Origin of the sequence: Streptomyces sp. MMG1533 (assembly GCF_001279775.1) — a bacterium.
Taxonomy (GTDB): Bacteria; Actinomycetota; Actinomycetes; order Streptomycetales; family Streptomycetaceae; genus Streptomyces.
In genome coordinates this window covers 111,954-167,861 of sequence record NZ_LGDG01000248.1, presented here as the reverse complement: position 1 = coordinate 167,861, position 55,908 = coordinate 111,954, and the positions used below count along the sequence as shown (strand labels likewise).

Below are 55,908 nucleotides of genomic sequence, written 5' to 3'. Positions count from 1 at the left end.
GCGTGGGCGTCGGCTCTGAACGGGGTGGCGCCGGCTGCGGTGCTGGTGGCGGAGGCGGCGGCTGCGGTGTCGGCGTCGGTTCCGGCGGCATGGGTGCCGGGGTGGGGCTGGGCTTCGGCGGAGTCGGAGTCGGAGTCGGAGTCGGGGTGGGTGTCGGCGTCGGTGTCGGTGTCGGTGTCGGCGTTGGCGTTGGCGTCGGGCACGGCGGAGGGGGAGGTGGTGGGCAGGCCGGCGGAGTCGGCCAGGTCAGGCTGCCGGCGACCGCCACCGCCTGTGTGCCGCCAGGCCCCGTCGAGGCGGAGGCGCAGGCGTCGGCCACGGCCACCTCGGCCGGCGCGCCCATGAGCATCCACGTCAGCGTCAACAGGGCAAACACCCGTATGGCGGGGGCGGATTGCGTCGGTTCGGGTCGATGCACGACGGAGATCATGAGGCCTGACGCACCGTCGCACGCCCGGTCACGAGGGGATTGCCCCGAAAGAGGGAACGGTGATGTCACAGGTTTCGGAAAGAAATGTTCGAGACGGTTGAACACAACCACGGCTCCCATGCGTACCCATGGTCGTGTGGCGGCGCAGCAGGGCGTTGCAACACCTTTGAAAGTATGGGGAGTTGACGATGAAGACCTCCTGGCGGAGCGCCTCACTCGTGGCGAGCGCTGCGGCGGTGCTGGCGCTGACGACGGCGTGCGGCCAGGAAAGCGGCACGTCGACCGGCAGCCAGAACGTCGGTGCGACGGCCGCGGCAGGCGACTACACCGTCGGCGGCATCGGTACCGGTTCCGGCACTGGCACGGCCACGGCCACGGCGGAGGCCGGGCAGGGCGCCGCGGCCCAGACGTCCACCGCGGGCGAGCTCAACGTGTCCACCAACGCGGAACTCGGCAATGTGCTCACCGACAGCGCCGGCCTCACCCTCTACCGCTTCGACGAGGACACGGCCGAACCGCCGAAGACCAACTGTGACGGCGACTGCGCCACGGCCTGGCCGCCGGTTCCCGCGGACGACGCCGAGGCCGGCGCCGGTGTCGACGAAGCGCTGCTCGGCGAGGTCACCCGCGCCGACGGCACCAAGCAGCTGACCATCGGCGGCTGGCCGGCGTACCGCTATGCGAAGGACACCAAGGCCGGCGACGTCGCAGGCCAGGGCGTGGGCGGCAAGTGGTACGCGCTGGCCCCCGACGGCAAGAAGGCGAAGATCGCCGACCTGCCCGGGCTGTCCACCCGCAAGGACCCCGACCTGGGCGAGATCGTCGTCGACAAGAACGGCATGACGGTCTACCGCTTCATGAAGGACGAGGCCTGGCCCAAGCCGGTCTCCAACTGCACCGGAGCCTGCCTGGAGAAGTGGCCGGCCGTCGCGCCCGTCGCGACGAACGACACCAAGGACGTCCAGAAGAAGGGCCTGATGAGCTTCACCCGCTCCGACGGCGTCAAGCAGATGACGGTCAACTGCTCGCCCATCTACACGTTCGCGGGCGACAAGGAGCCCGGCGACACCAACGGCCAGGGCGTCGGCGGCACTTGGTACGCCGTGGCACCCGACGGTAAGCCGGTCGGAGCGCCCGAAGAGTAAAGACGGCGTCCCGATCCACCGGTCCGCCCCCTCCGCGCCGCACGGAGGGGGCGGACCGGTTTGCCGTGATTCACCACAACTCCCCGCGAGTCGCCGCCCGGTTCGGAAAATCGACCGGAACGCTGCGGAGTGTCGCGCGCACTTTTCGTGGAGGATGCGGCGGGGCATCAATTCGGCACGTGCCGCAGGCAGTGACCGGGAACGGATGGTCAATTTCCGTTTCTGCTCGCTCCATTGGCGGGCGATCAGTAGCCTCTGCTCGAACACCGGATCGCCTACGCCTTGGAGAGATAGATGGAGCGTCCCGCCTGGGCCCCACGAAGCATCGACATCTCGGTGCCGAGCGTTTCGCGCATCTACGACTACTACCTGGGCGGTTCGCACAACTTCGAGGTCGACCGGGAAGCGGCCCGCAAGGCCATGGAGTTCATGCCGGGTCTCCCCAAGGTCATGCAGGCGAACCGGGCGTTCATGCGCCGCGCGGTGCGCTTCGCGGCCGACGCGGGCATCACCCAGTTCCTGGACATCGGCTCGGGCATCCCGACCTTCGGCAACGTCCACGAAGTGGCCCAGGCGGTCCGTCCCGAGGCCCACGTGGTGTACGTCGACCACGACCCGGTGGCCGTGGCGCACAGCGAGTCGGTCCTCGCGGGCAACGAGGGCGCGGGTGTGGTCGCGGCCGACCTCCGCAAGCCCCAGGAGATCCTCGCGAGCCCCGAAGTGCAGCGGCTGATCGACCTGAACCGGCCAGTGGCGCTGCTTCTCGTTGCCATACTGCACTTCGTGGAAGACGCGGACGACCCGTACGGAGCGGTGGACGAACTGCGCGACGCGCTCGCGCCCGGCAGCCTGCTGCTCCTGACGCATGCCTCGTACGAGGGAATTCCGTTGCCGGCCGAGCGGGCGGACGGCGCGGTGGACGTGTACAAGGACATTCGCAACCCGCTGATCATGCGCTCGCGCGAGGAGATCGCGCGGTTCTTCGAGGGGTACGACATGGTGGAACCCGGACTGGTGTCACCGCCGCACTGGCGGCCGGACACCGCACCGGAGGACGAGGATCCGTATGCGTTCTCCGGGTTCGCGGGCGTGGGGCGCAAGGCGTGAGCGCGGAACCGGACGGGCCGGAGGACAGACTGCGGCGGTTCGCGACGATCTGGAGCCGGGCCGTGTTCCCGGTGACCTCGACGTCCGCGACCCGGCCCGAGTTCGAGGAGCAACTGCTGCCGCTGGCCCGGCGGTTGAGCGAGGCGCTCAGGGCCAGGATCTACGACGCCGACGAGGCGAAGGCCGTGGGCGCCGCCCTGGTCACCGTGCACTGCACCGACCCGGAGGCGCTGACCCGCACGCTGGACTGCGTCGACGCCTACCTCGTGCTCTACTGCGGCGAGGACGGCATCCAGGAGGACCTGCGGGCGCGTGCCGCGCGGCTCCAGCACGCCATGGCCGCCGGGTTCGCCCACGCGCTGCGCGAGCGGACGCTCGCCGAGCAGGAGGCCATCGCGCAGGCGGCGTTGCAGGCGCAGGGCGTGGTCGCCCAGGCGCTGCACGCGACCGAGGCCCGCTTCCGCGCGGTCTTCGAGGGCGCGGCCATAGGCATCGGGATGGCCGACCTCGACGGCAACATCCTCCAGGTCAACGGAGCGCTGCTGCGCATGTTCGGCATCTCCGAGCAGACCATGCGCGCGCGCAACGTCATGGAGTGGACCCACGCCGAGGACGCGCCCCAGACCTGGAAGCTCTACGAGGAACTCGTCCGGGGCGATCGCGAGCACTACCACACGGAGAAGGCCTTCCACCGGCCTGACGGAACGGTCCTGTGGACCAACCTGACGGTCTCCCTGCTGCGCGACGCCGACGGCAACCCGCAGTACCAGTTGGCCCTCATGGAGGACACCACCGAGCGCCGCCTGCTCAACCTGCGGTTGCGCTACGAGGCCACGCACGACGCGCTCACCGGCCTGCCCAACCGCACCTTCTTCTTCGAGCGCCTGGAGAAGGCACTGGGCGCCGGGAAGGGGCAGCGCTTCGGGCTGTGCTACCTCGACCTCGACGGCTTCAAGACCATCAACGACAGCCTCGGGCACGCGGCCGGCGACCGACTGCTCGTCGAGGTCGCCGACCGGCTGCAGTCCTGCGCGACCGCGCCCGGCGAGATGGTCGCCCGGCTCGGCGGCGACGAGTTCGTGGCCCTGACCACCGGGCCCGACACCGAACGCGAGGTCGACGAACTCGCCGCCCGCATCATGAACGCGATGGTCGCCCCCATCAGCGTCGACGGCCGTGAGCTGACCGTGCGCGGCAGCATCGGCATCGTCGAGGGCCCGGCGGGGGAGCGGAGCCCTGCGGAGGTGCTGCGCAGCGCCGACATCACCATGTACCGGGCCAAGTCGGCGGGCGGCAACCGGTTCGAGCTCGCCGACCCGGAGGCCGACGCCCGCGCCATCACCCGGCACGGGCTGACCACGGCCCTGCCGACGGCCCTGGACCGGGGCGAGTTCTTCATCGAGTACCAGCCCCTGGTCCACCTCGGCGACGGCAGCGTGCGCGGCGCGGAGGCGCTGGTGCGCTGGCTGCATCCGCAGCACGGCGTGCTCGGCCCCGACCGGTTCATCCCGCTCGCCGAGCACACCGGGCTGATCGTTCCGCTGGGCCGCTGGGTCCTGGAGCAGTCGGTGCGCCAGGCCCGCGAGTGGCGGGAACGTTACGACGGCGCCGGCCCGCTGCGGATCAACGTCAACCTCTCGCCCTGCCAGCTCACTCATCCCGGCCTGGTCCAGGACACCGTCGACATCCTGGAGCGCATGGGCGTCGCACCCGACGCGCTCTGCCTGGAGGTCACCGAGTCGGCGCTCATCGGCGCGGACGACGACCTGCTGAAGCCGCTGCGCCGGCTCGCCGAGATGGGCGTCGACATCGCCCTGGACGACTTCGGCACCGGCTACTCGAACCTTGCCAACCTGCGCCGCCTGCCGGTGAGCATCCTCAAGCTGGACCGCTCCTTCACCCAGAGCATGCAGCAGTTTCCGGCCGACCCCGTCGACCTCAAGATCGTCGAGGGAATCGTTTCACTCGCCCACAGCCTGAACCTCGACGTGACGGTGGAGGGCGTGGAGACCGGCGCCCAGGCCGAGCAGCTGCGGATACTGGGCTGCGACACCGCCCAGGGTTGGTACTACGCCCGCCCGGGCCCGCCGGACCGGCTGCACGAGCTGGCGCTGGTGGACGCGACGGGCTGAGGCAGGGGCTGAGGGAGCTTCAGGGGAGCGGGATCGAGCGCAGGGAGCGGTGAGCCCGGGCCTGGACGATCACCAGGCCCGTGTCGCCGCCGGGCACCGCGAGCAAGGGGTGTTCGCCGCGCCTGGTCTGCGGATACGGCGGGGACGTGCGCGCAGCGGCGGTTCCGGTGGCCTTCGGGCCCTCGTGCAGGTCGATCGTGATCACGCGTCCCCTGGTGGTCTCGTCGTTGCCCGGGGTGAAGGTCACGAACCGGCCGTCGGCCAGGGCGGCTTGCTCCGTCGTGGTGTAGTAGCTCCACAGCCTGCGCCCGTGGACGAGGTCGTACGCGTTCCAGTCGCCGGCTCCCGGGTCCTCGGCGCTGTCCTCGTACAGCACCAGCACCCCGTCGGCGGAGATCAGCCCGCGTTCGGGCTTTTCTCCGGTGTCCTCGGGCGTCGGCAGGGGCCCTAGGGTGACGGGATCCAGGCGCTTCAGCGGCGGGAAGACGTCCCCGGCCGAGATCGGGCTGCCGGCGCACACCAGGTAGTGCCCCCCGGAGATGAGCGTCGGGCACTCGGTGCCCTCGGGGCTGGTCGCCAGAGCCCTGCCGGTGCGGGCGTCCCGGGCGGTGACCCGGGTGCCGTCGGTGGTGTAGACGCGGCCGTCGAAGGCGGCGAGTCCCCCGGACGGGTTCCCGTCGAGCGTGTGATGCCACAGAGTCTTGCCGTCGGAGGCGCGGAGGGCACGGAGGACGATGTGCTCATAGGTCGCGGCCGGCGTTTCGAGGACATAGACGGTGTCGTCCGCGGACGTGATCACGGCGACGGTGCTGCCGTCTGCCAGCTGGTGCGTCCAAGCCGCCGTCCCCGTGCGGAGGTCGGCGGCACGTACCTCTTCGCCCACGCCGGTCACGGCCCGCTCGTCGGCCGCGTCGAGGACGAGTCCCGCGCTGTTTCCCTTGCCGGTCCCGGGAACGACCCAGGTGACCTCGCCGGTCGTCCGGGACCGCCCGACGAGACCGCCCGTGCTGGTGGCGCACACGGCCTGGTGAGCCGTCGCGCCACAGTTGCCGCGGTCCTCCCGCACGAACACGCGGTTCTCCTGCACGGACAGGGGCACGGTCCACGTACGCCACGGCCCCGACACGGGCGAGGCGGAGCGCGGTGCGGTGGGGGCGGCCGGCGACGAGGCCGTCGTATGCCCGGAGCCGTCGGGCGGTGTGTTCCCCGCGCCTGAACACCCGGCCAGCAACAGCCCCATCAGTGCCGCCACCACATGTACCCGCCGCATGTACACCCCCCACGAGAACGCCCCATGCTACGGCGGTTCAGCGCTCCAGGAGCATCCGCTGCAACTCCCGCGCCGCCCGCGGCGGAGCCACGTCGCTGCGGTGGGCGAGTGCGATCGTCCTGTGCAACCCGGGCCGGGCCAACGGTGTCACCCGCAGCCCGCGCCCCGACCGGGCGGCCACCATCCGCGGTACGACGGCCACCCCGAGCCCCGCCCGTACGAAGCCCAGCACGGCGTCCATCTCGCCGCCCTCCACCGCGAAGTCCGGCTCGAAGCCCTCGGCGCGGCAGGCGGCCACGGTCAGTTCCCGCAGGTCGTAGCCGTGCCGGAACATCACCAGGCGTTCGCCCTCCAGGTCGCAGACCTGCACGGTGCGCGCTCCCCGGCCGGGCTTCGGGGCGTCCGGGGAGGAGACCACGACCAGGTCCTCGCGGAGCAGTTCCACCGTGGTGAGCGCGGGGGAGGGGGTCGGCAGGGGCAGGACGACCAGGGCCAGGTCGAGGGCGCCGCGGGCGAGTTCCCGTACGAGGTCGTGGGAGCCGCCCTCCTCGATCAGCAGCCGGATGCCGGGATAGCGGTCGTGGAAGGCGCGCAGCACGTCCGGGAGCAGGCCCGTGCACAGACTCGGGGTGGCGCCCAACCGGACGCGGCCGCTGCGGAGTTGGACCAGCTCCTGCACCTCGTGCCGGGCCGTGTCCGCGTCGGCCAGGATGCGGCGGGCCAGCGGCAGCAGTGCCTCGCCCGCGTCGGTGAGCGTGATGTTGCCCCGGGCACGCTGGAACAGATCGGCCCCGAGCTCCCGCTCCAGGGCCTTGATCTGCTGGGAGAGGGACGGCTGCGCGACATGGACCAGATCGGCGGCCCGGGTGAAGTGCCGGGTCTCGGCGACCGCCACGAAGTACTGGAGCTGCTGGAACTGCACCCGGCCATCATAGGCTCTCTCTATCGAAACGAGCCGTACCATGTCTTGGACCGATGGGGCCGTTCGGCCCTAGCGTCTTGAGCCATGGCTCTGGCAACGCGGACGGACCGACGACCGTCCATGGCACGCACCGTGTGGGACTCCTCCGTCGGCAAGAAGACCGTGATGGCCGTCAGCGGCCTGATCATGCTGCTGTACCTCGTCGTCCACATGATCGGAAACCTGAAGATCTTCTTCGGGGCGGGCGAGTTCAACCACTACGCGCACTGGCTGCGCACCGTCGGCGAACCCTTCATGCACTACGAGTGGACGCTGTGGCTCATCCGCGTCGTGCTGGTGGTCGCCGTCGTCGCCCACGCCACCTCGGCGTACCAGCTCAGCCGCCGCGACATCAGGGCGCGGCCCAGCAAGTACGTCCACAAGAAGCCGCGGGCCGGCTATGCGACCCGCACCATGCGCTGGGGCGGGATCATCCTCGGCCTGTTCATCGTGTGGCACATCCTCGACCTGACGACCGGCACCGTGCACTCGGGCGGCTTCCAGGAGGGCCACCCGTACCAGAACGTCGTGGACACCTTCTCCACCTGGTACGGCAACGTCATCTACATCGTCGCGATGCTCGCGCTCGGCCTGCACATCCGGCACGGCTTCTGGAGCGCCGCCCAGACCCTCGGCGTCGGCAGCCGGGCCCGCGACCGCGCCCTGAAGGCCGTCGCCGACGTCCTCGCGCTGCTGCTCACGGCCGGCTTCATCGCCGTACCCGTGGGCGTCATGACCGGAGTGGTGAGCTGAAGATGACTGCTGAATACGCGGACTACGCGACCGGCGAACCGGTCGTCGACCCCAAGGCCCCTCCCGGCCCTGTCAACGAGCGCTGGGACAAGCGCCGTTTCGAGGCCAAGCTGGTCAACCCCGCCAACCGGCGCAAGCACACGGTGATCGTCGTGGGGACGGGCCTGGCCGGCGGCTCCGCGGGCGCCACGCTCGCCGAACAGGGCTACCACGTCGTCCAGTTCTGCTATCAGGACTCCCCGCGCCGCGCCCACTCCATCGCCGCACAGGGCGGCATCAACGCGGCGAAGAACTACCGCAACGACGGCGATTCCGTCCACCGGCTGTTCTACGACACCGTCAAGGGCGGCGACTTCCGGGCTCGGGAGTCCAACGTCCACCGGCTCGCGCAGATCTCCGTCGAGATCATCGACCAGTGCGTGGCGCAGGGCGTGCCGTTCGCCCGTGAGTACGGCGGGCTGCTCGACACCCGCTCCTTCGGCGGCGTCCAGGTGTCGCGGACCTTCTACGCCCGTGGCCAGACGGGGCAGCAGCTGCTGCTTGGCGCCTACCAGGCGCTGTCCCGGCAGATCGCGGCCGGGAACATCGAGATGCACCCCCGTACCGAGATGCTCGACCTGATCGTCGTCGACGGGAAGGCGCGCGGGATCGTGGCGCGGGACCTCGTCACCGGGCGCATCGACACGTACTTCGCGGACGCCGTCGTCCTGGCCAGCGGCGGTTACGGCAACGTCTTCTACCTGTCGACGAACGCCATGAACTCCAACGCCACCGCGATCTGGCGGGCCCACCGGCGCGGCGCGTACTTCGCCAACCCGTGCTTCACGCAGATCCATCCGACCTGCATCCCGCGCACCGGCGACCACCAGTCCAAGCTGACGCTGATGAGCGAGTCGCTGCGCAACGACGGCCGGATCTGGGTGCCGAAGGCCAAGGGCGACGACCGGCCGCCGAACAGGATCCCCGAGGACGAGCGCGACTACTACCTGGAGCGCATCTACCCCTCCTTCGGCAACCTGGTCCCGCGCGACATCGCCTCCCGCGCCGCGAAGAACGTCTGTGACGAGGGCAGGGGTGTCGGGCCCGGCGGGCAGGGCGTGTACCTCGACTTCGCCGACGCCATCGAGCGGATGGGGCGCAAGGCCGTCGAGGCGAAGTACGGCAACCTCTTCGACATGTACCAGCGGATCACCGACGAGGATCCGTACGAGGTGCCGATGCGGATCTATCCCGCCGTGCACTACACGATGGGCGGGCTGTGGGTCGACTACGACCTCCAGACCACCATCCCGGGCCTGTTCGCGATCGGCGAGGCCAACTTCTCCGACCACGGCGCCAACCGGCTCGGCGCGTCCGCCCTCATGCAGGGCCTCGCCGACGGCTACTTCGTCCTGCCGGCGACGATCAACGACTACCTCGCCCGCAACCCGCACCACCAGACCGTCACCGCCGAACACCCCGTCGTACAGGAGGTGTTGGCGGAGACCGAGGACCGGCTGAACCTGCTGCTGGCCGTCGACGGCGACCGCACCCCCGACTCCTTCCACCGCGAGGTCGGCGAACTCATGTGGGAGTTCTGCGGCATGGCCCGCACCGACAGCGGACTGCGCAAGGCGCTGGAGCGGATTCCGCAGATCCGTGAGGAGTTCTGGCGGCGCATCAAGGTCCCCGGCACCGGCGAGGAGTTCAACCAGTCCCTGGAGAAGGCCAACCGGGTCGTCGACTACCTGGAGCTCGCCGAGCTCATGTGTCTCGACGCGCTGCACCGGGCCGAGTCCTGCGGCGGCCACTTCAGGGAGGAGTCCCAGACCCCGGACGGTGAGGCCGCCCGCAGGGACGACGAGTTCGCGTACGCGGCCGCCTGGGAGTTCACCGGGACCGGTGGCGCCCCTGTTCTGCACAAGGAAGACCTGGTCTTCGAGTACGTCCACCCCACTCAGCGGAGCTACGCATGAAGCTCACCCTGCGCGTCTGGCGGCAGAAGAACGCCGACGCCGAAGGCGCCATGTCCACGTACCAGGTGGACGGGATCTCCTCCGACATGTCCTTCCTGGAGATGCTCGACACGCTCAACGAGGAGCTCATCCTGGGTGGTGAGGACCCTGTCGCCTTCGACCACGACTGCCGGGAGGGCATCTGCGGGGCGTGTTCGCTCGTCATCAACGGCGATGCGCACGGGCCCGAGCGCACCACGACCTGTCAGCTGCACATGCGGTCCTTCAAGGACGGCGACACGATCGACATCGAGCCGTGGAGGGCGTCCGCGTTCCCGGTGATCAAGGACCTGGTCGTCGACCGGTCCGCCTTCGACCGGATCATCCAGGCGGGCGGATACATCACCGCACCGACCGGGGCGGCACCGGAGGCGCATGCGACGCCGGTGCCCAAGCCCGATGCCGACTTCGCGTTCGAGCATGCCGAGTGCATCGGGTGCGGGGCGTGTGTGGCCGCCTGTCCCAACGGGGCGGCGATGCTGTTCACGTCGGCCAAGGTGAACCACCTGAACGTGCTGCCGCAAGGGGCGCCCGAGCGGGAGACACGGGTGCTGGACATGGTGGCGCAGATGGATGACGAGGGTTTCGGGGGCTGCACGTTGGCGGGGGAGTGCGCGACGGCCTGCCCCAAGGGCATCCCGCTGGTGTCCATCACCGGGATGAACAAGGAGTGGCTGCGGGCCACTCGGAAGGCGGGGAAGCGGTAGCGCCGTAGAAAGGGCGTTGCATCGAACGTTCGCCGAAAGGTGCGAACGGGCGGGACCGGGTGTGGTGCTCAAGCCCGGTCCCGTCTCGCTTTCCCGCGCTTCTGGCATTCAGCAACCCCACATCCCCACTCTTGGCACTGGTCACGCGCACGCCAACCGGCGTCGGCACAACAGGAGCGGCGGCACCGCTCGCCGCCACGGCCCGTGACCAGGAGAGTGCCATGACCGGCGTTTCCACGCTCGACCGTCCCCCGCAGTCGACCGCCCCCACCCGCTACACCGTCACCCTCGCCCGAGACGAGGCCGACGTCCGGGCCGCGCAGCGGCTGCGGCACGACGTCTTCGCCGGGGAGATGGGTGCCCTCCTGAACTCCCCGCAGCCCGGACTCGACGTCGACGCCTTCGACGCGTACTGCGACCACCTGCTGGTACGGGACACGACGACCGGCCAGGTCGTCGGCACGTACCGGCTGCTGCCCCCGGAGCGGGCCGCGGTCGCCGGACGCCTCTACTCGGAGGGCGAGTTCGACCTCACCGCGCTCGACCCGATCCGCCCGGGCCTCGTCGAGGTCGGCCGCTCCTGTGTGCACCCCGACCACCGGGACGGCGCGGTCATCGGACTCATCTGGGCCGGCATAGCCCGCTACATGGTCGACCAGGGCCATGAGTGGCTCGCCGGCTGCTGCTCGATCCCGCTGGCCGACGGCGGTGCCGTCGCGGCCGGCACCTGGGACCGGGTGTGGGACAAGCACCTGGCACCCGAGGAGTTCCGGGTACGGCCGCTGCTGCCGTGGGTGCCGAAGGACGTGACCGTGCCGGCCCGCACCGAACTTCCCGCCCTCCTGCGCGGCTACCTCCGCCTCGGCGCCTGGGTCTGCGCGGAGCCCGCCCACGACCCGGACTTCGGGGTCGCCGACCTGTACGTGCTGCTGTCGATGCGCCGGGTCAACCCGCGCTATCTGCGGCACTTCCTCTCCCTCGTACCGGCCTGATGGGCGTCTGGCTGCCCAGTGCGCCCTGCACCCCCAGGGCCTGTGTGGAGCCGGTGGGGTCCGCCGTCGCCGTACCGCTGGCCGTGCTGCGGCTCGCCGCGGTGACGGTGCTGGTGCTCGCCGGGATCGCGCTGCTGCCGCTCGGCTGGGGGTGCCCCCGCTTGCGGGGGAGGATCCCCGCCGGGCCGGTGAGACGGTGGTGCCGGATGATCGTGCGGGCCGCGGGGGTCCGGGTCCGCGTCACCGGTACCGCCGCGCCCGTCGGTGGACTGCTGCTGGTCGCCAATCACATCTCGTGGCTGGACATTCCGCTGCTCGCCGCCGTACGCCCGGCCCGGATGCTGGCCAAGGCCGAGATACGGCGGTGGCCGGTGGCGGGGGCTCTCACGGCGGGCAGCGGTGCCCTGTTCATCGAGCGGGACCGGCTGCGGGAGCTCCCGGAGACAGTCGCGCGCATCGCTCAGGCGCTGCGCGGCGGCGCGGCGGTGGCCGCCTTCCCGGAAGGCAGCACCTGGTGCGGCCGGGCCCAGGGACACTTCCGCCGGGCGGTGTTCCAGGCCGCGCTCGACGCGGGCGTCCCCGTCCAGCCGGTACGGATCCACTACCGGTCCGCCGGGGGAGCCGCGAGCACCGCACCCGCCTTCGTGGGGGAGGACTCGCTGCTCGCCTCGGTGTGGCGGGTGGTGTCGGCCCGCGACCTGGTGGCCGAGGTCGAGGTCCGGGACGTTATCCCGGCAGCCGGCCACCCCGACCGCCGCACACTGGCCCGGGCCGCGCAGGGGGACGCGCCGCGTGTGTCCGTGGACTCAGGTGTTGGCGGCGCCGTAGTGCACGACGCCCCCTCGGGGCAGCAGATATCCGATGCCCCGCTCCTCGGGCAACCGCCCTGCCAGCGTTGACGCGTCAGTGCACCCGGAGACCATGAAGCCCATGACACCCAGGCTGAAGGAGGCGCGCTTGAAGGTCTCGGTCCCGATGGCGGCAAGCCAGTCGTCCATGACGGCGGACCTGAAGAACGGCCGGCCGTCCCAGTACTCGATCCCCGCGTTGTCCAGTGCTCCCACGGGGACGTAAAAGTCCAGCCAGTCGCTGCTTTCGTCACCTCCGCGGACCGCCACGCAACCGCACACGGCCGGCCGGCCCGTCGGCAGGCGGACCTGGCCGTAGAGGTGACCGTGCTCGGTCAGGGAGGCAACCGTGCACGGCACGGGATCCTGCTCCTGGGGCTCCCGGTCGCTCTGCCCGAAGCAGCCCTGCACGTCTGCTGCGGACCACAGGGCGCTCAGGACTGCCTGTATCCGGGCGTCCTCGGTCGATCCGACCTCGATGGCCAGCTCGTAAAAGCCATTGGACCAGTTGGTCTGGTCGCGGAAGGAAGCGGGATTCGTCATGACGCGATCATGCGGCACGGCGCATCACCCCGTTCCTCAAGGTGCGGTGACGAGTTCGCCCGCCCGGTCGCGCGCCTCGCCGATCGGGTCGGGGAAGATGCGCAGGCCGTGCGCGACCAGAGCCCCCTCGTGCAGGAGCATCAGTGTGCGGGCCAGCTCGTCGGCCCTGGCCGGGGCGACCTCGCGGAGCAGGTCGGCGAACAGCGTGAGCATCCACTGCTTCTGGCCGGTGATGATCGCGTAGGCCGGGTGGGAGGGATCGCTGATCTCGGCATGCGCGTTGACCATGCTGCATCCCTTGGGGCTGCTCTCGGTCATCCACGCCTGTGAAGCGTCGAAGACCGCCAGTACCCGGTCGACGGATCCCGGCTCCGTACGCTCCAGCCGCTCCGTGACGAACGCCCGCCAGCGCTCGTCCCGGTCGGCCAGGTACTCGACGACGATCTGCTCCTTGGACCCGAACCGGTCGTAGAGCGTCTTTTTCGTGACCCCGGCCTCGGCAGCGATGGTGTCCACTCCGACCGCGTGGATGCCCCGCTCGTAGAAGAGCCGCGAGGCGGCCGCGAGAGCGCGGCGCGCGCCGGGGGTCATCGTGATCCGCTTGGTGCCCATGGCTCAAGACTATACCGATCTGTATAGTGGTTCACTCCAGCAGGTATACCGATCTGTTTAGTTTTCGGAGTCTTCGTTCGGGGTGATGAGTCGTGAACCTTCTGCTCTCCGTCGCCTTCGTGCTGTGCTGGAGCTCGGGGTTCGTGGGCGCCAAGCTGGGCACGGAACAGGCCGGCGCGGTGACGATCCTGATGTGGCGGTTCCTGCCCCTGGCGGTCGTCCTCGCGGTGGCAGCCGTCGCTCGGGGCAGGGCCTCTTGGCGGGGGCTGACCGCGCGGGACGTCGGCCGGCAGGCCGTGATCGGGCTGCTCTCCCAGAGCGGCTATCTGCTCACCGTCTACTGGGCGATCCAGCTCGGCGTCTCGAGCGGCACGACCGCGCTGATCGACGGCACCCAGCCCCTCGTCGCGGGCGCGCTGGCCGGCCCGCTGCTGCGTCAGTACGTCTCGGGCCGGCAGTGGCTCGGTCTGTGCCTGGGGCTGGCCGGCGTCGCCCTGGTCACCACGGCCGACGCGGGGGCCAACAGCGGTGTGGCGTGGTGGACCTACTTCGTGCCGTTCGCGGGGATGCTCTCGCTGGTGGCGGCCACGTTCCTCGAACAGCGTTCCCGTACGCACGTCACGCCCGCGGTGTCGATGACCGTCCACTGCGTCACCAGCGCGCTCGTCTTCACCGGTGCCGCCCTCGCGGCCGGGTCGGCCGCGCCACCGGCCGAGTCGTCGTTCTGGATCGCGATCGGGTGGCTCGTGACGCTGTCGACGTTCGGCGGATACGGGCTCTACTGGCTCGTGTTGAGGCGCTCCGGGGTGACCAAGGTCAACACGCTCATGTTCCTGATGGCTCCCGTCACGGCAGTCTGGGGCGCCGCCATGTTCGGCGAACCGTTCACCCCGCAGACCGCCGTCGGACTGGCGGTCGCCCTCGGAGCGGTCGCCGTCGTGCACTCCGCGAGCCCTCGCACGCCGGCGTCATCACGCGACGGCGACGGTCGGGGCGGGGGATGCGGCGGCCGGTGCCGGGCCCCTACCGGAACATCTGCCCCAAGTACGCTGCCGTAGCGCTCCCCTTGGCCCGTGCCACCTCCGCGGGCGGCCCCACCGCGACGACCCGCCCGCCCGCGTCACCACCGCCCGGCCCGAGGTCGATCACCCAGTCCGCGCCCGCGACCACCGCCATGTCGTGCTCGACGACGATGACGGTGTGCCCGGCGTCGACCAGCCCGTGCAACTGGCCCATCAGGACCTCGACGTCGGCCGGGTGCAGACCGGTCGTGGGCTCGTCGAGGAGGTACAGGGTGTGAGCGCGGCGACCGCGCTGCAACTCACTGGCCAGCTTGATGCGTTGGGCCTCCCCGCCGGAAAGTTCGGTCGCGGGCTGACCGAGCCGGAGATAGCCGAGTCCGACGTCGAGCAGTGTCGCCAGACTGCGCGCCACCGCCGGAGTGTCCGCGAAGAACTCCGCCGCCGACTCCACCGTGAGGTCCAGCACCTGCGCGATGTTCCGCCCCCGGTACGTCACTTCGAGCGTCTCCGGGTTGTACCGCGCCCCGCCGCAGTCCGGGCACGGGGCGTAGGTGCTCGGCAGGAACAGCAGCTCGACCGTCACATAGCCCTCGCCCTGACAGGTCTCGCAGCGCCCTCCCCCAGAGGGGGCACCCCCAGCCACGTTGAAGGAGAACCGGCCGACACCGTAACCCCGCGAGCGCGCCTCGTCGGTGGCCGCGAACACCTTCCGCACGACGTCGAAGAGTCCCGTGTAGGTCGCCAGGTTGGAGCGCGGGGTGCGTCCGATGGGCTTCTGGTCGACCGAGACCAGCCGCCGTACGCCCGGCTGGTCCTCGGTGATCTCCCCGATGAGCGTGGACTTCCCGGACCCCGAGACGCCCGTGACCGCGGTGAGCACACCGAGGGGGAACTCCGCGGTCACCGCGCGCAGGTTGTGCCGGGTGACCGGGCCCACCGTCAACCGGCCACGCGGCGGGCGCACTTCGCGAACGGGTGCCGGGGAGCGGTCGAACAGGAAGCGGGCGGTCGCCGACTCCGCGACACCGGCCAGCTCCGCCACCGGCCCGCTGTGCAGCACCCGCCCGCCGTGCTCGCCGGCCCGCGGCCCCACGTCCACCAGCCAGTCGGCGCCGCGCACGACGTCGAGGTGGTGCTCCACCACGAACACCGAGTTCCCGGCCGCCTTCAGCCGTGCCAGCACGGTCAGCAGGGTTTCCGTGTCCGCCGGGTGCAGTCCGGCGGACGGTTCGTCGAGGACGTACACGACCCCGAAGAGCCCGGACCGCAGCTGGGTCGCGAGGCGCAGTCGCTGGAGCTCGCCCGCGGAGAGGGTGGGCGTGGCCCGGTCGAGGCTGAGGTAGCCGAGGCCGAGTTCGACGACGGGCGCGATACGGGACGTCAGGTCGGCGGTGAGGACCCGGGCCGCCTCCGACGGGCCGGCCTCGAGAGCCGTGGCCAGCTCCACCAGCGGCAGCGCCGCCAGGTCGGCGATCGTGCGGCCCGCGAAGGTCACCGCCAGCGACTCGGGGCGCAGCCTGCGGCCCCCGCAGACCGGGCAGGGCGCGCTGATGAGGAACCGCTCCGCCTTCGCGCGCAGCGTCGGGCTCTTGGAGTCCGCGAATGTCTTCATGACGTACCGTCGGGCGCTCATGTACGTGCCCTGGTAAGGGCGTTGGATGCGCTCCGCGTCGCGGACCGGGTGCACGGTGACGACCGGCTGCTCGTCCGTGAAGAGGATCCACTCCCGCTGCTCGGCGGGCAGGTCCCGCCAGGGCCGGTCGACGTCGTATCCGAGCGCGTCCAGGATGTCCCGCAGGTTCTTGCCCTGCCAGGCGCCCGGCCAGGAGGCGACGGCGCCCTCGCGGATCGACAGCGAGGGGTCGGGGACGAGTGACTCCTCCGTCGTACGGTGCACACGACCCAGCCCGTGGCACTCCGGGCACGCCCCGGCCGCCGTGTTGGGTGAGAAGGCGTCCGAGTCGAGCCGTTCGGCGCCCGGCGGGTAGTGCCCGGCCCGGGAGAACAGCATCCGCAGCGAGTTGGAGAGGTTGGTGACCGTGCCGACGGAGGAGCGGGACGTCGGGGCCGAGCGGCGCTGCTGAAGCGACACGGCGGGCGGCAGACCGGTGATCTCGCCCACCTTCGGCACCCCGACCTGGTGGATCAGCCGGCGTGCGTACGGTGCGACCGACTCGAAGTAGCGGCGCTGCGCCTCCGCGTAGATCGTCCCGAACGCCAGTGACGACTTCCCCGAACCGGACACCCCTGTGAACACGGTCAACACGTCCCGCGGGATGTCGACGTCCACACCCTTGAGGTTGTGTTCGCGGGCGCCGCGAACGCGGACGAGGGGGTCGTGCGGGTCGTGCGGGTCGTGCATGAAGGGAAACTCCGTACGGGTGATCGCCGGGGCGAGCGTGGACAAACCCTGCGATTCTATGCGGGCGAGGTGCCGTTCGTGATCCGGGCGAGCCGCCGGTAGGAGTCCAGCAGGGCCTCGCGGTCGTACGTGCTGGTCGTGACCAGCACCTCCTGGGCGCCCGTCTCCTTCAGCACGGTCTCCAGCTCGTGGGCGACCTGCTCCTCGCCGTCGGCGAGGTGACCGGTGAGCCCGGCCTCGTAGAAGCCGCGCTCCTTGCCGCTCATCGTCAGTGCCTCCACGCGCTCGGCGGGCGGCAGGGGCGGGAAGGTGCCGTGCGTGCGCGAGTACGCCATCGACCAGGCCTCGGGGATCAGCAGCCGCCGGGCCTCCTCCGGCGTGGCGGCCACGGCGATCGTGCCCGAGATCACGACGTACGGCTCCTGCGCCCAGGGTGAGGGGCGGAAGTGCGTGCGGTAGTGGTCGATGCCGCGCTGCATCTTCTCGCGGTTGCGCAGGTCGCCGATGACCATCGGCAGCCCGGCGCGGGCCGCGATCGTCGCGCCCTCGCCCATGGCCAGCACGAACGGCGGCACGGTCAGGCCCTCCGCGGGGCGCGCGTGCACACCCGTCGCCGACGTGCCCCGGAACCAGCCGAGCAGCTCGTCCAGCTGGCCCGCGAAGTCCTCGGCGACGTCCTTGTCCCGCCCGAGCGCCTTGCGCACACCGTCCGTGAAGCCCACGGATCGGCCGAGCCCCATGTCGATCCGTCCCGGGAAGAGGGACTCCAGCACCCCGAACTGCTCGGCCACGACCAGGGGTTGATGGTTGGGCAGCATCACGCCACCGGTGCCGACCCGGATCGTCTGCGTCGCGCCCGCGACGGCGGCGGCCAGCACGGTCGGCGCCGAACCGGCGACCCCCGGCACGCCGTGGTGCTCCGACACCCAGAACCGGTGATAGCCGAGCCCCTCCAGCTCCCGCGCCAGCCGCACGGTGTCGCGCAGCGCCTCCGCGTTCGTACCGCCCTGACGGGTGCGGGAACGGTCGAGGACGGAGAAGCGGGTGGCGGCGATCAGGGAACTCACGTCTCCTTCAACGCGCGGCGAGCGGTGACATTCCCGCCGCCCGTCGACCGGACGGTCTCCGGGAAAACCAGGTGACCGCGAACCCGCAGGTCACCACAATGGAGCAGGTCTCCGCGGCGGCCGCACACCCGTTGTCACCACGCATCCGGAAAGGCGGCCGACCATGACCGTCCCCAACATCCTGCTGTCCGGCATCGTCGGCTCCACCGCGTACGGCCTCGCCCACGCCGGCTCCGACATCGACCGCCTCGGCCTCTTCGCCGCGCCCACCGCCGAGCTGCACGGCCTGCGCGGACCCAAGGAGTCCCACGTCACCACGGCACCGGACCGCACCCTGCACGAGGCCGCCAAGTGGTGCCGGCTCGCCCTCGGCGGCAACCCCACCGCCATGGAACTGGTGTGGCTCCCGGACGACCTGTACGAGGTGCGCACACCCCTCGGCGAGGAACTGATCGGCATCCGCACGTCGTTCCCGAGCGCGAGGCGCGTCCGGGACGCCTACCTCGGCTACGCCACCCAGCAGTTCCGGCGGCTGGAGAGCCGGGGCGACGGCTCGTTCTCCGCGGACACCCGGGGGCGCACCGCGAAGCACGCCCGGCATCTGAAGCGGCTGTGCCACCAGGGCCTGGCGCTGTACACCACCGGCCGACTGGAGATCCGGGTCGAGGACCCCGAGGAGTACCACGCCTTCGGCGAGCGCGTCGCCGCCGATCCGTCGGCCGCGCTGCCGCTGCTCAGGTACTACGAGGCCGCCTTCGACGAGACGCCCACCGTGCTTCCCGAGCAGCCCGACGAGGCGGCCGTCGAGGCGTGGCTGCACCGGGTCCGCGGCGTCTTCTACACCGCGGAGACCTCCGCCTCGTGCTCGCAGGTCTCGTCGATGCCGTAGGTGTCCCAGGCCGGGAACGGGTCCGCCGACCAGGCGGGTTCGGCCGGCCGCAGAAGGCAGTCGGTGAGGGCGCTCCGGAGTCCGTCGGCGTCCAACTGCGTGCCGATGAAGACCAGTTCCTGCGCGTAGGGGGCTTCGTGGTCGCGGACGGCGGACGGCTCGAACCGGGCCACCGATCCGGCCTGGGACCACAGGCCCGTCACGTGCGGCCTGCTGGACAGGGTGAAGAACCCCTTCGACCGCAGGATCCGCCCGTACCTGCCGCTGTCCAGCTCCTCGGTCACGAGGTCCCACAACCGGCCCGGGTGGAAGGGGAGTTCGGAGCGGAAGACGGTGGACGACACCCCGTACTCCTCGGTCTCCGGAACGTGCTCGCCGTTGAGCTCCTGCACCCAGCCCGGTGCCTGCTGGGCCCGGTCCAGGTCGAACAGGCCGGTGCCCAGCACCTCGCCCAGGTCCACCCGTCCGTCCGTGGCCGGGACGATCCGGGCGACCGGGTTGAGACGGCAGAGCGCCGCCCTCAGTCGGGCCGCGGACTCCTCGTCGACCAGGTCGAGCTTGTTGAGCACGATGACGTCGGCGAACTCGATCTGGTCCACCAGCAGGTCGCTGACCGTGCGCTCGTCGTCCTCGAAGGGAGCGAGTCCGCGCTCGGCGAGTTCGTCGCCGTCGGCCAGCTCGGGCAGGAAGCCCGCGGCGTCCACGACCGTGACCATCGTGTCCAGCCGGGCGACCTCACCGAGGGTGGCACCGTCGTCGCGGGCGAAGGCGAAGGTGGCCGCCACCGGCATCGGTTCGGAGATGCCGCTGGACTCGATCAGCAGGTGGTCGAAGCGGCCCTCGCGGGCCAGCCGGTCGACCTCCTCCAGCAGATCGTCGCGCAGGGTGCAGCAGATACAGCCGTTGGTCATCTCGACCAGGCGTTCCTCGGTCCGGGACAGGGCCGCCTCGCCGCCGCGCACGAGCGCCGCGTCGATGTTGACCTCGCTCATGTCGTTCACGATGACCGCGACGCGCCGGCCCTCCCGATTGGCGAGGACATGGTTGAGGAGCGTGGTCTTGCCCGCTCCGAGGAACCCGGACAGCACGGTGACGGGCAGCAGGTCGTACGACACCGGCGCTCAGCCCTCGGGGCGCAGCAGCCCGCGCTCGTACGCCTTGACCAGGTTCTGCGGTACGAGATGACGCACGCCGTCGATCGTGACGGGCACCAGCGTCGTCGCGCGGGCCTTCCACTGCGCGCGGCGGTGGCGGGTGTTGCTGCGGGACATCTTCCGCTTGGGTACGGCCATGACGGTCCTCCTCGGTGGGTGAGCACCGAGGACGCTACATGAAAATGGATCCCATTAACAATTGGGGCTGCATGTGCCGCCCGTGCTGTTCACCGCCGCGAGCGCACGCGCGCGTCCCGCGGCGGCCGGATGAACTGCATCTCCAGCGTGAGCGGCGGCTCGGCGACGCCGGGGCCGCCGGCGGCCGCCCACCGCACGACCTCCTCGGTGCTGTCGTCGTCCATCACGAACCCGATCCAGACGGCCCGCCCGCCGGCCCGGCGTCCGGCGGCCGAGGGGCGGACCACGATGACGTTGGCCTGGTCGCAGGGGCCCAGGCAGTCCGTCGTACGGACCTGGAATCCGTGCTCGGCGGCGCCGGCGCGCAGCAGTTCCAGCTGCCATGCGGGGTCGGTGCCGGGCTGCTTGCGGGCGTTGCCGCAGCAGCAGCCCCGGCAGACGACGAGGGTGCAGGGACCGGAACCGGAGCCGGTCAGCGGCGTACGGGGCGTCGAAGGCATGGGAGAAGCATGCGGCCTGAACCGATCACCCACGGTCGCCGGGGTGCCCTTCGGGTCAGAACCGCGCCCCGATGTTCGCCCCGCTCCGCGGGACGAGGAACGACGGTGCCGACGGCAGGGAACCGTCCGCCGCCCGGGCCCCCGTAAGGGGAGCCGGGTCCGTACTCAGGACCGAGGCCGCGTTCCAAGTGCCGCCCAGATCCCAGGAGTTGCCGCTGGAGACGGTCGCCGAACCGAGCGCCACGGCACGGGCGTCGGCCACGGACAGGTTGGCGGTCAGGACGGCCTTGCCGCCGGAGACGTCGACGTCGAAGCCCGTACCCCCGTTGCCGTAGGTGGAGTTGCGGCTCAGGGCGAGAGCGCCCGTGTTGCCGTTGTCCGTGATGCCGTGCGCCGCGTTCTTGAAGGAGACGCTGCCCCGCAGAGTGTGGGCCACCGCCGGGGCCGGGCTGCCGCCGCCGAGCTTGAAACCGTTGCCGTCGCCCGCGAAGTCGGGAAAGCCCCAGCGGTTGAAGCCGTTGCCGTACGCGACGGTGTTCTCGACCACGATCGGCGAGGTGAACTTCCAGTTGTCGAAGCCGTCGTCGACGTTGTTCCACAGACGGGCGCCCCGCACCACGTTGCCCGTTCCGGTGCCCTCCTTGATGGCGAGACCGTCCGCGCTCTCGCCGTTCTTGCGCGGGTCGCGGTTGGCGTAACTGTCCAGGTTCAGGATCTGGTTGTTGCCGGAGGCGCCCTGGAGCTGGAACCCGGACTCGTAGTTGTCGTGGGTCTTCAGGCGCGCGAAGACATTGCCGTTGCAGCCGTCGCAGTACACGCCGTAGGGGCCGTTCACGATCTCCAGGTCCGAGATCCGCCAGTACGACGCCTCCTGGTGGATCGCCCCGCGGTCGGCCCGCGCGATGCTCCCGCCGACGGGCGTGTGGCTCGCGGGCAGTTGCTCACCGTCGATGACGACCCGCTCACCCTGGTAGGTGCCGAGGGTGATGGGCAGGGACGCGGTGCCCGAGGTGGCGATGGTGATGTTGTCGGTGAGGGCGTACGTGCCGCCGCGCACGGCGATGGTGTCGCCGGGCTTGGCCAGGTCGACAGCCCGCTGGATGGTACGGAGGGGCTGGGCGAGGGTCCCCGGCGCGGAGTCACTGCCGTTGGTGGCCACGATCAGGGTCGTCGCGGCGGCGGACGCCTCGCCGATGGGCCCTAATCCCGTCAACAGCGCCGCGCTCACCAGTGCCGCCGTCCAGATAGACGTGTTGCGCATGGGGTCTCCCGCCTCTGCCGTGCATGCCATGTCGCACAGCAGTGGCCACCGGGGGAGGGAAGGTTGCCGGGGTGCGCGGTCCGTTTAGGGTGGCGGTGTGACCGACAGCAACAAGCGCGCGCTCGCCGTGTTCGACCTGGACAACACCCTCGCCGACACGGCCCACCGGCAGCGGTTCCTGGAGGCCGGGCCTCGTGACTGGGAGGGCTTCTTCGCGGCCGCGCCGCACGATCCGCCGATCGCCGAGGGCATCGCGCTGGTCCTGGAGAGCGCGCGGGAGTGCGAGGTCGTCTACCTGACCGGGCGGCCCGAGCGCTGCCGGCGCGACACGCTCGACTGGCTCGCCGCGCAAGGGCTGCCCGAGGGACGCGTGTACATGCGGCGCAACGACGACCGCAGGCCCGCCCGGCGCACCAAGCTGGAGATCCTCCGCAGGCTCGCCGGCACCCGCGAGATCCGGGTGCTCGTGGACGACGACGAGCTGGTGTGCGAGGACGCCGAACGGGCGGGATTCACCGTCGTACGGGCGCGCTGGGCGGCACAGTCCGCCGAGCTCAAGGTGGCGCAGGAGCGGGAGGGACGGACCTGAGGCGCCGACGGGACGGCGGGGCCGTCGGTCCGGCGCCTGGTCCGACTCGTACTCCTACTCCGACTCCTCCAGGCGGAAGCCGACCTTCAGGCCGACCTGCCAGTGCGCCACCTGCCCGTCCTCGATCTGGCCCCGCACCTGGGTGATCTCGAACCAGTCGAGATTGCGGAGGGTCTGCGAGGCACGGGAGATACCGTTGCGGACGGCCTGGTCGACGCCCTCGGGCGAGGTGCCGACGATCTCCGTGACCCGGTACGTGTGGTTCGACATGCGGGGCTCCTCTCCGCGGTGACGGCGGTGTCACCTGTGTCGGGTGCGTCTGGGCGCGTCACTCCACCGTGCCCCAAGCCGTGGCGGAGCGCGAGACGGCCCCTGGCACGCGGTCACCGCGCCACGCTGAGCGACAGCGCGAACCGGCCCTCGCCGTCCGTCCACCAGTGGGCCAGATCGAGGCCCGCCGCGGACAGTTCGGTGCGTACGCCCTCCTTGCGGAACTTGGCCGACACCTCGGTGCGCAGCTCCTCGTCCGGCGCGAACTCGACCGCGAGGTCCAGTGCGGGGAGCTTCACGGTCTGCGCTGTACGGGAGCGCAGCCGCATCTCGATCCACTCGTTCTCGGCGTCCCACAGGGCCACATGGTCGAAGGCCGCGGAATCGAAGTCGGCGCCCAGCTCGCGGTTGACGACGGTCAGGACGTTCTTGTTGAACTCGGCGGTCACACCGGCCGCGTCGTCGTACGCCCTGACCAGTACCTTCTCGTCCTTGACCAGGTCCGTGCCGAGCAGCAGCGCGTCACCGGGGGCGAGCAGGCCGCGGACCGAGGCGAAGAACGCGGCGCGCTCGACCGGCAGCAGGTTGCCGATCGTGCCGCCGAGGAACGCCAGCAGCCGCGGGCCGGGCGTGTCCGGCAGCGTCAGCTGTGCGGTGAAGTCGGCGATGAGGGCGTGTACGCGCAGGCCGGGGCGCTCGGCGATGAGCGCGTGCCCGGCCTGGGTGAGCGCGCTCTCGCTGACGTCGACGGGGACGTACGTGCGCAGGTCGGTGAGGGCGTCGATGAGATGGCGGGTCTTCTCCGAGGAGCCGGAGCCCAGTTCCACCAGGGTGCGGGCGCGCGTCGCCTCCGCGATCTCGCCGGAGCGGGCGACCAGGATCTCCCGCTCGGCGCGGGTCGGGTAGTACTCGGGCAGTTCGGTGATCTGCTCGAACAGCTCGCTGCCGTGGGCGTCGTAGAACCACTTCGGCGGCAGTGTCTTCGGGGTGTGGGTCAGGCCCTGCAGGACGTCGGAGCGCAGCGCGGCGTCCGTGGCGTCCTCGGGCAGGGTGCGGGTGAGAAGGAACGGACTCACGTGCGGGGCTCCTTCGGAGATGGGGGTCCCCCCGCACGAGCGAAGCCGGGAGTGGGGGAGGGTGCCGGTGCGTCGCTCGGTTCCTTGAGCGGGGTGAGCAGCACGTCCGTGCGGCTCGCCGCGAGCAGGGTGCGGTCGGGGACCTCCTGCCAGTGCGGGTCGTCGTCGTAGGGCTCGGAGGCCACGACCGTGCGGCGGCCGGGCTCCGAGAGGTACCAGAGGGTGTCGCCCCAGGCCGTCGCCGTGATGCTCTCGCCGTTGGTCAGCAGCAGGTTGAGCCGGGAGCCGGGGGCGGACGCTGCGACCTCCAGGACCGTGTCGGCGAGCGCCTGGCCCGCCTCGTCGCCCTCGCGCAGCCGGGCCAGGACCAGGGCCCACACGAGCGCCGAGTCGTTGCGCGCCTCCAGCGACAGCACGTCGGCGGCGGGCAGGCCCACCACGAGGGGCGCCAGCGAACCCGGCCAGCCCGTGACCGCGCCGTTGTGGCTGAACAGCCAGGGGCCCGCGGCGAACGGTGCCGCCGCGGCCTCCGCGTCCGCGCCCGCCAGGGTCGCGTCCCGTACGGCGGCGAGCACGGCCCCCGAGCGGACCACCCTCGCCAGGTCGGCGAGGGACTGGTCCGCCCAGATGGGCCCGGCCCGGCGGTAGCGCGCCGGCACCGGATCGCCCTCGGCGTACCAACCGACCCCGAAACCATCGGCGTTGACCGTCCCGTACTGCTGCCGCCGCGGCGCCCACGACTGCCGGTACAGGCTGTGCGGCGACTCGATCAGGATCCGGCCGAGCGGCTCCGGCGGCCCCAGGTAGGCCAGGTGACGGCACATCAGACGGCTCCCGAGCGGGCCGTACGGAACCCGGAGAAGATCTGCCGCCGGATCGGGTAGTCCCAGTTGCGGAACGTCCCCCGGCAGGCCACCGCGTCCACGGCGAACGAACCACCGCGCAGCACCTTGTGGTCGGGGCCGAAGAAGACCTCCGAGTACTCCTTGTACGGGAACGCCTGGAACCCCGGGTACGGCAGGAAGTCGCTCGCCGTCCACTCCCACACGTCGCCGATCAACTGCCGTACGCCGAGCGGGGATTCGCCCTCCGGATAGCTGCCGGCCGGCGCCGGGCGCAGATGCCGCTGGCCCAGGTTGGCGTGCTCGGGCCCCGGGTCGGCGTCGCCCCACGGGTAGCGCATCGAGCGGTCGCCGGCGGGGTCGTACCGTGCGGCCTTCTCCCACTCGGCCTCGGTGGGCAGCCGGCGCCCGGCCCAGCGCGCGTACGCGTCGGCCTCGTACCAGCACACGTGCAGCACCGGCTCGTCGGGCGGGACGACCTCGGTCACGCCGAAGCGGCGCCGCAGCCACTGCCTGCCGTCGCGGCGCCAGTACAGCGGCGCGTGGAGGGAGTGCTGCCGGATGTGGGCCCAGCCCGCCGCCGTCCACCAGCGTTCGTCGTCGTAGCCGCCGTCCTCGATGAACGCCTGGTAGGCGCCGTTGGTCACCGGGGTCGTGTCGATGTGGAACGGTGCCACCTCGCGCGGGTGCGCCGGGCGTTCGTTGTCCAGCGCCCACGGCTCGGACGACGTGCCCATCATGAACGGGCCGCCGGGGACCAGGACTTCGGCCGGGCCGGTGAACAGCGGTACCGGGTCCGGGTCCGGGGCGGTCAGGGCCTCGGGCCCCGTGCGGAGCTGATGGGTGATCAGCATCGTCTCGTCGTGCTGCTGTTCGTGCTGCGCGATCATCCCGAAGGCGAAGCCCGCCTCCGTCAGCCGCGTCCCGTGGAACGCCGTGCGCTCCAGCACGTCCATCACCCGGCCGCGCACGTCCGCCGCGTACGAGCGGGCCTCACGGGGCGCCAGCAGGGGCAGGGAGGGCCGTTCGGAGCGGGGGTGCTCGAAGGCGTCGTAGATGCTGTCGATCTCGGGCCGTATCGCCTCCTGCCCGGCGACGGTCCGCAGCAGCCACTGCTCCTCCTGGTTGCCTATGTGGGCGAGGTCCCACACCAGCGGCGACATCAGCGGGGAGTGCTGCGCGGTCAGGTCCGGCTCCTCCACGCAGCTGGTCAGCAGCGTCGTACGGTCCCGGGCGGTGGTCAGGGTGGTCAGCGCCCGGTCGCGGAACGCTTCGACATCGACGGCGTCGTCGACAGCGGGATCGGTGTCGAGGGCGGGGTCGGTCATGTGAGGACGTCCTTCCCGTGGGCGCGACCGTCCGTGCCGCGCAGGCGTTCGAGCAGGTCGTCCGCAGGGCAGCGGCCGGGGACGACGTAACGGTCCCGGTATGCCGTGACGGCTTCCGTGACCTCGGTGGTGGCGCCGAGCCGGGGCAGAGCCTCGAGGGCGGCCGCGAAGCAGGCGACGGCCGCCTCGTGCAGCTCGGGGTCGTTCAGGCCCTGGCGGGCCGCGTCGAGCCACAGCGGATTGTGCGGCGCGGGCAGCGACAGCGCCCGCTCGGCCAGCGGCTTCACGATCCGGTAGGCGGTCTCGGCGGCCTCCGGGTCGTCGAAGAGCGCCGTCGTGACGGCGAGCGGCACGATCCACCCGTCGTCGCCCGGCTGCGCGTCGATCATGCGCAGTTCGAGATGGCCGCGCGGTCTGACCGGCGGGAACAGCGTGGTGATGTGGTAGTCGAGATCCTCCCGGGTCGGCGGCCTGGGAGCCTGCGACCTGGTCCACTCCCGGAAGGTCAGCCCTTCCGGCACGTCCCACGGGCCGCCGTTCCGCCGTACGCACATCACCGGGGCCTCCAGCACATGCCGGGCCCAGGCGGTACGCGGGTTCATGTCGAGCGAGGGAGCGCCCGCGCGGCCGGCGCCTATCTCCATCCACAGCAGCTGCCGGGTGGACAGCCAGCCGGTGGGCTCGTGCCCGGCCCACGGAGAGTTCGCGAACGCGGCCACCAGGACCGCGCCCAGCTGGTGAGCCAGCCACCAGCGCCGCCCGAGACCGAGCGGACCGGGCTCCTCGTGACCGGCGTCCAGGCACACCTGGACGGAGGCGGAGGTGCACATCATGGCGCGGCCGGCCGGGCCGGTGCGGTCGAGGCAGGCCTCCATGGCGTCGTAGCGCGGTTCGCGCAGGAACCGGCGGGGCGGATGCCACGGGTCCTGGCCGAAGCCGACGAGACCGAGGTCGTCCTCGGCCAGTACCGCGCGGACGGCGGCGAGGTCGGCGGAGACGGTACCGATGCACTCCATCAGGGAGGCGGCGGGCGGCGAGCTCAGTTCCAGCTGGCCGCCGGGCTCTGTGGTGAGCGCCGACCTCAGGGGCACGGTACGCAGTGCGGCGTAGACCGCTTCGAGTCGTTCGGGTGTCACGGGGAGCTGCGGTGTGCGCAGCTCGTGGACGAGCCATTCCACTTCGACCCCGACGGTGCGGGGTGGACCGGTCTTGAAGCAGATGCCCCGGACCAGGGCTTCCACCTCGGCTTCGGTGACCGGGGTACGGGGCTCCGTACAGTCACTCGGCGTATCGGACATGTCGGGATCCTCCTGAGATTCCACCATGTCACCGGCCCGGAGTCTGATGGGGCGGGCCGGCGTCACTCGTCCCACCCAAGCCCCTCGTGTCCGTTCGCACAAGGGTGCACATCGTCGCAATCGGGGCCGAGAATCTCCGTTTCCGGGGTGTTCTCCACGAGTTTTCCGGGGACGTCCAGGCTCGGAAAACTCCGTTGCACCGCAAGACCAGAATCGCTCAGGATGCGTGTATGAGCACGACGGGGGAGGCCGCGCGGCGCGCGGTCGTGGCGCGCACGGGGGTCGCGCCATGAGCGCGCGCCTGCGCGGTATCGCGCAGCAGACGGAACAGATCGTGGCGGCGGGGGCCTATCGTGCCCCCGACGGCCGCGAGCTGTCGGTCGCCGCGGAGGTCGAGGCGGCCCGGGACGGTACGCGGATGCACGGGCCGGAGCCGGTGCGGGTGCCACCGATCTCCCCGACGGACACGCGGTTCGAGGTGTCGGGGGAGAGCAGCCTGGAGGCGGCCCGTCGGCTCGCCGGGCCGGTGGCCGTCCTGAACTTCTCGTCGGCCCGCAACCCCGGCGGCGGCTATCTCAACGGCGCCCAGGCCCAGGAAGAAGCCCTGTGCCGGGCGTCCGCGCTGTACACCTGCCTGATCGGGGTCCGGGAGTTCTACGACCATCACCGCACCCATCGCGACCCGTTCTACACGGACCGCGTCATCCACTCCCCGGCCGTCCCCGTCTTCCGCGACGACCGCGGCCGACTTCTGGACTCGCCGTACACCGTCGGCTTCCTGACGGCGGCCGCACCCAATGCGGGAGTCGTACTCCGTACGGTGCCGGAGCGCGCGGCCGAACTGCCGGGGGCCCTGGCGGTGCGGGCCGAGCGGGTGCTGGAGGTCGCGGCCGCTCACGGCTACCGGCGCCTGGTCCTCGGCGCGTGGGGCTGCGGGGTGTTCCGGAACGATCCGGCGCACGTGGCGGGCGCGTTCCGGGCGCTGCTCGGCCCCGGCGGACGGTTCGCCGGGGCCTTCGAGCACGTGGTGTTCGGAATCCTGGACCGCACGACGGGGAACGTGGTCAGAGAGGCGTTCGTACGTGCGTTTCCGGAGCGTCAGCTCCAGCCGTAGCGTCGGGCCCGGCCGGTCTCCGGAGCGTCAGCTCCAGCCGTAGCGCTCCCCCAACCGGTGCCGGACCAGGTTGAACCGCATCCGGTCCAGGGCGCACGCCTCCCGGCGCATGCCGTCCTCGTGCAGTCGCAGTACGCGTTCCACGGCGACCCACGAGTCCCGTCCCGACCGGTCCCAGGGCCCGCTGCCGATCGGCACCCACTCCCGGTCGCCGTCGTGCCGCTTGCTCGACAGCTGGACGGCGAGGAAGGTGCCGCCGGCCTCGCGGGCGACGACCAGCACGGGGCGGTCCTTGCCCCGGCCGTCGTTCTCCTCGAAGGGGACCCAGGTCCAGACGATCTCGCCGGGATCCGGGTCCCCGTCGTGCGCGGGCGAGTACTCCGTGCGCACCCGGCCCACCTCGCGGGGGTCTGCCTCGGTGGTGGCGGACGGGCCGAACCGGCCGGGGACGTTCTCATCGGTAAACGCAGTCACGGAGGCAACGTTAGAGCCCGCGCGCCCGGGTCTGCTCCCCTCACCCCCCGTCCTTCTCCACCGGGACCTTCTGCGTCGGCGGCGTCACGACCCCGTTGAGTGGCGAAGTGCCGTTCGGGGCCTGCCCGTTCTGGTTCATCGAGGCGAGCAGCTGACGGGCCAGGCCGAGACCCGTGCCGCCCATGGTGAGTGCCTTGGCGAGCATGTCCGCCATGCCGTCGGCGCCGTTGAGGACCACCATGTTGTCGACGCTGCCGAAGGCGGACGCGCCGGCCTTCACGATCTCCGGCCAGTTCTCGGCGAGTTGCTGCGCGACGACGGCCTCCTGGTTCTCGGCGAGGGCGGCGGCGCGTGCCTTGATGGCCTCCGCCTCCGCGAGGCCCTTGGCCTTCGCCGCCTCGGCCTCCGCCAGGCCCCTGGCCTGCGCCGCGGCCGCCTCCGCCTCACCGGTGGCGCGAGTGGCCGCCGCCATGGCGGTGCCCCGGGCCTTGGTCGCCTCGGCCTCGGCGGCCGCGGCCGCCTTGACCCGGGTCGCCTCGGCCGCGGCCGCCAGCTCCGTCTCCTTCGCCTTGGCCTGGGCTCCCGAGATGCGTGCGTCGCGCTCCGCCTCGGCCAGCGTCCGCTTCTCGTAGGCGTTCGCGTCAGCGGGCTTGCGGACGTCCGCCTGGAGTTGCTGTTCACGCCGGTGGGCTTCGAGTTCGGCGACCCGCGTCTCCTGGACCACGACCTCCTGGCGGGCGGCGGCATCGGCGAGCGGTCCGGCCTGGCGGGCCTTCGCGCCTGCCTTGTCCCGCTCGGCCTGGTAGCCGGCCTGGAGGATCTCGCTGTCCCGGGTCGCCTCGGCCATGCGCGCGTACGACTGCTGCTCGGCCTCGGTGGCCAGCCGGTTCGCCTCCGCCTGCGCGATCCGCGCGTCCCGCTGGACGGCTGCCGCGTGCGGCATCGCCAGGTTCTGGATGTACCCGGTCGGGTCCTCGATCTCGTGGATCTGCAGCGAGTCGACGATCAGCCCGAGCTTCTCCATCTCCGTGCCGCAGGCCGCCCGGGTCTGCCCGGTGAGCTTCTCCCGGTCACGGATCATGTCCTCGACCGTCAACCCGCCCACGATGGACCGCAGATGACCGGCGAAGACGTTGTGCACCCGCTCCGACATCAGCTTCTGCTGGTCGAGGAAGCGGCGGCCCGCGTTCGCGATCGACACGAAGTCGTCGCCCACCTTGAAGATGACCACGCCCCGCACCTTGAGCGGAATGCCCTGGTGGGTCACGCAGTCCACATGCAGTTCGGTCTCGTTCAGGTCGAGCGACAGCTTGCGCACCGCCTGCACTCCGGGCAGCACGAGCGTGCCGCGCCCGGTGACGATACGGAAGCCCATGCCCGCCTCAAGGCCCTCCGTCTTGTGCTTGGAGCCGGAGATGATCAGTGCCTCGTTAGGTTCCGCGACACGCCACATCATCTTGAACAGACCGATCAGAACGAGGACGGCGGCAACCGCCACCCCCGCAACGACGCCGACAACCATCGGCATACGCCCCCTTTGGATGGTGCCCTTTCGGCACCGAACGAAGGGAGTGTGCGCTCGTGCGACGCCTTGGGTACAGACGCTGACGCATCCTTGTCGAAACCTTGATACAAACCGGTCTCACCTGGGGTGAAGGGGGCTCAACTGTCGTACGCCGCCTGCACGTAGACCGTTCTCGGCGGGAGGTACTCCACGACCATGACCACCGTGCCCCGCTCGATGCGATCAGTGCCGGAGGCGGGGTAGGCGAGGAAGTGCTCGGCGCCGCCGCGCACGCGGACGATCACCTCACCGACCAGCCCGGGCCCGACCGCACCGGTGACCCGCCCCATGAGCCCGACCATCGACGCGTCGTCCATGGTCACAGGGTACGGGCCGAACGCCGTCACGCCGCCGGGGAGTCCGTGACCGCGTGCTCCGGCGGCCACGCCGAGTGCCAGCGCAGCTCCGCCTCCAACTGCGCCGCGAGACAGACCAGCAGCGGTTCACTGTTCGCCGGTCCGAGCAACTGGGCGCCGACCGGCAGACCGCCGTCCACGAAACCGGCGGGGACGTTCACCCCGGGCCAGCCCAGCACGTTCCACGGCCAGGCGTACGGGCAGGCCGCGATGATCGCGCGGTCGGTGGCGAGGCCGCCCAGGCTCAGCAGTGCGCCGATGCGCGGCGGGGGAGCGGCCGTGGTCGGCGCGAGGATCACGTCGTACGCCGTGAAGAAGGCGCCGATACGCCGGTGCAGAACCGCCTCGGCGCGCCGCGCCGCCCGCAGTGGCACCCCGCCGAGGAGCCCGCCCAGCCGGGCGGCACCGTGGGTGCGGGGGTCGAGGAGGGCCGGGAAGGGCGCCTCGCGGACGCGCTCGGCGATGCCGGCGGTGGCGCGGGGTACGAAGGTCAGTCCGATCTGGCCGTACGGCGGATCGGCCTCCTCGACGAGGTGCCCCAAGTCGCTCAGTTTCTCGGCGAGTTGGACGACCCGGGCGCGCACCTTGGGCCGGAGCCGCGCGGGCAGCGCGGTGAACGGCGGCTTCAGGGAGAGCGCGATGCGCAGCCGGCCGGGGTCGCGCTTCGTCGCTTCCAGGGCTTCGACGACCGGCGGCCGGTGCGGGTCCCGTTCGTGGTTGCCGGCGGCCGCGTCCAGCAGGAGGGCCGCGTCGGCGACCGTACGGGCCAGCGTGCCGTTGACCGTGATGCCCTGGAAGGACTCGCCGCGCGGCCAGGTGGAGATCCGGCCGCGCTGCGGCTTGATGCCGATGAGATGGGTCCAGGAAGCCGGGATGCGCACCGAACCGGCGCCGTCCGAGCCGAGCGCGGCCGGCACCAGACCGGCGGCGACGGCGGCCGCCGAGCCGCCCGACGAGCCGCCCGGGGTGTGCTCCGTGCTCCATGGATTGCGGGTCGCGCCGAAGGCGGGCCCCTCGGTGAATGGCCACTGCCCGAACTCGCAGGTGTTGGTCTTGCCGACGATCACGGCCCCGGCCGCGCGCAGCCGCCGTACCGCCTCGCCGTCCTCGGCGACGGGCGGAAAATCGCCCCGGCAGCCGAAGGCGGTCGGTTCGCCCGCCACGTCCATGTCGTCCTTGACCGCCACCGGCACTCCGAGCAGCGGCTTGCGCACCCCGGCGGCCAGTTCCTCGTCCGCGGCCTCAGCCTCGGCGAGGGCCGCCTCGGCCCGTACGATCCGGAAGGCGTTGAGCGACGTCTGGGTGGCCTCGATCCGGGCCAGCGCCCGCTCCACGAGCGACCGGGACGTCACCTCCCCGTCGGCGAGCGCACGGGCGGACTCCGCGAGGCCTGCGGAACGGTCGAGCGTCATGCGGGACACCTCCGGGAAGGGCGCTGTCTACTGAACGGTAACGTCCGGAGGGGCCCGGCGGAACGTTTCTGGCGGCAGGGCCGGGCTCACGGCCGCCCATCGGTGCACGCCACAGCTTTCTCTCAGGGCTCACAGAGTCGTGCGCAAACCATTGACGGGCCCCGGCCTCACACCTACCTTCTGATCGACTTTCCGAACTGAGTTCGGAATTTCGAACGCCAGAGCCGCATGTGTTTGTGTCCGAGAGAGAGCCGCCCGTGACCACACGACCCCCCGCGCCGTCGCGCCGCACCCTGCTGAGGGTGATGGCCGCCCTGCCCGCTTCGGCGCTCGTCCTGGGCGAGGTGCCCGGACTGCTCGGCACGGCCTCGGCCGCCGCCCCGCCGAGCGGCTCCGCCACCCGCTACACCGTCGTGCCGTTCCTCAACAGCAACGACGGCACGGTGAACGTCTACCAGTCCGACGACGCCACAGACTTCCGGCTGGCCAAGGCGTCCGCCTACACGCCGCCGAGCAACCGCATCCGCGACGCGAGCATCTTCAAGCACACCAACGGCTACTACTACATCACCTACACGACCCACACCTGGCAGGACGCGAGCACCACCATCGGCTTCGCGCGCAGCTCGGACCGGGTCAACTGGACCTTCCTGTACGACTACACGGTCCCGATCACCAACCTGTCCCGGGCGTGGGCGCCGGAGTGGTTCGTCGACAGCGACGGCAGCGTGAACGTCATCGTGTCCTGCTCGACGACCAACGACGAGTGGATCTTCACCCCTTACCTGCTGAAGGCCACCAACTCCGAGCTCACGGCGTGGAGTGCACCGGTCGCCCTGTCCGGTATCGGCGCCAACCACATCGACACGTACATCGTGAAGATCGGCTCGACGTACCACGCCTTCACGAAGAACGAGACGGCGAAGTACATCGAGTACGCGACGGCCTCGAACCTCACCGGCCCCTACACCATCAGCCGCACCGGCAACTGGGCGGGCTGGGGCAGCTACCGCGAGGGCCCGGCGCTGGTGCAACTCGACAACGGCGGCTGGCGGATCTTCTTCGACGGCTACGGCGACGGCAACTACTACTACAGCGACAGCTACGACACCTTCGCGACCTGGTCCGCCCCGGCCGCGCTGCCCGTCGTCTCCGGTACGGCACGGCACTTCACGGTGATCAAGGAGACCGTCACGGGCGGCCCGAGCCTGGCGAAGAACGTCACCCGCTCCTTCCAGTCGGCCAACTTCTCCACCCGCTACTGGCAGAACCAGTCGTCCCTGCTCAACCTCCCCGTGGTGAGCGGCTCCAGCACCACCGCCGAGAAGCAGGCGTCCACCTTCACGGTCGTCGCCGGTCTCGCCGACGCCAACGGCTACTCCTTCCGCGACGCCTCCGGCAACTACCTGCGCCACTGGGACTTCCGCGCCCGCTTCGACCCGAACAACGGGACGTCGACCTTCGCGAAGGACGCCACGTTCATCGCCCGCACCGGCACGGCGAGCGGCTCGCTGCGCTTCGAGTCGTACAACTACCCCGGCTACTACCTGCGCCACTACAACTACCAACTCCGGGTGGACCGGACGAACGGGACGGATCTGTTCCGGCAGGACAGTTCGTTCGTGCCGGTGACTGCCTGGGCCTGAGCTGCGCATGTGCTGACCTGGGCAGTTGCACTCACGGCCGCGGAATACGTCCCTCCAGCTCCCGGGAGTTCCCGGCCAAGTGTGCAATAGATGTGCAATGACCTTGCCGGCTGGGGTGTGTCGCTCAGCCGGCAGCGAGCGGTGGACCGACGCAGGCGGCCGCCGCCGCATAGTGGATCTCGAAGTGTGGTTGCGACCCCTGTGTGCGCTCGTCGTCGCAGGGGTCGCGGCCTTACGCGTCATACGTGCATCAGCGGGAGTTCGCGCGGCAAGGCGGAGCGGACCCGGTGAGTGCTTCATTGTGGCCCCTGTCGGTGGATGGTCTGCTGCTCCTGGCCACGATCGGCCTCTTTCCGGCCCGGCCCGTAGATCGCGTACAACGGCCGGTCGGGCACGGGGACTTGAGAGAGCTGGACCCGCAGCGCGCCGGACACGAGATCCTCGTAGGCCGAGCGCTGGGGGAGCAGGGCGATGCCGCGGCCCTGGACGGCGGCTTTCTGCAGGGCGATGTAGGAGTTCGAGGAGAAGACCACGTTGCGGATCTTGTGCAGCGTGGAGGTGGGGCCGTGTCCAAGGCGCAGTGCCCGCGGTGACCAGCAGGGCACCGGGCAGGTCGAGCCGGGCCGGCTGCGGGGCGCGGGCCGGGACGACTGCGGGCAGGGCGGCGAGGACGGCGAGGTCGATGGGCACGTTGATGTAGAAGACCCACTGCCAGCCGGGTCCGTCGGCGAGGGCGCCCCCTATCAGGACCCCGGCCGCCGCGCCCGAGCCGCCGATCGCGGCCCATACGCCCAGGGCCTTGTTGCGCTCGGCGCCGTGGAAGGCGGTGGTGACGATCGAGAGCGCCGCGGGGGAGAGCAGGGCGGCTCCGATGCCCTGGGTGATCCGTCCGCCCAGCAGCACGGAGGCACCCCCGGCGAGCCCGGTGACCAGGGAAGCGGCGACGGCTCCCGAAGTCGCATGGTCGGCCTGCCGGGCGCTCAGCCGGGAACGTAGGGATCCCACTCGTCCCGCGCCCACTCCGAGTCACCGAGCGGATAGTTGTACGCGGGCCTTCCCACGTTCCCGCTCGTCCGGAACGGCTTGCCGCGGTCGTCGACGCGTAGGGTGCCCCGCTCGTCGCCGCTGGACCAGTCCAGCTCCAGGTACCAACTCACGTTGTGCGCCCGCGCGTCGGCGAAGATGTAGAAGACCTCGGGGTCGGACTCACTCACCTTGTACGGGAAGTCGCGCTGCCCGGCCTCGGGGGAGGTGGCGGGCCGCCCGGCATCGAGGTTCACACCGAACGCCGCTGTGTCCACGCCGCCACCGCACCCGACGCCCATCGCGAAGTCGTTCCAGGTGAGCGGCGCGCTCTTCTCCACCACCCGCACATGCAGTTCCTTCAGGACGACGGTGGCCTTCCCGGTGCCCTGCACGGTCAGCGCGAGCATCTGCCGCCCGCCGGCGACCCCGCCGAGCGCGGTGACCCACCCGCGCGCGTCGGGCTCGGTCGGCGGTGGAGGCACCTGCTCGGGCTTCCCGTCGACCAGGTAGTGCTGGCTGCACGGCCCTTCCCACTTGTACGGATCGACGGCGACGGTGGGTGCGGAGGCCCCGTCCTCGGTACCGGCGCCCTGGTCCGCCACGGCCCCGCGGCTCCGGGAGGCGGAGGCGGAGGCGGTGGCGGAAGCCGTGGGGCCGGCGCCGCGCGAGGCGGACGGCGAGGCCGACCTGCCCTTGGCGTCGGCCGACTCGGAGGCGCCGGGGCTGTCGACGACGGGCTCGGAGGCGGCTGCCACGGACTGCTTCCCGCCCTGGTCGTCGTCACCCTCGCCGGGGACGAGATTCACCACGAGCGCGATCGACACGACGGCGGCGGCCACGGCGGCGCCGGCGAGGACGACGGTACGCCGCCGTGCAACGGGAGCCTCCGGCAGGGACCCCCGCTCGAGTTCGGGATCGGCTTCGCCCATCGCCTCCGTGGCGGTTTCCGTCGCGGGCTCCGGATCCTCCTCGGCAGCGGCCCCGCCTGCCTTCTGCCCCCGCCGGGCATCCGCGAGAACCCACCGCCGATGCAGTTCCATCAGCTCCTCGGGCGTCGCCTTGCACACCCGGGCGAACCGCTCCACGGGAGCGTAGTCCGTCGGTACGGCATCCCCGTTGACGTACCGGTGAAGCGTGGACGCACTCGTGTGCAGCCGCTTCCCCAGCACCCCGTAACTGAGCCCGGACCGCTCCTTCAACCGGCCCAAAAGCTCCGAGAACTCGTCCCCCGCCACCGTTCCTCCCTCTCCTCACGTCCCGGACCCCCGTTCCAGGGGAAGGCGATTCCCCCAGGTCAGAGCTGTTGCAGGCGTTCCAGCGTCCCGGATGCTCCGCCAGGCGTGGCGGCCGGGACGGATCACCGCACAAGCTCGGGCCATCCAAGCACGCCGCTCCCGGCACCCGATCGAGCGGCCCGCGCCAACACCCGTACTGCACCAGGGGGATCACATGTCCACACGCACCCACCGCACCCGCATGCTCGCCGCCGTCGCGATGACGGCCGCCACGCTGTCGCTCGCGGCGTGCAACCAAGGAGAGGGTGTCCGTGACGAGGGTGCGTCGGCCGGATCCGCGTCCGCGTCGTCGCCCGCGGCGTCCGCCACGCCCTCGCCCGAGGAGAGCGGGGGAACGTCCACGGGGGCGGGACAGGCCGACCCCGCGAGCTCGGCCTCGGAAGGCACGACAGGCGGCGAGGCCGGTTCAGGCGGTACGACGGGCTCCACGGGCACCTCAGGTTCCACGGGCTCGCAGGACTCGGAGTCCGCGTCCGCACCCTGCTCCGACGCGGCCACCCGGACGACGGCCACGGTGGTCTCCCGCCCCCTGAACCACCTCCTCCTCACCGTCACCAACACCGGCTCGAAGAACTGCGACCTCACCGGCTACCCGGCCGTCCGGTTCGGCGAGGCCCAGTCCGTCCCGCCGGCCTTCGAGGACTCCAAGCCGCAGGCGGTGGTCACACTGGCCCCCGGTGAGTCGGGCTACGCGAGCGTCCTTCTCGCGGCCGCCGACGGCAGCGGCTCCAACGGCTACACGGCCAAGTCCCTCACGGTCTTCCTGGGCAAGGGCGCCGGCGCCGGCGCGCACCCGTCACTCCCCGCGAAGGGCGTGTACGTCGACGACTCGATCGGCGTCTCGTACTGGCAGTCGACCATGGCCGACGCCCTCGCCTGGTGACGGCACCGGTACAGCAGGCCGCTCGGCCCAACCGTCGAGCGGCCGACGCGCGACTGTCGGTGTCGGGTGTCACGCTGATGTCAGACACGACCTGCGAAAGGGAATCGCCGTGATCACCACTGACCTCACTCCGGGCTCCCCCTGTTGGCTCGACCTCGGTGCCCCCGACGTCCGGGCCGCCGCGGCCTTCTACGGCGCGGTGCTCGGCTGGGAGTACGAGTCCATGGGGGAGGGGGAGGACATGGAAGGCGGGATGTTCCGCAGGGACGGCAAGACCGTCGCCGGGCTCGGCAAGCTCACCGAGGCGGGCGCGCGCTCGGCCTGGATGATCTATTTCAGAGTCACCGACGCGGACGCCACGACTCAGGCCGTGGAGAAGGCCGGCGGCACGGTGCGGGTGGCGCCGATGGACCTCGACGACTGGGGGCGGATGGCGCAGTACAGCGACCCGGCGGGGGGCCAGTTCGCGGTCTGGCAGCCGGGGAGCAACACAGGCGTCGAATTGGTGGACGAACCTGGCTCGCTGTCCTGGACCGAGCTGTACACGAGCGACGCCGCGGCCTCGAAGGATTTCTACGGCGGTGTCTTCGGCTGGCAGTTCAGCGACATGGCGCTGCCGGGCGGCGGGGGCACCTACAGCCTCATCACCCCTGCCGGGCTCCCCGAGGAGCGCATGCAGGGCGGCCTCATGGAGGTCCGCAAGGAGGACCTCGCCCTGGCGAACGGGCGGCCGTACTGGCACCCGGTCTTCGCCGTCGCCGACTGCGACGCCGCGGTCGCCAAGGTCACCGAGAACGGCGGCAGCGTGCAGATGGGACCCGAGGACGCGGAGGGCGTGGGCCGGCTGGCCGTCTGCCTCGACCCGTCGAACGCGGACTTCGTGGTGCTCACTCCGGCCCAGAGCTGAGCCCCGCAAGGACGGCGCCGGATTGCTGTCCGCTCCGCTGTCGCTCCGTCGCCGGTGGCCCCTTTCGCGACCGTGCGCCGGGCGTACGCCCGCAACGGCGAGTGTCTGGGCCCGGGCCGCGTCCCGGAGCCGCCGCAGGGTGACCGCTCGATCGTGGTCGTCCCGGTGCCGAACCCGTCGCGGCCGACGTCCGAGGGCTGACGGTCGCCGTCCCGCTCGGCGGGGAGGTCCGCCCCATCGCCCTCCACGTCCGTGAGACGTCCGCCGCCGGCCCTGGAGCCCGCGTCACCGTCCTCATTCCCGGACATCGAGCCCGAGCGGCTGTGGCAGCGACTCGTGCAGAACCTCCCCGCACGGTGGTCCGTGGCGGCCCGCGCATTTGTCTGCGCGGGCCGCCGTCGTTTTCCGTACGACGCTCGCCACGGCGTAAGAGGTGTGTCAAAGGTCTTGGCGTTGCCGTCAGAGAGGCGTCAACGGTGGTCGATTGCGGCCGCGGAGAAGGTTGCCTGGATCCGTCCGTTGCTCTTTCGTACCTCTTCCAGGAGTTCGCGATGGCCGATCTGGCCTTCGTCGTCACCACGATCGCGGTCTTCGCGCTGGTGGCCCTTGTCGCCAAGGGGGTGACGAAGCTGTGACCGCCGAGAACACCGTCGGCCTGGTCGTGGCCGTCGCCCTGCTGGCTTATCTCGTCCTCGCGTTGATCTTCCCGGAGAGGTTCTGAGGACAGACATGGGTCCCGTACTTGCCGGCGTGCTTCAGCTGCTGGCCCTGATCGGCGCGCTGGCGCTCGCCCACATTCCCCTCGGCACCTGGATGGCCAAGGTCTACTCCTCCGACCAGCACTGGCGTGTCGAGAAGTGGATCTACAAGAGCATCGGTGCCGACCCGGACACGGAGATGCGCTGGCCGGCGTATATGCGCGGCGTGCTCGCCTTCTCGGCGGTCGGTGTGCTCTTTCTCTATCTGCTCCAGCGGATCCAGGGTGTCCTGCCCCTGTCGCTCGGCTTCAGGGCGATCGACGCGGACCAGGCGTTCAACACCGCCGCGTCCTTCGTCACCAACACCAACTGGCAGTCGTACTACGGCGAACAGGCCATGGGCCACGTCGTGCAGACCGCCGGACTGGCCGTGCAGAACTTCGTCTCGGCGGCCGTCGGCATCGCCGTCGCGGTGGCGCTCGTGCGAGGGTTCGCCCGCTCGCGCACCGGTGAACTGGGCAACTTCTGGGCGGACATGGTGCGCGGGGTGACCCGCATCCTGCTGCCGCTCTCCGTCGTCGCCGCGATCGTCCTGGTCGCCTGCGGTGCCATCCAGAACTTCTCCGGCATTCACGAGGTCGGTCAGTTCATGGGCGGCAACCAGCAGTGGAACGGCGGCGCGGTCGCCTCCCAGGAGGCCATCAAGGAGATCGGCACCAACGGCGGCGGCTACTTCAACGCCAACTCCGCCCACCCCTTCGAGAACCCGACCCCCTTCACCAACCTCTTCGAGATCTTCCTGCTGCTGGTCATCCCGTTCGCGCTGACCCGCACCTTCGGCGTGATGGTCGGTTCGGTCAAGCAGGGCTACGCGATCCTCGCCACGATGGTCACCATCTGGGTCGGCTTCGTCGCCCTGATGATGTGGACCGAGTTCGCCCACCACGGCCCGGCGCTCCAGGCCGCCGGCGGTGCGCTGGAGGGCAAGGAGGTCCGCTTCGGCGTCGGCTCCTCGTCGATCTTCGCGGTGTCGACGACCCTGACCTCGACCGGCGCGGTGGACTCCTTCCACTCCTCCTTCACCGGGCTGGGCGGCGGGATCACGATGCTCGGGATGATGCTGGGCGAGATCGCACCCGGCGGTACCGGATCCGGCCTCTACGGCATGCTGTTCATGGCGATCATCGCGGTGTTCATCGCCGGTCTGATGGTCGGCCGTACACCCGAGTACCTCGGCAAGAAGATCGGCACCCGGGAGATCAAGCTCGCGGCCTGCTACATCCTGATCACCCCGGCCCTCGTCCTCGTCTTCACCGCCGCGGCGATGGCCCTGCCCACCCCGGGCAACTCGATGACCAACAGCGGGGCGCACGGATTCTCCGAGATCCTGTACGCCTACACGTCCGCCTCCAACAACAACGGCTCGGCCTTCGCCGGTCTGAACGCGGACACGCAGTGGTTCAACAGCACCCTCGGCCTGGCGATGATCCTCGGCCGGTTCCTGCCGATGGTGTTCGTCCTGGCGCTGGCGGGCTCGCTCGGCGAGCAGAAGCCGGTCCCGGTCACGGCGGGCACGCTGCGCACCGAGAAGCCGCTGTTCACCGGTCTGTTGGTGGGCGCGATCCTGATCATCACCGGTCTGACGTACTTTCCGGCCCTGGCGCTGGGGCCGCTGGCCGAGGGGCTGGCCTCATGACGACCGACGCAACGAAGCAAGAGGACTCGATGTCCACAGCCACCCCGACGGCCCAAGCACCGCACAACGATCCACCCACCGGGCACCGGCCCGCCCAAGGACGTGTCGGCGCCGGTCTCTTCGACCCCGAGCAGCTGGTCAAGTCGCTGCCGGACGCGTTCCGCAAGCTCGACCCGCGGGTGCTGGTGAAATCGCCCGTGATGTTCGTGGTGTGGATCGGCTCGGTCCTGACCACCGTCTTCTCCTTCAAGGAGCCCGGCGACTGGTTCGGCTGGGCGATCAGCGCCTGGCTCTGGCTGACCGTGGTCTTCGCCAACCTGGCGGAGGCGGTCGCGGAGGGCCGTGGCAAGGCGCAGGCCGACACGCTGCGCAAGGCCAAGACCGACACGGTGGCCCGGCGGCTCGTCGACAACCGCGAGGAGCAGGTGCCCGGCACCGGGCTGAGGATCGGCGACCTGGTCGTCTGTGAGGCGGGCGACGTCGTTCCCGGCGACGGTGACGTCGTCGAGGGTGTCGCCTCCGTGGACGAGTCGGCGATCACCGGTGAGTCGGCTCCCGTCATCCGCGAGTCCGGCGGTGACCGGTCGGCCGTGACGGGGGGTACGAAGGTGCTGTCCGACCGGATCGTCATCAAGATCACGACGAAGCCGGGCGAGACCTTCATCGACCGGATGATCAACCTCGTCGAGGGCGCGGCCCGGCAGAAGACGCCGAACGAGATCGCGCTCAACATCCTGCTGGCGTCGTTGACGATCGTGTTCCTGCTGGCGGTGGCGACCCTGCCGCCGTTCGCCGACTACGCGGGCACGCATCTCACGATGGTCGTGCTGGTGGCCCTGCTCGTCTGCCTCATACCGACCACGATCGGCGCGCTGCTCTCCGCGATCGGCATCGCGGGCATGGACCGACTCGTGCAGCGCAACGTACTGGCGATGTCCGGCCGCGCGGTCGAGGCCGCCGGTGACGTCTCCACGCTGCTGCTCGACAAGACCGGCACCATCACCCTCGGCAACCGCCGGGCCGCCGAGTTCGTTCCGGTCGAGGGCACCACCGAGGCCGAGGTCGCCGACGCCGCCCAGCTGTCGTCGCTGGCCGACGAGACGCCCGAGGGCCGCTCCATCGTCGTACTCGCCAAGGAGAAGTACGGCCTGCGCGAGCGCCACCAGGGTGAACTGGCCCACGCCGAGTGGATCGCCTTCACCGCGCAGACCCGGATGTCGGGCGTGGACGTCGACGGGCGCAGGATCCGCAAGGGCGCGGCCGGTTCGGTCATCACGTGGGTCCAGGAGCAGGGCGGCACGGTCGCCGCCGGCGCAGGCACCCTCGCCGACCGCATCTCCGAGGCCGGCGGTACTCCGCTCCTCGTGGCGATCGAGGACGAGCGGGGCGCCCGGATCCTTGGGGTCATCCACCTGAAGGACGTCGTCAAGGAGGGTATGCGGGAGCGGTTCGACGAGCTGCGCCGCATGGGCATCAGGACCGTCATGATCACGGGCGACAACCCGCTGACGGCCAGGGCGATCGCCAAGGAGGCCGGCGTCGACGACTTCCTCGCGGAGGCCACTCCCGAGGACAAGATGGCGCTGATCAAGCGGGAGCAGGCGGGCGGCAAGCTCGTCGCGATGACCGGGGACGGCACCAACGACGCGCCCGCGCTGGCCCAGGCGGACGTCGGCGTGGCGATGAACACCGGTACGTCGGCCGCCAAGGAGGCCGGGAACATGGTCGACCTCGACTCCGACCCGACCAAGCTCATCGAGATCGTCGAGATCGGCAAGCAACTCCTGATCACGCGGGGCGCGTTGACGACGTTCTCCATCGCCAACGACGTCGCGAAGTACTTCGCGATCATCCCGGCGCTGTTCGCGGCGGTCTACCCGGGTCTGGACAGGCTGAACGTCATGCGGCTGGCCTCGCCGGACTCCGCGATCCTGTCGGCCGTCGTCTTCAACGCGCTGATCATCATCGCCCTGGTGCCGCTCGCCCTGCGGGGTGTGCGGTACCGGCCGGTCGGCGCCGACAAGATGCTCCGGCGCAACCTCGGGATCTACGGGCTGGGCGGACTGATCGCGCCCTTCATCGGCATCAAGATCATCGACCTGCTCATCTCCCTCGTCCCCGGGCTGTAATCTCCTGAAAGCGTGCTGATCGCCATGAACAACTCGGTTACCACGACCGCCCGGTTGCTCGGGGCGGGACTGCGTGCCCTCCTCGTGCTGACCCTGGTGACGGGCGTCATCTATCCGCTGGTCGTCACCGGCATCGCCCAGGCGCTGTTCCACGACAAGGCGAACGGCTCGGAGATCAAGGCGGACGGCAAGGTCGTCGGCTCGTCGCTGATCGGGCAGTCGTACGACCTGCCGCTGAAGAAGGGGCAGGAGACACCGGAGCCGGACCTGAAGTGGTTCCAGGGCCGGCCGCGGAACGGCCTCGGGAGCAACAGCGTCAACACGCAGTACAAGTTGATCCTGTCCGGAGCCACCAACCGCTCGGCCGACAACGGCGCCGTCGACGGCAAGTGCACCGCGAAGTCCGAGGAGGGCTCGCTGTGCGCCCGGGTCCTCGCCGCCCGGGCCGCCGTCATCAAGGACAACTCGACCGCCGATCACCAGGTCAGTGCGTCCGAGGTGCCCGCCGACGCGGTGACGTCCTCCGGCTCCGGCCTCGACCCGGACATCTCCCCGGCGTACGCCGACCTCCAGGTCCACCGGGTCGCCGAGAAGAACGATCTGTCGGTCGCCCGGGTCCAGCAGCTCGTCGACGACCACACCGAAGGCCGCACCCTCGGCTTCATGGGCGAGCCCCGGGTGAACGTCCTGGAGCTCAACATCGCGCTCGAGGAGCTCGTGGCGAAGAGCTGAAGCCGGTGGTGATCTCCTCGGGTCCCGGGCATGACGGGAACGCCACACGCCGATGACTCGGGTGGTGGTTGTCGCAGGTCAGCGGGTGCGGTGGGGCTCCGGGGTCAGTACTCCAGCTCGGGGCGGAGCGGGCCGCCGACCGCGTGGAGGTGCCGTAGTACCTGGGCGTAGGAGTCGATGAGCCCGGTCTCGTGGTAGGCGATGCCGTGCCGGGCGCAGAACGTGCGCACGAGTTCCTGGGCGTGGCGCAGGCTGGGCCGCGGCATGGAGGGGAACAGGTGGTGCTCGATCTGGTAGTTCAGCCCGCCGAGCGCGAAGTCGGTGACCCGGTGGCCGCGGATGTTGCGCGAGGTCAGTACCTGCCGGCGCAGGAAGTCGATCTTGTCGTCCTTGGCGAAGAGCGGCATGCCCTTGTGGTTGGGGGCGAACGAGCACCCCATGTACAGCCCGAACAGTCCTTGGTGCACGAGCAGGAAGCACACGGCCTGGACGGGCGGCAGTACCCAGAACACGGCGGTGAGGTAGCCGACGAGGTGTGCCGTCAGCAGGCTCGCCTGGGCCACCCTGCTCTTCAGCGAGGCGCGGGTGCCACTCCCGTCGAACAGCGCCTTCACCCCGGCGACGTGCAGGGCGAGTCCTTCCAGAAGCAGCATCGGGAAGAACAGCCAGGCCTGGTGACGGCCCAGCCAGGCATACGCTCCGCGGCGGACGCGGGCCTGGTCCTGGGTGAAGGCGATCGCACCGTCGGCGATGTCGGGGTCGTGGTCGACGTGGTTGGGGTGGGAGTGGTGCCGGTTGTGCTTGGCGATCCACCAGCCGTAGCTGAGGCCGATCAGCAGGTCGGCGTGCACGCGGCCGAGCAGGTCGTTGACGCGCTTGGAGGCGGCGATCTGGTGGTGTCCGGCGTCGTGCCCGATGAACCCGGTCTGGGTGAACATCACCGCGAGGAAGGCGGCGGTCAGCAGTTGCCACCAGGACTGCCCGATCAGGGCGAACGCGGTCCAGCCGGCGGCCAGCAGGAGCAGGTTCGCCCCGACCTTGACGGAGTAGTAGCCCGGGCGCCGTTTCAGCAGCCCGCTCCGTTTCACCTCGCGGGACAGCGCGGCGTAGTCGCTGCCCCGGTGGGGAGGAGGTTTCGTCGTCCCGGCGGGATCGGCCGGTTCGGTGCCCCGGTTGATGATGTCAGTGGTCACAGTTGTCCTTTCGGGGAGCGTGCGGGCCGGTACCGACGGCGCGGGGGCAGGGCGCCGGGTGCGGGAAGCCCGTAGCGGAGCAGCGCGAAGCAGGCCCGCGGGGCGGGCCTGCTTCGGAATGGATCCTCAGAGCGCGCGGACCTGGTCGGCCTGCAGACCCTTGGGGCCCTGGGTGGTGGTGAACTCCACCCGCTGGTTCTCCTCCAGGGAGCGGAACCCACCGGTGTCGATCGCCGAGTGGTGGACGAAGACGTCGGCACCGCCCTCATCGGGGGCGATGAAGCCGAACCCCTTGTCCGCGTTGAACCACTTCACGGTTCCCTGAGCCACGTGATGTCTCCTTCGAGATGGCGAGTAGGTCGGAGAACGCGCGCTCACGCGAACCCGGGCTGCTGGTCGCCAGCCGTCGAAGAAAACCCCCCGAAACGACAGAGCGCCCGCTGTCAGAACTCCGCGGGCGCTTCCACGTTCGCAAACTTCAACCACAACCACTTCCTAGAACGTCCGGAGTGCCGGGAACGTTCCCGGTGGGCGGTCAAGGCGCCGGCGACGCTGCGACCGGTCGGCTCCGGGGGCCGGAGGGGAGTACGGTTGCGGCACCGAGCGCACCTCGCAATGTCGTCGCGGGTTTCCCGCACGACACCGACGAAATGATGAGGAAGCGCATGAGCCTGATGAGCCTCGGAGTCCTCGCCACCTCCCGCAAGGAGAACGAGTTCCGGCTGCCGTTGCACCCCGCCCACCTCGACCGGATCGCCCCGGACGTACGCGAGAGGATCTTCCTCGAACAGGGTTACGGCGACCGGTTCGGCGTCGCCGACGACGCGCTGCGACCACTCGTGGCGGGCCTGCGTTCCCGTGAGCAACTCCTCGCCGAGTGCGACGTGCTGCTGCTGCCCAAACCCATGCACGAGGACGCCGCCGCGCTGCGCGAGGGCCAGGTGCTGTGGGGATGGCCGCACTGCGTGCAGGACGAGGAGATGACGCAGCTCGGCATCGACCGGCGGCTGACCCTCATCGCCTGGGAGGCCATGAACCACTGGACCTCCACGGGCGCCTTCAGCGTCCATGTGTTCCACAAGAACAACGAGCTCGCCGGCTACTGCTCGGTGCTGCACGCCCTGCAGCTCGGCGGGCTGACCGGCAGCTACGGGCGCCGCCTGCGCGCGGCGGTCATCAGCTTCGGCGCCACGGCGCGCGGAGCGGTCACGGGCCTGGGCGCCATGGGCGTCTCCGACGTCACGGTGCTCACCCAACGCGCCGCGGCGGCGGTGGCCTCGCCGATGCCGTCGGTCGTGATGGGCCACTTCGAGGAGCAGGACGACGATTCGTCGCGCCTGCGAGCCTTCACCGCGGGCGGCTCCAAGCCGCTGGCGGAGTACCTGGCCGGGTTCGACATCATCGTCAACTGCGTCCTGCAGGACACCGACGCACCGCTGATGTTCGTCACCGACGAGGAACTCGCCCTGTTCCGGCCGGGCACCTTCTTCGTCGACGTCGCCTGCGACGAGGGCATGGGCTTCGAGTGGGCCCGGCCGACCACCTTCGGCGACCCGATGCCCACGGTCGGGCCGGGCTGCCACTACTACGGAGTGGATCACAGCCCGTCCCATCTGTGGAACTCGGCGACGTGGGAGATCAGCGAGGCGCTCCTGCCCTATCTGCGCAAGGTCATGAGCGGCCCCGCGGCATGGGAGGCCGACGCCACGGTCAGCAAGGCCATCGAGATCCGCGACGGCGTCGTACGGAACCCGAAGATCCTGTCCTTCCAGCACCGGACAGCCGCCTACCCGCACGTCCGCGAGGCCCCGGCCGCGGCGCTGCACTCCTCCGCTCAGCCGGCCTGACGGCCCCCGGCCCGTCGTGGTCACTTCCCCTGCGGGAGCGTCACCGGCCGGTCGGCCCTCAGCTCCGTGAAGAGTTTCCGGGCCCGGCGGTCGTCCCACTTCACGGCGCTGCCCTTGGAGGTGGCGAAGCCGGGGTCGGAGACGGGCACGTTGAGCTGCCTGCCGCCGCCCGCGGTGACGCCCCGCATCGCCTCGAAGAGCGACATGAGATCCCGCAGGTCCGTGTCCTGGTCCACCACGAGTGTGTCGAGGCCCGCGTCGAGGGTCGGGAATGACTTGGCCGGGTTGAGGAGCGTCCCCGCAGTGGCGGCCTTCTTGGCGAGCGCGGTCAGGAACTTCTGCTGGTTGCGGGTGCGGCCCAGGTCGCCCCGGGCTTCCTGTTTGCGCTGCCGGACGAACGCCAGCGCCTTGGCGCCGTCGAGGGTCTGGCAGCCCTTTTGCAGGTCCGCGCCCGACTTCTCGTCCTTGACGGCCTTGTCCAGGCACAGGTCCACGCCGCCGACCCCGTCGACCACGCCGACGAAGCCTGCGAAGCCGATCTCCGCGTAGTGGTCGATGCGCAGCCCGGTGTTGCGTTCCACCGCCCGTACGAGCAGGTCGGGGCCGCCGAGGGCGAACGCGGCGTTCAGCTTGTTCGGCTCGGCGGAGAAGCTTCTGCCGGTCTCGGGGCGGACGTACCGCGGGACCGTCACCCACGAGTCGCGCGGCAGGCTCAGCATCGTGGTGCCGTTCGCGCCGGTGTGCAGCAGGATCATCGAGTCGGTGCGGCGGCCCTCTGCCGAGCCGGTGCTCAGATCCTTCCTGGACTGCTCGGACAGGCCGTCGCGGCTGTCGGAGCCCACGATCAGGTAGTTGGTCCCCCGCCCGTCCGCCGGGCGGTCGGGGAGCGCGCCGAGGTCGACCTCCTGGTCGAGCTTGGTGTCGGCCCACACGTACGTACCGGCGGGGGAGACGAGCAGCGCGGAGACCAGGAGGATCGCCAGCCGCGTGCCCCTGCGGCGCCGGGTTGGGCGCGGCTTGGGAGAACGACGGCCGCCCGTGTCGCCGGAGGGCCTGCGTCCGTGGCCCGTGCGGCCCGGAGTGGCGGGGGAGGGCATGCCCGGCAGCGGCGCCGTACGTGTCGTGGGCAGAGCCGCGTTCCCGCGCGCCGCCCGCCCCGTGACGCCACGCGGCGGCTCCGCCGCACCTGCACTCCGGTCGTAGTAGCCCGCCAGGCGGTCGGTCCCGTCATTCATCAGCCTGTTCAGTCCCTCACCACATCGGGATCACCTCGTCGGCAGGCTCTTATACGGGACCGGGCCGCCGATCTGTTCAGCGGCCGTACCGGATCGCTTCATGCGGTGCCACTTCAGCCGGCTGCCGAGCAGAGCGGCGACCACGGACTGGATGACGACCAGGTACATCAGCTGCCGGTAGACGAAGAGTTGGAAAGGCATCGACCACAGCGCCCGTTTCCGCTCCCCGTCGAGCTTCAACGCGTAACCGGCGCAGACCAGTTGGACGCCCAGGAAGGCGAACCACACCGTGGCCGAACTCAGCGGATCGAGGAACAGCACGCCGTACAGGGCGAACACGTCGATGACCGGCGCGAGCAGCGGCAGGACGACCTGGAAGAGTGCCAGGTACATGAGTCCGCGCCGGCCGAAGCGCCCGGCCACGCCCACTTCCAGGACGGCACGGCGGTGCTTCCACATGGCCTGGATGGTGCCGTAGCACCAGCGGTAGCGCTGGCGCCACAACTGGCGCAGGGAGGTGGGCACTTCGGTCCAGGCGACGGCGGACTCCTCGTAGAGCACCCGCCAGCCGGCCCGCCACAGCGCCATCGTGAGGTCGGTGTCCTCGGCGAGGGTGTCGTCGCTGACCCCGCCGACACCCATGAGCGCGTCCCGGCGGAAGGCGCCGATGGCACCGGGGACGGTGGTCATGCACTCCAGCACCTCGAACATCCGGCGGTCGAGATTGAAGCCGAAGCAGTACTCGAGATGCTGCCACTTGGCCAGCAGGCCCCGTCGGTTGCCGACCTTGGTGTTGCCGCTGACCGCGCCGACGGCCGGGTGGGCCAGCGGCTGGACGAGATGGTGGATGGCATCCGGTTCGAAGACGGTGTCGGCGTCGACCATGACCACGATGTCGTGACTCGCGTGGCCCAGACCGGTGTTGAGGGCGGCGGCCTTGCCGCCGTTGGGCTTGCGGATCACCAGTACGCGCGGATCGCCGATGCCCTCGGCGAGGTCCGCCGTACGGTCCGTCGAGCCGTCGTCGACCACGATGATCTGCAGCCGGGGGTAGTCGGAGGCGAGCAGGGAAAGGACGGTGGACTCGATCCCGGCCTCTTCGTTGTAGGCGGGCACGAGCACCGTGACCGGTTCCGTCATCTCCAGCAGCCAGGGCGCGCCGGGCCGGGAGCGCTCCAGGCGCCGGACGTGAGCGCGCGCGAAGACGACGAGCAGCAGCAGGCGCAGCACCCCGAGTGCGCCCGCGATGCCGAGCGTCCAGGTCATGGCGTTCGAGAAGGCGCGCCCGACGGTGGTCGCCCGGACAAGGGCGGTGCCGCGCCACCTCTCGAGGGTGGACACCGGTGCGTACGGGGTGAGCCTGAGCCCTGCCGAGACGGTGGTGAAGCGATCGACATTCCGGTTCTCGAGCAGCTTCTTCGCTTCCCGGTAGGCGGTCTCCGTCTGGCTGAGCTGCCGGACCAGGCCCTGGGCCGGCTTCCGGGACGCCTTGTCGGCGGCGACGAGTACATAGCCGTCGGCGGCGACGCGCTGTGCCGCCTGCCACTCCCGGCCGCACAGGGTGTCCGGGGAGGTGGTCCGAGGCATCCGCAGCAGGTTGGTGCGCAGGCCCGTGGTTCCCGCCAACGCGCTCTGGGTCAGGTCCAGTTCGGCGGAGAAGCGGACGGACGACGCCTCGCCCAGGGCGGCACCGGTGTAGGTGTTCGAGCCGATCTCGTGTCCCTCGTCGCGGATCCGCCGTACCAGGTCGGGGTGGCGGGCCGCCTGGGAGCCGAAGAGGAAGAAGGTGGCGCGCGCCCCGTGCCGACGCAGCAGGTCGAGCAGGCGCGGGGTCCACACAGGGTCGGGGCCGCCGTCGAAGGTGAGTGCGACGGTGCGGGCGGGCATCGAGCCGGTCTGTATCCCGTTGCGGTTGATCCCCACCACAGGGCCGCCGCTCGCGACCGCATCGGGTGCGGGTGAGGTGCAGGCGGACCGTGTCTTGGCCGCGTCGACCTCGTGGTTGGTCCAGCCCTCGAAGAGCAGGGCCGCGAACATCGCGGGGAGGACGAGTATCAGTAACAGCCAGTGTCCACGGGGGTCGCGGGACTGCTTGTGCCGAGCCTTCACGGGACTTCGTCGCCCCTCTCCGCAGGCGAGTCGAGACGCGTACGGGCGCCCCGGGGGACCGCGTTCGGGGTCGTTCTTCTCCAGTCGGAAAGGTCGGCGCGCGATGCGCGGGGGAACAACTTCCTGCACTGCCTGACGGGACTGGAGTTACGCATGGGGCGCGAGTCTAGCCACAGGTTTTCGAGTGCATGGCCATAACACCGAGTCTCACAGGGACGCTCCGGTCGGTGCCCGGCCGCGACGCGCAGGTGCCGCGCGCGGCCGAGGCACCCGGTCACTTGTAGGTGATGCCCGATGCGCTGTAGCGGCAGTACGTGCCGTCCGGGCCGCTGCCGACCTTGCCCGGCTCCGCGCCGGTGGTGTTGCCCTGGAATCGCTCGCAGACTGTGATGTCCCGGCCGCCGTCGCCGATGAACGTCACACCGGAGAGGGTCGCGGTGTCCCCGTAGTTGGCGTTGATGCCGACCAGTACCTTTCCGGGGCCGGTCGCCCGCACGTTGCTCACCACGACGTGGCGCTCGTACTGCGTCTCGCAGTTGCCGCACGAGCGGTAGAGCTTGCCGAACTCGGAGACCTGGAAGTTCTTGATCGTCAGCGTTCCGGCACCGTTGTGCTGGAAGACCTTGTCGTCCGCCTTCCGCGCGCCGCCGCCGACGACGAGGTACGTGGCCGAGGGGGACGTGCCCTTGAAGGTGGCCGCGTCCTCGCCGACGTCCTGCCACCACACGTTCTGCAGGGTGCAGCTGCCCAGACAGTGCACGCCGTCGGCGGCCGGCGCGCCGAGGACGACGTTCTTCAGTACGGCTCCGTCGGCGAGCTCGAAGACCGGGTCCTGGTCCTCGTCCTGGCCGGCGCCGCCCAGTGCGCCCGAGCCGTAGAAGCGCTGCAGGCCGCCGTCGTAGCTGCCGGAGATCTCGATGGTGGAGGTCACCGGCCTGCCCCCGGTGGCCGTGGGCCAGGAACCGAAGGCGGCGCGGGGGGACGCGGACGTGGCGGCGGATGCGGTCGCGGACTTGCTCGCCGAAGCAGACACCGACGGGGAGGCGGACGGAGACGTGGACGGGGACGGGGACGATGCCGAGGGTGAGGGCGACTCCGAAGCGGGCGGCGAGGACCAGCCCCCCACCGCCTTCAACGTCCAGCTCTTGCTGCGCACCTTGTCGCAGGAGTCCTGCTGCGCCCGGCGGGCCTTGATGTTCAGGCACTCGCCGCTCTTGGCGTTGACCAGGTGGTACGCGCTCCCCACCTGCCTCGGCTTCCACACCTGCGAGGCTGTGCCGTCGCAGGTCTGCTGCTGTACGGCCCGGCCCGCCGACCTCGACGCGTTCTCGACCCCCGCACACAGGCCGCTGTGCGCCGCCTTCACGGTGAACCCGCCGTCGGAGGAGGCCAGTTGCCAGGTCCGATCGGCCGCGCTGCCGCATGCCGCCTGGTTCAGCTGTACGTCGCTCGCCGTGGCGGCGGACGGTACGGCGAGGCACTGGCCGTCGGCGGCGTTCACCAGCCGGTAGGTGCCCGCGTCCGGCCCGGAGGCCGATGACGTCATCAGGATGCCGCCGGTGATCGCGCCCCCGATCACAGCGATGGCCACCACGCCGATCAGAACAGTGGGGCGGTTCGTTCTCCTGCTCCGCCTCCGGCGGTGCAGGGCTGCTCTTGGACTCACGTGGTGACCTTCGTTCGGCAGTTCGTGGAGCGCGTCATCTGCCAGTCGCCACCGCTCCCGCAAAGGTTGCCGGGGTGCCGTGAGACGCCCGTTCCGGCGGGGTCTGTCACGACCATTGATCCCGCCCAGCACCTCCCTTAGTCTCGGGCTGATTATTCGATCGACCGGTCGAAATATCAATGAGTCTCATGCGGGAGCCGCGGCCCCTGCCTGTCACGCGGGAGGGCAGATGAGCGAAGCGACGAAGGCGCCGGTCGGCACGGGAGCGCGGGTCGCACGGGCGCAGGGCACGCGCCCGGGAGACCGGACGGACGTTCTGGTCATCGGGGCCGGTGTCACCGGCGTCTACCAGCTCCGTCTGGCCCGCGAGGCGGGATTCTCGGTGCACCTGCTGGAAGCGGGCAGCGCTGTCGGCACTGTCCGCCACGCACATTCCTACCTGCTGTCGCAGAACCTGCGGGCTGAGTGGGAACGCTCGAAGCGGATCGCGGGCCGCCCGGAGGCCGACCGCTACTTCGACTACGTGGTCGACCGGTTCGATCTGCGGTGTGACATCCGGTTCCGCACCAGGGTGAACTCGGTCGTCTACGACGAGCGGTCCGGGACGTGGACCGCGCGGGCGCAGGACGGCTCCACGTTCCGCACCTGCTTCCTCATCGTGGCCACCGGCGCGCTCGCCGGCCTGGAGATACGCGGCCGAGGGGGCGTTGCGCTGGAGGAGCACTGGGCGGACGGGCCGCGCACCTACCTCGGAGTCGCGGCCGCCGGTTTCCCGAACCTCTTCTTCCCCGGCGGCCCGGACGGCGGACTGGGCAGCGACCCCTGCTACTCGGGGGACCAGGTGGACCTCGTCATGGACGCGCTCGTCTACACCCGTGACTACGGCCACGACGTCATCGAGGTGGATCCCGTCGCCGAGAAGCAGTGGACGGACATGGTGAACGACACCACGTTCTCCTTCCCGCGCAGCAGCCGGATGATCGCCGAGGTCGTCGAGGACGACTACTCGACGTTCCTCTTCTCCGGGGCCTCGTTCTCCGGAGCCGCGCACGGACGTGGGCAGGAGCTCCGGCCGTTCACGAGGCCATCACCTTGAGTTCCTCGACGTCGGACAGCCGCCGCCCGGGGTCCGGAGCCACCGGGTTGACCCTGAGGGTGGTGACTCCGGCGGCGCGGAAGGCCTCCAGCCGCTCGGTGACATGAGACGCGGGGCCGATCAGGGCGGTCGCGCGGAGCAGGTCGGCGGGTACGGCGGCCGCGGCCTCGGTCTTGCGGCCGGACAGGTAGAGGTCCTGGATGGCGGCCGCCTCGGCCTCGTAGCCGTAGCGGCAGGCGAGGGCGTGGTAGAAGTTGCGGCCGCGCGCCCCCATCCCGCCGATGTACAGGGCGAGTTGCGGCCGGGCCAGCTCGATCAGGTCGTCGACGTCCTCGCCGATGGCCAGCGGCGCCGAGACCACGACGTCCAGCGCCCCCAGCGCGGCGTCCCGCCGGGCCGAGCCCTCGGCCAGCGCGGGGCCCCACACCTCCGCCGCCTTCTCGGGGTGGAAGAACATCGGCATCCAGCCCTCCGCGATCTCCGCGGCCAGGGCCACGTTCTTCGGGCCGATGGCGGCGAGCACGATCGGGATGCGTTCGCGCACCGGGCGGTTGATGAGCTTCAGCGGTTTGCCCAGCCCGGTGCCCTGCTCGGGCGGGAGCGGGATCCGGTAGTGCGGGCCCTCGTGCACGACCTCCTCCCGGCGCCAGACCGAACGGCAGATCTCCACGATCTCGCGGGTGCGGGCGAGGGGAGCGGAGTACGGCTGTCCGTGGAAGCCCTCGATGACCTGGGGCCCGGAGGCGCCGAGGCCGAGGGTGAACCGGCCGTCGGAGACGTAGTCCAGGCCGGCGGCCGTCATCGCGGTCAGGGTGGGGGTGCGGGTGTAGATCTGGAGGATGCCGGAGGCGATCTCCAGGCGTTCGGTGCGAGCGGCGACGAATCCGAGCTGACTGATCGCGTCAAAAGAGTAGGCCTCGGGGACGAAGACGATGTCCAGCCCGGCCTTCTCGTAGTCACCGAGCGCCGCCACGGATTCCCGGAAACCGCCGCTGTAGTTCAGGGTCATGCCGATTCTCATCCCGACCTCCACCACTTGCCGCCCGAGCGAATACAGTACACTCTATGTACCACCCTCGGTGAAGGTGGTGCTATGAACTCTCCCGCTCAGATCTCGTCCGACGCCGTCCCACAGGTCCCGCTGCGGCTGGGGAGGCGGCGCGTTGTCGCCCTGATCGGCCCGGCGTTCGTGGCGGCCGTCGCCTACATCGACCCCGGGAACTTCGCGACCAACGTGGAGGGCGGGACCCGCTTCGGGTTCCTGCTGCTCTGGGTGGTCCTCGCGGCCAATGTCGTGGCCATGCTGCTGCAGTACCTGTCCGCCAAGCTGGGGATCGCCACCGGGCGGAACCTGGCCGAGCTCTGCCGCGACCACTACTCGCGGCCGGTCGTGCGGCTGTTGTGGCTGCAGGCGGAGATCGTGGTGATCATGACGGACCTCGCCGAGCTCATCGGCGGCGCGATCGCCCTGAACCTGCTCTTCGGTCTTCCCCTGTTGCAGGGCGGTCTGCTGATCGCCGCCGCGTCGTTCGTCATCCTGGCCGTCCGCACGGCGCGTCAGCGCAGGTTCGAGGCGTTGATCACCGCGATGCTGGCCGTGATCGCGTGCGCGTTCCTCTACCAGACGCTCACGGCGGATGTCCCGCTCGGCGGCGTGGCCTCGGGCTTCGTCCCGCGGTTCGACGGCAGCGAGAGCGTGCTGCTGGCGGCGGGGATCGTCGGGGCGACCGTCATGCCCCACGCCATCTATCTGCACTCCGCCCTCACCCAGGAGCGTTTCGCCCCGGGGCAGGGCCTTCGGCGCGGAACTCTGCTGCGGGCCCAGCGCGTTGACGTCGTGCTGGCCATGGGGGTGGCCGGCCTGATCAACATGGCCATGCTGGTGGCCGCCGCGACGACGCTGCACGGATCGGGTGCCGAGCCGACGATCGAGGGCGCACACGCCCAGTTCGCCGCGAGCTCGGGTGCGTTGACCGCCCTGCTGTTCGCCGTCGCCCTGCTCGCCTCGGGGCTCGCCTCCTCCAGCGTCGGCGTCTACGCCGGCCAGGTCGTCATGCAGGGCTTCCTGCGCCGCCGTATCCCGCTCTACGTGCGCAGAAGCCTCGCCGTCGTGCCCGCTCTGGCCGTGCTGGCGATGGGCGTGGACCCCACCAGGGCTCTGGTGCTCAGCCAGGTGACGCTGTCATTCGGTATCCCCTTTGCCCTTGTCCCGCTGGTCCTGCTGACGCGCAGGCCGGAGGTCATGGGCGACTGGACGAACCGCAGGCCCACGACCGTTCTCGCCTGCTGCGCGAGTCTCGTCATCATCGCGCTCAACGTCGTGCTGGTCGCCCTGGCGTTCTGATCGGTGTGGCCGCCCGCCTCAGCGGGCGGCCCAGCTGACGCTCTTGGTCTGCAGGTACTCGTCGAGCCCGAACTCGCCCCACTCGCGGCCGAGTCCGCTCTGTTTGTACCCGCCGAACGCCGCTCGGGGGTTCACTCCGGTGCCGCCGCCGTTGATCGCGACGCTGCCCGTGCGGATGCGGGTGGCGATCTCGTAGGCGGTCGCCGTGTCGGCGCTCCAGACGCCGCCGGACAGGCCGTAGGGGCTGTCGTTCGCGATCCGGACCGCCTCGTCGACCGTGCCGAACGGGATGACGACGCCGACCGGACCGAAGAACTCCGTCTGCGCGATCGTCATCGCGTTGTCCACATCGGCGAAGAGCGTCGGCTCCACGAAGTAGCCCTTGTCGAGACCGGCCGGGCGTCCGCCGCCGCTGACGATCCGCGCCCCCTCCTCCTCGCCGGTGCGGATCAGCTTCTCGACCTTGGCCCGCTGGGCCTCGCTGATGAGCGGGCCCATCGTGGTGGCCGCGTCCGCGGGGTCGCCGACCCTGACACCGTCCAGGCCCGCGCTGATCCGTTCGACGAGTTCGTCGTGGACGGACTCGTGGACCAGGGTGCGGGTCAGCAGCGAACAACCCTGGCCGGCATGGGTGGTGATGCCCGCGAGGGCGGCGCGGGCAGCCGCGTCGAGATCCCCGTCGGCGCAGACGATGCTCGCGGACTTTCCGCCGAGTTCGAGGACGACCTTCTTCATGGAGGGCGCCGCCTGGGCGTAGACCATGCGCCCGACCGTGTCCGACCCGGTGAAGCTGACGAGGTCCACCATGGGGCTGGTGGTCAGTTCCCGGCCGGCCTCGATGTCACCGGTCACGACGTTCACCACGCCCGGCGGCAGACCGGCCGCCTCGGCGAAGTCGCCGATCAGCAGGGACTCCAGCGGAGTGGCCGGGGCCGGCTTCAGTACGGCGGTGCAGCCCGCCGCCAAGGCGGGGACGAGCTTCATCATGCTGAGGAAGAACGGGAAGTTGTAGGCCGGGATCAGGGTGCAGACCCCGAAGGGCTCGCGCCGCAGCACTCCCTGGGAGATGCCCCTGCCCGGTACGACCGTGGGATCCATCGCCCGCTCCCACGCGAACGCCGGCATCACCCGCTCGGCCATGTCGCGCAGCTGCGCGACCGGGATTCCGGTCTGGATGCTCTCCGCCAGCCAGCGCA

50 protein-coding genes and 5 pseudogenes (1 of these 55 cut by a window edge) are annotated in these 55,908 nt (G+C 70.8%); 24 read left to right on the top strand and 31 right to left on the bottom strand.

Annotated elements, in window-relative coordinates; translation table 11 throughout:
* Positions 1 to 203, bottom strand: a pseudogene (locus ADK57_RS35550) (hypothetical protein); the annotation flags it as partial.
* 415 nt (positions 204 to 618) lie between these two features.
* Between ADK57_RS35550 and ADK57_RS35545 the strand changes: the two are divergent.
* From ADK57_RS35545 to ADK57_RS35535, 3 genes are all read left to right on the top strand, one after another.
* Complete coding sequence (locus ADK57_RS35545; RefSeq protein WP_053753792.1) at positions 619 to 1,575, top strand: SCO0930 family lipoprotein; 957 nt, start codon at positions 619 to 621, stop codon at positions 1,573 to 1,575.
* A 294-nt stretch (positions 1,576 to 1,869) separates the two neighbouring features.
* A complete protein-coding gene (locus ADK57_RS35540) occupies positions 1,870 to 2,682 on the top strand; it encodes an SAM-dependent methyltransferase (protein ID WP_053753791.1) in 813 nt (270 codons plus the stop codon).
* Positions 2,679 to 4,814 (top strand): putative bifunctional diguanylate cyclase/phosphodiesterase, encoded by a 2,136-nt coding sequence (locus ADK57_RS35535; RefSeq protein ID WP_053753790.1) that lies wholly within the window; start codon positions 2,679 to 2,681, stop codon positions 4,812 to 4,814. Before ADK57_RS35540 ends, ADK57_RS35535 begins: the two co-directional genes overlap by 4 nt.
* A 19-nt stretch (positions 4,815 to 4,833) precedes the next feature.
* Here the strand turns inward: ADK57_RS35535 and ADK57_RS35530 are convergent, their stop codons facing one another.
* Entirely contained in the window at positions 4,834 to 6,084 is a 1,251-nt protein-coding gene (locus tag ADK57_RS35530; RefSeq protein WP_053753810.1) for a PQQ-binding-like beta-propeller repeat protein, read from the bottom strand.
* Positions 6,085 to 6,121: 37 nt separating this feature from the next.
* Entirely contained in the window at positions 6,122 to 7,006 is an 885-nt protein-coding gene (locus tag ADK57_RS35525; RefSeq protein WP_053753789.1) for a LysR family transcriptional regulator, read from the bottom strand.
* Between the two features lie 120 nt (positions 7,007 to 7,126).
* Between ADK57_RS35525 and ADK57_RS35520 the strand changes: the two genes are divergently transcribed.
* The 5 genes from ADK57_RS35520 to ADK57_RS35500 all read left to right on the top strand — a co-directional run bounded on the left by ADK57_RS35520 (position 7,127) and on the right by ADK57_RS35500 (position 12,390).
* Positions 7,127 to 7,798: a succinate dehydrogenase gene (locus tag ADK57_RS35520; protein ID WP_053753788.1), complete on the top strand. Its 672-nt coding sequence runs from the start codon at positions 7,127 to 7,129 to the stop codon at positions 7,796 to 7,798.
* 2 nt (positions 7,799 to 7,800) lie between these two features.
* Positions 7,801 to 9,753 (top strand): fumarate reductase/succinate dehydrogenase flavoprotein subunit, encoded by a 1,953-nt coding sequence (locus ADK57_RS35515; RefSeq protein ID WP_053753787.1) that lies wholly within the window; start codon positions 7,801 to 7,803, stop codon positions 9,751 to 9,753.
* Positions 9,750 to 10,499 (top strand): succinate dehydrogenase/fumarate reductase iron-sulfur subunit, encoded by a 750-nt coding sequence (locus tag ADK57_RS35510; protein WP_053753786.1) that lies wholly within the window; start codon positions 9,750 to 9,752, stop codon positions 10,497 to 10,499. Before ADK57_RS35515 ends, ADK57_RS35510 begins: the two co-directional genes overlap by 4 nt.
* Before the next feature lie 221 nt (positions 10,500 to 10,720).
* Positions 10,721 to 11,491, top strand: coding sequence for a GNAT family N-acetyltransferase (locus tag ADK57_RS35505; protein WP_053753785.1), 771 nt, complete (start codon positions 10,721 to 10,723; stop codon positions 11,489 to 11,491).
* Positions 11,491 to 12,390, top strand: coding sequence for a lysophospholipid acyltransferase family protein (locus tag ADK57_RS35500; RefSeq protein WP_078973524.1), 900 nt, complete (start codon positions 11,491 to 11,493; stop codon positions 12,388 to 12,390). Before ADK57_RS35505 ends, ADK57_RS35500 begins: the two co-directional genes overlap by 1 nt.
* On the opposite strand, the gene ADK57_RS35495 is transcribed toward ADK57_RS35500, so the two are convergent.
* Together ADK57_RS35495 and ADK57_RS35490 are read right to left on the bottom strand one after the other, a co-directional pair.
* A complete protein-coding gene (locus ADK57_RS35495; RefSeq protein WP_053753784.1) occupies positions 12,298 to 12,882 on the bottom strand; it encodes a hypothetical protein in 585 nt (194 codons plus the stop codon). The two genes, ADK57_RS35500 and ADK57_RS35495, sit on opposite strands and share 93 nt — an antisense overlap.
* A 36-nt stretch (positions 12,883 to 12,918) precedes the next feature.
* A complete protein-coding gene (locus ADK57_RS35490) occupies positions 12,919 to 13,494 on the bottom strand; it encodes a TetR/AcrR family transcriptional regulator (RefSeq protein ID WP_053753783.1) in 576 nt (191 codons plus the stop codon).
* A 92-nt stretch (positions 13,495 to 13,586) separates the two neighbouring features.
* On the opposite strand from ADK57_RS35490, the gene ADK57_RS35485 reads away from it, so the two are divergent.
* A complete protein-coding gene (locus ADK57_RS35485; protein ID WP_078973523.1) occupies positions 13,587 to 14,552 on the top strand; it encodes a DMT family transporter in 966 nt (321 codons plus the stop codon).
* Here ADK57_RS35485 and ADK57_RS35480 read toward each other — a convergent pair.
* Together ADK57_RS35480 and ADK57_RS35475 are read right to left on the bottom strand one after the other, a co-directional pair.
* The gene (locus ADK57_RS35480) at positions 14,518 to 16,878 is read right to left on the bottom strand and encodes an ATP-binding cassette domain-containing protein (RefSeq protein ID WP_053753809.1); all 2,361 of its coding nucleotides are present in this window, start codon (positions 16,876 to 16,878) and stop codon (positions 14,518 to 14,520) included. The genes ADK57_RS35485 and ADK57_RS35480 overlap by 35 nt on opposite strands.
* 56 nt (positions 16,879 to 16,934) lie before the next feature.
* A complete protein-coding gene (locus tag ADK57_RS35475) occupies positions 16,935 to 17,945 on the bottom strand; it encodes an LLM class flavin-dependent oxidoreductase (RefSeq protein ID WP_053753782.1) in 1,011 nt (336 codons plus the stop codon).
* A gap of 163 nt (positions 17,946 to 18,108) precedes the next feature.
* Between ADK57_RS35475 and ADK57_RS35470 the strand changes: the two genes are divergently transcribed.
* Positions 18,109 to 18,834, top strand: a complete 726-nt coding sequence (locus ADK57_RS35470) for a DNA polymerase beta superfamily protein (protein ID WP_053753781.1) — start codon at positions 18,109 to 18,111, stop codon at positions 18,832 to 18,834.
* Here ADK57_RS35470 and ADK57_RS35465 read toward each other — a convergent pair.
* From ADK57_RS35465 to ADK57_RS35450, 4 genes are all read right to left on the bottom strand, one after another.
* A complete protein-coding gene (locus ADK57_RS35465; RefSeq protein WP_053753780.1) occupies positions 18,783 to 19,949 on the bottom strand; it encodes a GTP-binding protein in 1,167 nt (388 codons plus the stop codon). The two genes, ADK57_RS35470 and ADK57_RS35465, sit on opposite strands and share 52 nt — an antisense overlap.
* A gap of 6 nt (positions 19,950 to 19,955) precedes the next feature.
* A complete protein-coding gene (gene rpmF, locus ADK57_RS35460) occupies positions 19,956 to 20,126 on the bottom strand; it encodes a 50S ribosomal protein L32 (RefSeq protein WP_053753779.1) in 171 nt (56 codons plus the stop codon).
* 89 nt (positions 20,127 to 20,215) lie between these two features.
* Positions 20,216 to 20,626, bottom strand: a complete 411-nt coding sequence (locus ADK57_RS35455) for a (2Fe-2S) ferredoxin domain-containing protein (protein ID WP_053753778.1) — start codon at positions 20,624 to 20,626, stop codon at positions 20,216 to 20,218.
* 55 nt (positions 20,627 to 20,681) lie between these two features.
* Positions 20,682 to 21,887 (bottom strand): right-handed parallel beta-helix repeat-containing protein, encoded by a 1,206-nt coding sequence (locus ADK57_RS35450; RefSeq protein ID WP_053753777.1) that lies wholly within the window; start codon positions 21,885 to 21,887, stop codon positions 20,682 to 20,684.
* Positions 21,888 to 21,984: 97 nt separating this feature from the next.
* Here ADK57_RS35450 and ADK57_RS35445 point away from each other — a divergent pair, with 97 nt between their 5' ends.
* Complete coding sequence (locus ADK57_RS35445) at positions 21,985 to 22,476, top strand: nucleotidase (protein ID WP_053753776.1); 492 nt, start codon at positions 21,985 to 21,987, stop codon at positions 22,474 to 22,476.
* A 54-nt stretch (positions 22,477 to 22,530) separates the two neighbouring features.
* On the opposite strand, the gene ADK57_RS35440 is transcribed toward ADK57_RS35445, so the two are convergent.
* The 5 genes from ADK57_RS35440 to egtA all read right to left on the bottom strand — a co-directional run bounded on the left by ADK57_RS35440 (position 22,531) and on the right by egtA (position 27,290).
* The gene (locus ADK57_RS35440; protein WP_053753775.1) at positions 22,531 to 22,746 is read right to left on the bottom strand and encodes a dodecin; all 216 of its coding nucleotides are present in this window, start codon (positions 22,744 to 22,746) and stop codon (positions 22,531 to 22,533) included.
* A gap of 113 nt (positions 22,747 to 22,859) precedes the next feature.
* Positions 22,860 to 23,822, bottom strand: a complete 963-nt coding sequence (egtD, locus tag ADK57_RS35435; RefSeq protein WP_053753774.1) for an L-histidine N(alpha)-methyltransferase — start codon at positions 23,820 to 23,822, stop codon at positions 22,860 to 22,862.
* Positions 23,819 to 24,646: an ergothioneine biosynthesis protein EgtC gene (egtC, locus tag ADK57_RS35430; RefSeq protein ID WP_053753773.1), complete on the bottom strand. Its 828-nt coding sequence runs from the start codon at positions 24,644 to 24,646 to the stop codon at positions 23,819 to 23,821. Before egtC ends, egtD begins: the two co-directional genes overlap by 4 nt.
* A complete protein-coding gene (gene egtB / locus ADK57_RS35425; protein WP_053753772.1) occupies positions 24,646 to 25,992 on the bottom strand; it encodes an ergothioneine biosynthesis protein EgtB in 1,347 nt (448 codons plus the stop codon). Before egtB ends, egtC begins: the two co-directional genes overlap by 1 nt.
* Positions 25,989 to 27,290 carry an ergothioneine biosynthesis glutamate--cysteine ligase EgtA gene (gene egtA / locus ADK57_RS35420; protein ID WP_053753771.1) on the bottom strand — a complete coding sequence of 434 codons (1,302 nt, stop codon included), beginning with the start codon at positions 27,288 to 27,290 and terminating at the stop codon, positions 25,989 to 25,991. Before egtA ends, egtB begins: the two co-directional genes overlap by 4 nt.
* 289 nt (positions 27,291 to 27,579) lie before the next feature.
* On the opposite strand from egtA, the gene ADK57_RS35415 reads away from it, so the two are divergent.
* Positions 27,580 to 28,404, top strand: a complete 825-nt coding sequence (locus ADK57_RS35415; RefSeq protein ID WP_053753770.1) for a TIGR02452 family protein — start codon at positions 27,580 to 27,582, stop codon at positions 28,402 to 28,404.
* A gap of 27 nt (positions 28,405 to 28,431) precedes the next feature.
* Here the strand turns inward: ADK57_RS35415 and ADK57_RS35410 are convergent, their stop codons facing one another.
* The 4 genes from ADK57_RS35410 to ADK57_RS35395 all read right to left on the bottom strand — a co-directional run bounded on the left by ADK57_RS35410 (position 28,432) and on the right by ADK57_RS35395 (position 32,210).
* The gene (locus ADK57_RS35410; RefSeq protein WP_053753769.1) at positions 28,432 to 28,878 is read right to left on the bottom strand and encodes a type II toxin-antitoxin system PemK/MazF family toxin; all 447 of its coding nucleotides are present in this window, start codon (positions 28,876 to 28,878) and stop codon (positions 28,432 to 28,434) included.
* 40 nt (positions 28,879 to 28,918) lie between these two features.
* The gene (locus tag ADK57_RS35405; RefSeq protein WP_053753768.1) at positions 28,919 to 30,406 is read right to left on the bottom strand and encodes an SPFH domain-containing protein; all 1,488 of its coding nucleotides are present in this window, start codon (positions 30,404 to 30,406) and stop codon (positions 28,919 to 28,921) included.
* 134 nt (positions 30,407 to 30,540) lie between these two features.
* Positions 30,541 to 30,759: a hypothetical protein gene (locus ADK57_RS35400; RefSeq protein WP_234390510.1), complete on the bottom strand. Its 219-nt coding sequence runs from the start codon at positions 30,757 to 30,759 to the stop codon at positions 30,541 to 30,543.
* 26 nt (positions 30,760 to 30,785) lie between these two features.
* On the bottom strand, positions 30,786 to 32,210 hold the full coding sequence (locus tag ADK57_RS35395; protein ID WP_053753767.1) for an amidase: 1,425 nt from the start codon (positions 32,208 to 32,210) through the stop codon (positions 30,786 to 30,788).
* Between the two features lie 257 nt (positions 32,211 to 32,467).
* Here ADK57_RS35395 and ADK57_RS35390 point away from each other — a divergent pair, with 257 nt between their 5' ends.
* Together ADK57_RS35390 and ADK57_RS52640 are read left to right on the top strand one after the other, a co-directional pair.
* Positions 32,468 to 33,856 carry a glycoside hydrolase family 43 protein gene (locus ADK57_RS35390; RefSeq protein WP_053753766.1) on the top strand — a complete coding sequence of 463 codons (1,389 nt, stop codon included), beginning with the start codon at positions 32,468 to 32,470 and terminating at the stop codon, positions 33,854 to 33,856.
* Positions 33,857 to 34,059: 203 nt separating this feature from the next.
* Positions 34,060 to 34,158: pseudogene (locus tag ADK57_RS52640) on the top strand (hypothetical protein); the annotation flags it as partial.
* Positions 34,159 to 34,209: 51 nt separating this feature from the next.
* On the opposite strand, the pseudogene ADK57_RS35385 reads toward ADK57_RS52640, so the two are convergent.
* From ADK57_RS35385 to ADK57_RS35375, 3 genes and pseudogenes are all read right to left on the bottom strand, one after another.
* Positions 34,210 to 34,434: pseudogene (locus ADK57_RS35385) on the bottom strand (LysR substrate-binding domain-containing protein); the annotation flags it as partial.
* A pseudogene (locus tag ADK57_RS48220) lies at positions 34,433 to 34,798 on the bottom strand (MFS transporter); the annotation flags it as partial. The pseudogenes ADK57_RS48220 and ADK57_RS35385, both read right to left, overlap by 2 nt.
* A 38-nt stretch (positions 34,799 to 34,836) precedes the next feature.
* Entirely contained in the window at positions 34,837 to 36,117 is a 1,281-nt protein-coding gene (locus tag ADK57_RS35375) for a transcriptional regulator (RefSeq protein WP_053753763.1), read from the bottom strand.
* A 214-nt stretch (positions 36,118 to 36,331) separates the two neighbouring features.
* Between ADK57_RS35375 and ADK57_RS35370 the strand changes: the two genes are divergently transcribed.
* From ADK57_RS35370 to ADK57_RS35350, 7 genes are all read left to right on the top strand, one after another.
* A complete protein-coding gene (locus ADK57_RS35370) occupies positions 36,332 to 37,060 on the top strand; it encodes a DUF4232 domain-containing protein (protein WP_053753762.1) in 729 nt (242 codons plus the stop codon).
* A gap of 109 nt (positions 37,061 to 37,169) precedes the next feature.
* Entirely contained in the window at positions 37,170 to 37,967 is a 798-nt protein-coding gene (locus tag ADK57_RS35365) for a VOC family protein (RefSeq protein WP_053753761.1), read from the top strand.
* A 476-nt stretch (positions 37,968 to 38,443) separates the two neighbouring features.
* On the top strand, positions 38,444 to 38,602 hold the full coding sequence (locus ADK57_RS50665) for a hypothetical protein (RefSeq protein ID WP_199830760.1): 159 nt from the start codon (positions 38,444 to 38,446) through the stop codon (positions 38,600 to 38,602).
* On the top strand, positions 38,599 to 38,688 hold the full coding sequence (gene kdpF / locus ADK57_RS46620) for a K(+)-transporting ATPase subunit F (RefSeq protein ID WP_063786060.1): 90 nt from the start codon (positions 38,599 to 38,601) through the stop codon (positions 38,686 to 38,688). Before ADK57_RS50665 ends, kdpF begins: the two co-directional genes overlap by 4 nt.
* An 8-nt stretch (positions 38,689 to 38,696) precedes the next feature.
* Positions 38,697 to 40,361 (top strand): potassium-transporting ATPase subunit KdpA, encoded by a 1,665-nt coding sequence (gene kdpA / locus ADK57_RS35360; RefSeq protein ID WP_053753760.1) that lies wholly within the window; start codon positions 38,697 to 38,699, stop codon positions 40,359 to 40,361.
* The gene (kdpB, locus tag ADK57_RS35355) at positions 40,358 to 42,490 is read left to right on the top strand and encodes a potassium-transporting ATPase subunit KdpB (protein ID WP_199830754.1); all 2,133 of its coding nucleotides are present in this window, start codon (positions 40,358 to 40,360) and stop codon (positions 42,488 to 42,490) included. The genes kdpA and kdpB overlap by 4 nt, the downstream gene beginning before the upstream one ends.
* A 24-nt stretch (positions 42,491 to 42,514) precedes the next feature.
* A complete protein-coding gene (locus tag ADK57_RS35350) occupies positions 42,515 to 43,222 on the top strand; it encodes a potassium-transporting ATPase subunit C (protein ID WP_199830753.1) in 708 nt (235 codons plus the stop codon).
* Between the two features lie 104 nt (positions 43,223 to 43,326).
* On the opposite strand, the gene ADK57_RS35345 is transcribed toward ADK57_RS35350, so the two are convergent.
* Complete coding sequence (locus tag ADK57_RS35345; RefSeq protein ID WP_078973522.1) at positions 43,327 to 44,415, bottom strand: fatty acid desaturase family protein; 1,089 nt, start codon at positions 44,413 to 44,415, stop codon at positions 43,327 to 43,329.
* A 126-nt stretch (positions 44,416 to 44,541) separates the two neighbouring features.
* Positions 44,542 to 44,745, bottom strand: coding sequence for a cold-shock protein (locus ADK57_RS35340; protein ID WP_053753758.1), 204 nt, complete (start codon positions 44,743 to 44,745; stop codon positions 44,542 to 44,544).
* A 335-nt stretch (positions 44,746 to 45,080) separates the two neighbouring features.
* On the opposite strand from ADK57_RS35340, the gene ADK57_RS35335 reads away from it, so the two are divergent.
* A complete protein-coding gene (locus ADK57_RS35335) occupies positions 45,081 to 46,262 on the top strand; it encodes a N(5)-(carboxyethyl)ornithine synthase (protein ID WP_053753757.1) in 1,182 nt (393 codons plus the stop codon).
* Positions 46,263 to 46,282: 20 nt separating this feature from the next.
* On the opposite strand, the gene ADK57_RS35330 is transcribed toward ADK57_RS35335, so the two are convergent.
* The 4 genes and pseudogenes from ADK57_RS35330 to ADK57_RS51650 form a co-directional block, all read right to left on the bottom strand.
* Positions 46,283 to 47,497, bottom strand: a complete 1,215-nt coding sequence (locus ADK57_RS35330) for an LCP family protein (RefSeq protein WP_053753756.1) — start codon at positions 47,495 to 47,497, stop codon at positions 46,283 to 46,285.
* 30 nt (positions 47,498 to 47,527) lie between these two features.
* On the bottom strand, positions 47,528 to 49,606 hold the full coding sequence (locus ADK57_RS35325; protein WP_053753755.1) for a glycosyltransferase: 2,079 nt from the start codon (positions 49,604 to 49,606) through the stop codon (positions 47,528 to 47,530).
* Between the two features lie 274 nt (positions 49,607 to 49,880).
* Positions 49,881 to 50,639, bottom strand: coding sequence for a pectate lyase (locus ADK57_RS51655; RefSeq protein ID WP_420711945.1), 759 nt, complete (start codon positions 50,637 to 50,639; stop codon positions 49,881 to 49,883).
* 141 nt (positions 50,640 to 50,780) lie between these two features.
* A pseudogene (locus tag ADK57_RS51650) lies at positions 50,781 to 51,152 on the bottom strand (RICIN domain-containing protein); the annotation flags it as partial.
* Positions 51,153 to 51,501: 349 nt separating this feature from the next.
* Between ADK57_RS51650 and ADK57_RS35315 the strand changes: the two are divergent.
* On the top strand, positions 51,502 to 52,368 hold the full coding sequence (locus ADK57_RS35315) for an FAD-dependent oxidoreductase (RefSeq protein WP_053753754.1): 867 nt from the start codon (positions 51,502 to 51,504) through the stop codon (positions 52,366 to 52,368).
* On the opposite strand, the gene ADK57_RS35310 is transcribed toward ADK57_RS35315, so the two are convergent.
* Complete coding sequence (locus tag ADK57_RS35310) at positions 52,349 to 53,389, bottom strand: LLM class F420-dependent oxidoreductase (protein WP_053753753.1); 1,041 nt, start codon at positions 53,387 to 53,389, stop codon at positions 52,349 to 52,351. The genes ADK57_RS35315 and ADK57_RS35310 overlap by 20 nt on opposite strands.
* Before the next feature lie 72 nt (positions 53,390 to 53,461).
* Between ADK57_RS35310 and ADK57_RS35305 the strand changes: the two genes are divergently transcribed.
* Positions 53,462 to 54,712 (top strand): Nramp family divalent metal transporter, encoded by a 1,251-nt coding sequence (locus ADK57_RS35305; RefSeq protein WP_053753752.1) that lies wholly within the window; start codon positions 53,462 to 53,464, stop codon positions 54,710 to 54,712.
* A gap of 18 nt (positions 54,713 to 54,730) precedes the next feature.
* On the opposite strand, the gene ADK57_RS35300 is transcribed toward ADK57_RS35305, so the two are convergent.
* A protein-coding gene (locus ADK57_RS35300) for an aldehyde dehydrogenase family protein (RefSeq protein ID WP_053753751.1) crosses the window boundary here: on the bottom strand, positions 54,731 to 55,908 show its 3' portion. 301 nt of this gene lie beyond the right edge of the window; only the last 1,178 of its 1,479 coding nucleotides appear in the window; its start codon lies beyond the right edge, outside the window — the gene reads right to left on this strand; the stop codon is at positions 54,731 to 54,733.

Coding starts and splice junctions, on each gene's coding strand:
- ADK57_RS35545 (WP_053753792.1), top strand. CDS start 619: ATGAAGACCTCCTGGCGGAGCGCCTCACTCGTGGCGAGCGCTGCGGCG.
- ADK57_RS35540 (WP_053753791.1), top strand. CDS start 1,870: ATGGAGCGTCCCGCCTGGGCCCCACGAAGCATCGACATCTCGGTGCCG.
- ADK57_RS35530 (WP_053753810.1), bottom strand. CDS start 6,084: ATGCGGCGGGTACATGTGGTGGCGGCACTGATGGGGCTGTTGCTGGCC.
- ADK57_RS35520 (WP_053753788.1), top strand. CDS start 7,127: ATGGCACGCACCGTGTGGGACTCCTCCGTCGGCAAGAAGACCGTGATG.
- ADK57_RS35515 (WP_053753787.1), top strand. CDS start 7,801: ATGACTGCTGAATACGCGGACTACGCGACCGGCGAACCGGTCGTCGAC.
- ADK57_RS35510 (WP_053753786.1), top strand. CDS start 9,750: ATGAAGCTCACCCTGCGCGTCTGGCGGCAGAAGAACGCCGACGCCGAA.
- ADK57_RS35505 (WP_053753785.1), top strand. CDS start 10,721: ATGACCGGCGTTTCCACGCTCGACCGTCCCCCGCAGTCGACCGCCCCC.
- ADK57_RS35500 (WP_078973524.1), top strand. CDS start 11,491: ATGGGCGTCTGGCTGCCCAGTGCGCCCTGCACCCCCAGGGCCTGTGTG.
- ADK57_RS35495 (WP_053753784.1), bottom strand. CDS start 12,882: ATGACGAATCCCGCTTCCTTCCGCGACCAGACCAACTGGTCCAATGGC.
- ADK57_RS35490 (WP_053753783.1), bottom strand. CDS start 13,494: ATGGGCACCAAGCGGATCACGATGACCCCCGGCGCGCGCCGCGCTCTC.
- ADK57_RS35480 (WP_053753809.1), bottom strand. CDS start 16,878: ATGCACGACCCGCACGACCCGCACGACCCCCTCGTCCGCGTTCGCGGC.
- ADK57_RS35470 (WP_053753781.1), top strand. CDS start 18,109: ATGACCGTCCCCAACATCCTGCTGTCCGGCATCGTCGGCTCCACCGCG.
- rpmF (WP_053753779.1), bottom strand. CDS start 20,126: ATGGCCGTACCCAAGCGGAAGATGTCCCGCAGCAACACCCGCCACCGC.
- ADK57_RS35455 (WP_053753778.1), bottom strand. CDS start 20,626: ATGCCTTCGACGCCCCGTACGCCGCTGACCGGCTCCGGTTCCGGTCCC.
- ADK57_RS35450 (WP_053753777.1), bottom strand. CDS start 21,887: ATGCGCAACACGTCTATCTGGACGGCGGCACTGGTGAGCGCGGCGCTG.
- ADK57_RS35440 (WP_053753775.1), bottom strand. CDS start 22,746: ATGTCGAACCACACGTACCGGGTCACGGAGATCGTCGGCACCTCGCCC.
- egtC (WP_053753773.1), bottom strand. CDS start 24,646: ATGTGCCGTCACCTGGCCTACCTGGGGCCGCCGGAGCCGCTCGGCCGG.
- egtB (WP_053753772.1), bottom strand. CDS start 25,992: ATGACCGACCCCGCCCTCGACACCGATCCCGCTGTCGACGACGCCGTC.
- egtA (WP_053753771.1), bottom strand. CDS start 27,290: ATGTCCGATACGCCGAGTGACTGTACGGAGCCCCGTACCCCGGTCACC.
- ADK57_RS35415 (WP_053753770.1), top strand. CDS start 27,580: ATGAGCGCGCGCCTGCGCGGTATCGCGCAGCAGACGGAACAGATCGTG.
- ADK57_RS35405 (WP_053753768.1), bottom strand. CDS start 30,406: ATGCCGATGGTTGTCGGCGTCGTTGCGGGGGTGGCGGTTGCCGCCGTC.
- ADK57_RS35400 (WP_234390510.1), bottom strand. CDS start 30,759: ATGGACGACGCGTCGATGGTCGGGCTCATGGGGCGGGTCACCGGTGCG.
- ADK57_RS35395 (WP_053753767.1), bottom strand. CDS start 32,210: ATGACGCTCGACCGTTCCGCAGGCCTCGCGGAGTCCGCCCGTGCGCTC.
- ADK57_RS35370 (WP_053753762.1), top strand. CDS start 36,332: ATGTCCACACGCACCCACCGCACCCGCATGCTCGCCGCCGTCGCGATG.
- kdpA (WP_053753760.1), top strand. CDS start 38,697: ATGGGTCCCGTACTTGCCGGCGTGCTTCAGCTGCTGGCCCTGATCGGC.
- kdpB (WP_199830754.1), top strand. CDS start 40,358: ATGACGACCGACGCAACGAAGCAAGAGGACTCGATGTCCACAGCCACC.
- ADK57_RS35350 (WP_199830753.1), top strand. CDS start 42,515: ATGAACAACTCGGTTACCACGACCGCCCGGTTGCTCGGGGCGGGACTG.
- ADK57_RS35335 (WP_053753757.1), top strand. CDS start 45,081: ATGAGCCTGATGAGCCTCGGAGTCCTCGCCACCTCCCGCAAGGAGAAC.
- ADK57_RS35330 (WP_053753756.1), bottom strand. CDS start 47,497: ATGAATGACGGGACCGACCGCCTGGCGGGCTACTACGACCGGAGTGCA.
- ADK57_RS35315 (WP_053753754.1), top strand. CDS start 51,502: ATGAGCGAAGCGACGAAGGCGCCGGTCGGCACGGGAGCGCGGGTCGCA.
- ADK57_RS35310 (WP_053753753.1), bottom strand. CDS start 53,389: ATGAGAATCGGCATGACCCTGAACTACAGCGGCGGTTTCCGGGAATCC.
- ADK57_RS35305 (WP_053753752.1), top strand. CDS start 53,462: ATGAACTCTCCCGCTCAGATCTCGTCCGACGCCGTCCCACAGGTCCCG.